The organism is Veillonella absiana, from assembly GCF_032970865.1.
Lineage (GTDB): Bacteria > Bacillota > Negativicutes > Veillonellales > Veillonellaceae > Veillonella > Veillonella absiana.
Map to the genome: position 1 here is coordinate 230,687 of NZ_JAWJZB010000001.1, position 57,671 is coordinate 288,357.

Genomic DNA, 57,671 nt, shown 5'->3' on the forward strand with positions numbered 1-57,671 from the left:
TGAGCTATATCAGCTACTGCTTGTACATCGATCAAATTGATTTCTGGGTTGGAAATTGTTTCAATGTAAATCGCTTTTGTATTTTCATCGATGGCTTCTTCAAACTCATTTAAATTATCTGGGTTAACAAATTTAACGTTGATACCCAATTTAGGCAATGTGGAGGAGAACAATACATGTGTACCACCATATAATGTGGATGCAGAAATGATATTCTCACCAGCACTTGCGACGTTTTGGATTGCATATGTTACAGCTGCAGAACCAGAGGCAACTGCGACTGCACCAGCACCACCTTCTAATTGTGCTACGCGTTCTTCTAATACGCTCTGAGTTGGGCCACCCAAACGAGTATAAATAGCACCTGGATCAGTTAATGCAAAACGACCTGCTGCTTGTTCTGCATCTTTAAATACATAGCTAGTTGTTTGGTAAATTGGAACTGCACGAGAACCGGTTTCATCTACTGTGTGACCTGCATGTAACTGCAATGTTTCGAATTTGTATTGTTTACTCATTTGAATCTCTCCTTCTTCACTTGGTGAAAGCTTATTTCTTATACCCAGTATATTAATATGTTTTAGTCTGCTTGTCTATAGTTTTTTATCGAAATATCATATTTTGATATAGTTATTTTCTTTAACTAATTATAGTTAAATATAGGCGCCTTGGTTTTTATCCCGCTCAAACTTCATTTTTTGTATTTGTTCCAAAATATATGGTGTTTCTTGGTATACATAATAATTGAGCCAATTAGTAAATAACAATGTGCTCACAGAGCGCCAACGAACTACTGGTTTTTGTTTTGGATCATCATTAGGATAGTAATTCTCTGGTATCTCTACGCCGTCACCACGAGAAATATCTCGTTCATATTCACGTTGCAATGTATCTCGATCGTACTCAGAATGTCCAAATACAAAGATATGCTTATTATCAAGACTACGAACGATGGCTGCACCACTTTCAGCAGAGCCCGCCAACAATTCTAAATCTCGATTTCCTCTAATGGCCACTTGAGATACGGTAGTATGACGAGAGTGAGGCATCCAGAATTTCTCATCAAATCCACGGAACAAAACTGGTCTTTCATTATATATATCATGCAGATATACGCCAAAGAGTTTTTTCGGCATAACCTCTTTATTGATACCAAAATGATGGTACAGGCCAGCCTGTGCGCCCCAACATATATATAATGTGGAGTACACGTGCTCTTCGCTCCAGTCCATGATTTCCGTAAGTTCACTCCAGTAGTCTACCTCCTCAAATGGCATCAACTCTACTGGTGCACCAGTCACAATCATTCCATCAAAGAACTGGTCTCGCACTTCGTCAAAGGTACGATAAAACGTATCCAAATACGCCTCATCAGTATTCTTAGACTTTCGTGACGCCGTATGCAAAAGGGTTAAATTTACTTGCAATGGGCTGTTACTGAGGGCCCGTAATATTTGCGTTTCTGTAACTTCTTTGGTAGGCATCAAGTTAACGAGTAGTATATGTAACGGACGAATTTGTTGGCTTTCAGCTCGCTCTGTATCCATTACGAAAATGTTCTCTTGCGCTAATTTTGTGATGGCTGGCAAATTTTTGATTACCTTAATTGGCATATCCCTCACTCCTCACAATCCGGAAATACCTTACAATTCAACAGGTAGTATCCCTAGAGAACACCTGCATCGATAAAATCTTCTAATCAATAGTAAAAGTCCCCGCTCGCTATGCAAGCAGGGACATGCATTTCATGTGTTTAATTCTATCATTTTAGTGGTTAAAGTCAATTTTCGAGTTTATATAATCAGTTATAGTTTTTACCTATTACAGTCCTAATGTATCATATGCAGCCTTGAGAGATTCTAATCCATCCACTAAGGTAGCTCGCGGACAGGCAACATTAATGCGTTCAAAATCTTTCCCGTCATCACCGAAAATGGCACCACTATCAAGCCATAATTTCGCATCATGCCACAACCACTGCTCACGTTCTGCAGCAGTCATACCAAGACCAGAACAATCAAACCATATAAGATATGTACCTTCTGGTTTATACACCTTAATTTTCGGCATATGTTCGGCAAAGTACTGCACTGTAAATTCAATATTAGCTTGAATATATACTTTGAGTTCATCAAGCCAAGGAGCACCCACCCGATAGGCCCCTTCCGCACCTACAAGACCCATGGTACCAACTTGGCTGTACCCGGCTGTGGCTACTTGTTTACGGAAACGTCTACGCAAGCTTGGATTAGGGATGAAAATATTGGAAATTTGTAACCCTGCAATATTAAATGTTTTGCTTGGGGATGTACAAATAATGGAATGATCTGCATAAGCACCGTCTAGACTAGCGAACACATGATGTGTATGACCTTCCCAAACGAAATCTGCATGAATTTCATCACTAATGATGATGACATTATGTTTAATACAAATATCACCTAATGTACGCAATTCTTCCTCAGTCCACACACGACCTACTGGGTTATGCGGATTACAGAGCATAAACAATGTTACATTATTTTCGATGATAGCCTTTTCAAAGGCCTCAAAATCGATGGTATATTTGTCATCGCCTCTCACTAATGGCGCATTAATGAGACGACGGTCATTATCCTCGATAACCTCGCTAAACGGATAGTACACCGGTTGTTGAATGAGCACTCCTTCACCTTCTTTGGTGAAAACTTGCACCGCCATGGCCAAGGCCATAACGATACCTGGTGTCTTCACTAGCCAGTTAATGTCTGGAGTCCAGTTAAAACGTGTAGTAAACCAGTTAGCTACGGTATCAAAATATTCTTCATCCGACTCTGTATATCCAAACACGCCATGATTCACGCGTTCTAATAAAATTTGTTTCAATTCTGGTGGCACTTCAAAATCCATGTCCGCCACCCAGAATGGTTTAATATCTGCCGGACGTCCACGGCGAACAGCAAAATCGTATTTCAAACTCTTTGTATGTGTGCGATCGATGATGGCATCAAAATTATATTTACCCATATTGTTTCTCCCTATCGTGGAAATCATTTAAGAAAACGCGTGTGCCTTGGCAACACGCGTTTTACACTTATTATTTATTAAATGCTTGTGCTAAATCAGCAATCAAATCATCAGTATCCTCGATACCTACAGATAAACGAAGTAAACGACGAGTGATGCCTTTACGTTCTGCATCCTCTGGTTTAAGGTCTGGATGTGTTTGGGTCACAGGATATGTTAACAAGCTTTCTGTACCGCCAAGACTTTCAGCAAATTGGATAAGCTCAACACCTTCCAAGACTTTTTTAGCCGTTTCCTCCGTATCTACCTCGAAGGATAACATACCACCAAAACCAGTAGTTTGCGATTTGTTGATTTCATAGCCTGGATGTTCTGGCAAACCAGGGAACAACACTTTCGTAACCTTAGGCTGCGTCTTCAACCATTCCGCTAAGGCAATGGCATTTTTTTGATGTTGTTCCATGCGAAGTGCCAATGTCTTGACGCCACGGATAACAAGCCAACAATCCATAGGGGATAAACAAGCCCCTATAGTTTTAAAGGATAAGCGCAATTTTGCGGCTAATTCTTCATCTTTCACAATGACGAAACCGGAGATAACATCATGATGACCACCAATGAATTTAGTACCGCTATGGATAACGATGTCAGCCCCAAGATTCAATGGTTGTTGGAAATAAGGGGATAAGAATGTGTTATCCACGATAACTAAAGCGCCGATATTATGAGCTATTTCAGACAACTCGCGCAAATCGGTAATTTCCATCATTGGATTTGTCGGTGTTTCAATATAAATACCTTTTGTATTAGGTTTAATGGCCGCTTTCACAGCATCTAGGTCAGACGTACCTACATAGGTGAATTCGATGCCGTATTGCTCATAAATATTAGTAAACATACGGATAGAACCACCGTAGAGATCATCGCCAAGAATCAAATGGTCGCCTGGTTGGAACAAATGCAATGCTCCATCGATGGCAGCCATGCCAGAGGAGTACGCAAATGCATCGGTACCGTCCTCAAGGGCAGCAATCAAATCTTGTAAACGATCCCGTGTCGGATTAGACTCGCGCGTATATTGATAACCTGGGGCGCCCAATTCTGGATGGGCAAAGGTAGAGCTCATATAAATAGGGTGGGAAATTGCACCTGTACTATCTGGACCACCACTAGCGTGTACACATTTTGTTGAAAATTTCATAATATTTATCTCCTCTATCTCAATACATTAGTAATTATCACATTATCTTTATAAAATACTCTGGCATATACGCTATCGCATCATCTTAGTACCGTCTAAATACAACTTTGATGATATGACTTACTATTAACTACGCATGCGACTTTCAATAAGCAACGCAATCACAATACCTAGTATGGCAGTGATTAACTGTGGCCACCCCATAGAAAACAATATAGCTGTCATTAATTTTTGAGGCACCTGAAAGCTCTGAAAAAACAGTAAAAAACCTGTATATAGGGCCGCAGCTCGTATGACAGAGCTACAAAGGACAAGTCCCAGCCTTGATCTATGTTGCCAATACTTCACCATCCAAACATAAAGGGTACTTCCTATAGCTACGATAGGAATAAATGGCACCATTGGCAACATGCCTTGCATATAGGCTACAAATGGTGTTAGCCAAGCAATAATCAATCCATTTTTGACACCGTATCGCCAAGTAGCTAATACCAAGCTAGCAGAAACGATGGAACCAATCAAGAACATACTCACTTGATTGGGAATGAAAGGAAAGAATATGCGCAAACTCTGTGCTACCAGTGCAATGGCCAATAGCATGGCTGTGCCAGTTATAGTTTTTGTAGACATCATCGTCTCCTTCAATACTAGTTATGTTCACACTCTTTTTTAAATGCTCTATCATTATAACAATAATAATTATATATTGATATATACTTTTACTTTATGATGTCTTATAGGTAATTCCTATATCACTGCTAGACTATATAAATCTATACTGAATACGTGTAACCATGCCGTTAATAGTGTCAAAAATCCATCTATATACATCACAAAATTAACTTAGGAAATACATCGTCACACTCTATATCTGGAGATCAGATGTAATCTTAATTTTTTATTCACACTTTAGGCATTGATTATTCATATTTTTCTTGTATTATCTAGATATCCCCTTTAAACACACACAAACACACACACACCGAAATAGGACTTGGCTGGGGAGCCAAGTCCTATTTCACTTTTATAAATACATTATACTCTATAGCATATAAACCCTGATTATATCTACCTATACAAAACCAAATACCCACTCTACATTTAATTCCCACAATTAAAAGAGATTAAATAAATTACAATTTCTAATGTAGATTGGGTAATTTTTAATGCTATTGACTGATACTTTCAAGAGTCTTTAAATACTCATCCTTTGTAAATACTGATTTAAATCTTGCAAGCACAGAGTCTGCCCCCTGGCCTTCATCATAAAGCAGATCTACGATAGTCATAGCTAAGGCTTGTGCGGTTTTAATAAAGGCAACATCATCATTTTTAATGGAATAGTCTGCCCCATGCAACACGCCATGAATACAGCCTACCCACGGATGAATAACTGGCATAATATGAGATACATCACCCATATCAGTACTACCTGCCATATGCGCACCATAATATACATTGTCCTCACCAAATAATGGAATAGAATTAGCTTTCAAAAATTCATTCATTGTACTATCGTTACGCATTGGCAAATAACCAGGCAAATCATTGATAATTGTATCTGCACCAACCGCATCACCGCCTGCACGCAATGCGCGATTAACCCGTTTATTACCATCAATCATAGCTTGTACATTAGATGCACGTACATAAGATTCCATGGTAACTAAATCAGGCACTACATTTACTAGATTGCCACCACTATTAATAATAGGATGGAAACGGAATGCATCCGTGTCCTTAAAGGTATCTCGAATGGCATTAACCCCCATTACGCCCATCATAGCCGCTTGTAACGCGTTAATTCCTTGATCAGGGGCCGCTGCCGCATGAGCCGCTTTGCCATGGTATTCAATTAATTTTCCAATGAAACCATTAGAGGTAGTTCCCAAACCCATTTCGCCTGTTTCTGTATTAGCATGCTCCACATGCATCTGCATGGCCATGTCAATATCATCAAAGGCACCTTCATGAATCAGTTGCTGTTTTCCTCCTAAATATCTAATTTGACCCTTTTCACGCAAGGTGTTGCGGAAATCAATCTCAACATATTCTTCAGCAGGCACAGCAAACAACACGACTTCACCAGCCAGCGCCGCAAGAACCCCCGTCGCTTGTAAACCTTTTCCTACGGCCAACATATTCGCAATTTGTATATTATGACCGCAACAATGAGCAGCCCCAGTCAATGGATCGGCCATCGGATGTTTCGCATTAATGATAGCATCTAGCTCACCAATCATAGCTATTGTTTTACCAGGCTTGCCGCCTTGCATTCGTGCCTTTACACCCGTAATAGCATGACCTGTAGTAAATGGTAATCCCATCTCAGTAAAGGCCTGTTGTACCTTGGCTGATGTTTTTATTTCTTTATATCCCAATTCTGGTTCTTTCAAAATAGATTCAGCCACACTACGAATAAATGGTTGTGCCTCTACGATGGCATCGCAAACTCGTTGTTTTACTTTTTCTTTTGTTAACATATATGCCTCCTATGATTTAGCAAAACCTATAGTAAATATAAGTCCCCCTATCATCAATAATGGTTCTGAGTTTTTCATAAATCCAGATACAACCATCAACAATAATCCAATTATTACAAACCCCGTATCCCACCTAAACATCCAAATTTCCTAACAGGTTTAGCGCTATAGTAATGAAAGCATCTCCGATAGGAGATGCTTTCATTATACATGTACTAAATTACATTAGTACATAAGTTCTCATATTAAATCGTGCCCTCAAGGTGAAGTACAATTTCTGCCACAATAGATGCACACAAGAATGTGCCAGTAGCTACCGCAATCCCTACAGGGATGATACGCCAAGACAAACGACGGAACGCATCAAGATCTTTACCAAGGGATAGACCTGCATATGCCAATACAGGTGTAGTACATGCCAAGAATGTAACTTCTGAGGCTTGTTTTGTAATCCATTCACTACCAGGAAAGCCAGGAATAGACATTACAACACCTACCAAAGATACCCAGAATACCATTGGGAAACGGTTTAATGTTGGCAAGAAGGATAAAATAGCCCCGATTAATGCTACGCCAGCAATAACAAATACGCCTATCATGCTTGGGCCCAATAGATGTTTTCCATCCATAATGTTACCAAGACCAGTAATAACAGTCGCAATCACTAGGACAAATAAAAAGTGTTGAATTTTTTGTACAATTGTCATGATTACGCCTCCTTATTGGCTACTTGCTCTTTAGCATCAGCTTCTAAATCTTCTTCACGAGTACGACCTGTAGCCAAGCTGTAAGCTTTTTCCATAACAGGTAGAGAAATGAATAACGCAAAGTATACGCCAATAACAGTCGTTAACAAGTTTGCTGCGCCTGCTAAGGCAACAACCTCTTTTGCATGATCTGGGTAGTTAGCCACAATCGATCCTGTACCAGCCGCCATCATAGAAGCACTACCGATACCGGATCCCATTGCTAATGCATAAGGATGCAAGATGTCGAGGCCGGACACAAAGCCAGACAATACAGAAATCCACATAGCACCAAACAGTGTACCGCAAATGTACATGCCCATTACGCCACGTCCCTCTGGCGAGTCAAAACCATATTTATCAGTGATGATGGCAATATTCGGCTCACGGTCGATGGAATAACAAGCACCCACAGCTTCGCGACGCATCCCCACCAGCAAGGCCACTGGTAATCCAAATAAAATAGTGCCCAAGAAGTGACCTAATTCTTGAAGAATCAGAGCCCAACCAGAATTCAAGATAATTCCAAGATTTGGACCAATACCTAAACCAATTTTAGCCATCAAAATCATAATTGCTACATTTAAGTAATCTGCAGAAGCCACCATTTCCTCTTCTGTGATTAATTTCAGCTTAGGAATGGAAATAATAAAGCCAAGTACTAATGAGTACAATAATGGTAAGAATACCATTAACCCAAGCTTTTGAATCCCAATATACTCTGCTATTAATGTAATTAACAGCGTAAGTACATGGATTTTCCAGTTTTTTAGTAAGTTCATAATGCCTCCCACATACTAATAAAAATATACATTGTCGCTACCCTACGACTGTTTCATTATAGCCGTTTGTATCGTGCGCTGTCAATCGACACTTGTGCATTTCTAATTCCTTTATAAGCATTTAAAACCCGCTTATTATATAGTCTGAAAGAGTTTATCTTACAGCATATTGACCATACACTATAGAGAGACTTTCATCATAATTGTTCGTCCAAGTCTTATAAAAAAAAAGTTATGCTATAATATATTGTATTAATTTAAACAGGTTTATGAAAGGACTCATAATGAAACAACTATGTGCCTATCTATGGCCACTCAAATGGCCCGTCTTAGGCGTTTTACTATTATCACTATTGCATATAGGCGGGGCCCTCACGGTACCAACCCTAACAGCATCCATCATCAACGAAGGGGTTCTCAAAGGAAATCTTGATATCATAGAAACCTATAGTTTCTATATGGTTGGTGCCTCATTGATTACCGTAATCGCCGCTATTACTAGCGTCTATGCCAGCTCGCACATTGCGGCACGCATCAGCCTTGTCATGCGTGAACAGCTAGTAGCAGCACTCCAAAAATTCTCCCTCACCGATTTCTCACACTTTGGTACAGGAACCATATTAATGCGCTCCACCCGTGACGTGGAAAAAATTCAATCCGTCCTATCTGAGGGCTTAAACATGGTCCTCCCAACGCCGCTCATGATTTTCGTAGGCCTAGGTCTTACATTCTACAAAGATTACTATCTAGGACTCATCATCCTCACGTTGATGATTATCATGACCGCCTTGATGCTCGTTATCCAACAACGGGCCCTTCCCATTGTGAAATCTGTGCAAATCAAGCTGGACGAAATCACGGACCTCGTACGCGATCATATTCTTGGTATGCCTGTCATCCGTGCATTTAATCGGTCTCATGATGAAAATGCTCGCGAGGTAGAGTCCTTTTCTACTATGGCAAGCCTCAATATTAAATTACATCGCACCTATGCGGTAGGACTTCCCAGTATACTCATGATTTTCAACATGAGTACTGTCGTCATCCTTTGGGTCGGTGGCTATAGTGTTGTGGACGGCCGTATTCAGGTGGGTGATATCATCGCCGTTATCGAATATGCCACACAAATTTTATTGGCCCTTATCATGTCCATCTTCGTGTTATTGGATATTCCAGAGGCTATCATCTGTTACCAACGGATTCAAGAATTATTACATCATCATGGGGCAACCCGTAATGAAAGCTACGCTAAAGAGGCAAATGCGAATATGCCTGGCACAACTGATACAGATGTTATCGCAAATGCAGCTGACACAGCTAGCACATCTGACGGCGCAACTATCACTAGACCTATCGTAACTAGTTCCTCGTTGACCTATGATGCCCCCCTCCTTGAGTTCCAACACGTTACCTTCCGTTATGACAATGCAGAGGCACCAGCATTAGAGGATATTTCCTTTACAGTACATCACAGCCAACATATTGCCATTATGGGGGATATTGGTTCTGGAAAAAGTACTATTGCCAACCTCATCCCAGGACTCTTTGATATCGAGTCTGGTGATATTCTATTAAATGGTATTTCCATTTATAAACAGCCTATTGAACAGGTACGTGCTCAAATCGGTTATGTACCACAAAAGGCATATCTTTTCACTGGTACTATCGACATGAATTTGCGATACGGTGTATATGGTACAAATTTACCAGATATCACTAAGGCAGATATGGATCGTGCTTGTGCCATTTCACGAGCCGATGAATTCATCGGTAAATTCGAAGATGGCTATGAGCATCAGCTTTCACAAGGGGGCACAAACCTATCCGGCGGACAACGCCAGCGACTAGCCATGGCCCGCGCATTATTACGCAAGCCAAGTTTATTCATATTCGACGACAGTTTCTCGGCCCTCGATGGCACAACAGAGCGTTATGTGCGCCAAGCCATTGCCGAAGAAATGCAGCACGGCGCACGTCCTGCACTCATCTCGGTGGAACAAAAGGTCAGCGCCGCTAAAAAGGCGGACGCCATTTTAGTCATTAACCAAGGCAAGGCCGTTGGATTTGGCACACATGAGGAATTACTCGATAGGTGTGATATTTACAAGCAAATCGTAGCCTCTCAGGAGGTGGAAGCATGAAATTAATCACACGTTTTCTAAGCGAATCTCGCGAACAATGGTGCTTCCTGGGAATCAATATTCTAGCCCTTATTATGGCGGCCATCTTTGAAGTGTCAGCACCAATTTATCTTGGTAATATTGTGGATGCTATTGTCAACGGCCTCAAAAACTCCGAAAACATGGAGGCCATTCTACACGTCGCCAACAATACGATTTTGATTTTAATCGGTCTCTATTCAGGCCATGCTATTTGCACCTACGCTAGTGAATATATCATCTCTGGCATTGCAGAAAAGATGGTACTGAAATTGCGCAAACAAGTAAGTCAGCAATTTTATGTGGTCCCTATTTCCTATTTCCATAGCCACAATCGAGGCGATTTATTGAGTCGTCTCACTAGCGACTTGGACAATGTGGCAGAAACGCTGCGTGAAGGTATCCCAGGGCTCATTTCCTCTATCATCGGCATCGTCGGTGCCGTAGTTATGATGATTTGGATTAGTCCTCTCCTCGCTAGCATCATCATTGGTGTCATCGTCCTAGGTATCACCACACTCTCTGTAATGGCAAAACGAACACGTACGGTCTATCTACGAAACCAAGAGGCCCTTGGCGCCTTTAACGGCGGTGTAGAGGAACTGGTGACGGGCAAGGCCGTTGTGCAAGCATTTGGTCTTGAGCAAGTGACGACGAATCAACTCGACGAGCTCAACAGCGAATTATTCGTACGCATGCGCCAATCTGGCTTTGTGGGGCAACTCGTGATGCCACTAGTGAATTTCATCAACCAAATCAGTTATGTCCTCGTAGCCATTCAAGGGGGCCTCATGGTTGTCCGTGGCACCATTACCCTCGGTGATATTCAGGCCTTCTTCCTCTATGTGACACAGATTTCTGATCCCATATCCCGTAGTTCCTATATTTTAACAAAACTACAGGAAACCCTCGCTGCCCTCGGCCGTATTTACGAGGTCATTGATGTAGTGCCGGAGGCAGATACGGGAACTGTGGAATTACAGGTTCCTTCTAGACCTAGTAATTGTGAAAGTTCTGCTGGAGCTAGTGTAGGCGAAACCGCCTCTTCACTCACTTCTGACGCTGATGCTCTATCACAATCAAATGATGCTCCATCGGCATTCCCAATAACTGGTGCCGCACTCCCAAAAACTGGCGCCGCGCTACCAAAGACTGGTGTCATCGAATTCAACCATGTGGCCTTTGGTTACAGCCCCGACAAGTTATTGATGAAGGACCTATCCCTCTCCATTCCTGCCGGTAGCCTCGTGGCCATCGTTGGCCCAACTGGCGCTGGTAAAACGACACTAGTGAACCTCATCATGAGATTCTATGAAATCAACAGTGGTTCCATCACCATTGATGGCGTGAATATTCAAGATTTAACCCGTGAAAGCCTCCATAAAACGGTAGGCATGGTATTACAAGATACATGGATTTTCACAGGCACCATTGCAGATAATATCGCCTATGGCAAACCGAACGCTACAAGAGAAGAAATCGTCAACGTAGCGAGCCTAGCCATGGCAGATCATTTCATTCGTACATTGCCAAACGGCTATGATACAGTATTAAAAAATGGCGCTAGCGACCTTTCACAAGGCCAACGCCAATTAATTACCATCGCTCGTGCATTCCTAGCGAATCCAAGCATTTTAATTCTCGATGAAGCAACAGCTAACGTCGATACCCGTACCGAAGTAGAAGTACAAAAAGCCATGGAGCAACTCCTACAAGGGCGCACAAGCATCGTCATCGCCCATCGGTTGTCTACCATTAAGGATGCGGACTTCCTACTCGTTGTGGATAACGGCGATATCGTAGAACAAGGTACCCATGAGGCGCTAATGCAGCGTGGAGGATATTACAGCGAATTGTATAAGGATTACGCGCTAGGTATGAGCGTGTAAAGAAAATGCTCTTAGTAGCGTGTTCTGGTTCCGAACGCCTTCGGCGTAAGTCACCATCACATCGCTACTAAGAGCATTTTTCTTTCTACGGGGGATGTGGAGTAATTTTTATACAATTCACCACATCTACACCGTTGCAGACTGCATTAGTGCCTCTATGGATACACTGTAACATTAAAGGGGGGACTGTTGAAAAACTACACACCGCTGAGAAGAATGTATCTCTTTTACTGGTAAACAGCCTATTCTGGCGATGTGTAGTTTTTCCGAGTCATATATGTAGTACGTGTGTTAAATATGAATAGTTTGCGAAGTAATGTATCCTTAAATATAACAACTAAATACATTAACAGAATAATAGTTACTCTATTTTTTTCGTAAATTGTAGAATGAAATTGAACACTAAAACTAAATAAAAAGATCCATAGGATTACATCAATGGTAAAATTAAGTTACGACACAAAATTAACCGGAGGCAATCACTATGGACTACCTAAATAATACCATTAATACCCTACCTCGCGAAAGAGGACAACACTTAAGATTTGAAGATCGATGCGAAATCAAAGCGCTCCATAAGCAAGGTTACTCTTATCGCCAGATTGCAAAAGCACTTAATTGCTCACCTAGTACTGTGGGCTACGAATTAAAACGTGGCACTGCAACTAAGACGACACATCGAGGCAGACCAACAGAGTATGTACCTAGTCGAGGTCAAGCCGTTTACTATGAAAACAGAAAACGTCCCGGTCGTAAACAGCGCATTACGTCTGAAAGTCCATTTGCTATTTGGGTTGCAGAGCAAGTTAAAAAAGCTAACTGGTCATTAGACGTATGTGCTGGCTATGTTAAGAAGCATAATCTGTTTACTGAAGAGGAACTTGTATGTGCTAAAACGCTGTATAACGCCCTTAATCAATCACGCCTACCATTATCCCTATTCGATGTACCAGAACTGCTTAGTCGTAAAAAATCAAAGCCTAAACGAGCAAAGAACGTACGCATCTTTGGCCGAAGTATTGATGAACGACCAGATATCGTTAAGCTACATCTTGAGATTGGTCATTGGGAAATAGATACTATCGTTGGTAAAGGTAAAGAGGCGGTGGTACTAACTTTAGTAGAGAAAGTAACGCATAAATTCATTGCTATTAAGATTCGACGTAAAGATGTAGCATCTGTAAAAGCTGCTTTACGTAGTCTCAAAATATATTATGGATCACAATTTCCTACTGTATTTAAAACAATTACAGCAGACAACGGAACTGAGTTTGCGGAATTATCTCAGTTAGAACGATATGGTATAATGGTATATTTTGCTCATCCATATAGCTCTTATGAGAAAGCTCAAAATGAGCGTCACAATCGCATTTTCAGAAAGTACGTACCTAAAGGAAAGTCTATCGAAAACTACTCTGCTGAGCAGATTCTCTGGTTTGCAGAGGATATGAATTCATTACCTAGAAAGTCCCTTGGGTATGATACGCCTGATGATTTATTTGAAGCTTATTTAGATATCGTCTATGCAGCTTAAATTATTTGGTTAAAGGTGTTCAATTTGAACTTGCAATTTTAGGACTGAATTGATTAATACTAATCAGTATTTTAGTACTGAACATTTACAAACAGATATTTCTAAGTTTGCGCATTTATGGTATAACCATAATAGGCCTCATAGCTATAATGGCTATAAGACGCCTTTTGAAAAGAGGTTTGAAATAGACAATAATGTTACCTAGAATCTATAGCAGAACACAATGATGGACACCAATGTGAAAAGCCTCATTTACGTGTCTCGCACGGTGTTGCCATTCATGGTAGATCAAAATTCTGTCCACGTATTGAATATCGGTTCCACCGCTGGTGCCGGTGCCTATGCAAAAGGCGCTGTATACTGTGCCTCTAAGGCTGCTGTTAAAACCATCAGCGACGGCATCGAAGCCCTTCAGGCAGAGGACATTGCCAATGCCGTTGTGTACTGCACAAACCAACCTCGTCGTGTACAAATCTCTGATATCACGGTCATGGCAAACCAGCAAGCAACCAATAATATGAAGCATAAGGTTACAACGTAACAATCAGCATAGCAATTCCCTTTAAAATAATAGGTTATTTACAACAAATTTGATTGCCCTATATTCCTATACGAGTAAGTGCCATAATAAACACATCGAAGAAGTTCTATGAAATATATATTAGAATTTAAACTCTATGAATATGCTCTATGAATGTTCTCTTTGAAATTCAATAATAAATCACTCATTGATAAGGAGGTTCCCCTATGAATCCTATCGAAACATTATTAGACCACAAAACCATTCGCGAATTTAAACCAGAACCAGTACCTGCTGAATTATTGCAAACACTAATCGATGTGTCTAAACGTACTGCATCTAGCCAAGGATTACAAGCATATAGTGTTATCCGCATTACAGATCCAGAATTAAAATCTGCTATTTCTAAAGTAGCTAGCCAAGAATATATTGCTCGTATGCCTGAATTATTCATTTTCATTGTAGATGCATATCGCAACTACTGCATCGGTGAGGAACAACATAACGCAACAGATGTAGCATACGGCGGTGATACATTCTTCCAAGGTTGGACTGATGCCTGTCTGGCCGCTCAAAGCCTAGTAGTTGCAGCTGAACTCAATGGCCTTGGTACCGTGTTCCTTGGTTCCATCTTGAACGATGCACCAAAAACAATCGAGTTATTAGGTCTTCCAAAATATACATTCCCTGTAGTAGGTGTAGGCTTTGGTGTACCTAATGTAGAACCTCAATTAAAACCTCGTATCCCTACGGAATACACTCTCTTTGAAAACAAATATGTAGCTCATGAAGATTACATGGAATTGCTCAAAGATTATGATGCTGAAATGGCTGAATACTATGATACTCGTAACATGAATCGCAAGGTGGATTGCTTTACAAAACAAGTAGTAACACGATTCAACAATCGTCGTGATGTTCGTGAACAAATCGGTGATCAAATTCGTGCACAAGGATTTACAATTTAATCTAAACTTCGCATTTACATAAAAGAGTGGATCTCAAATGAGATCCACTCTTTTATTCTTTATTAACGATATTTATTGAACAAATACAATGAGCCTAAAATAACAATCCCACCAATATATAACCCACCATTTGGTACCTCACCAAGCATAAAGAAACTAACAATAGTAGCTACAACTGGTGATAAATATAGAAAATTAAGCACATCTGATGCTTTATCGGCCGTCCCCAAGGCATAACTCCACAGACCATAGCCAAGTGCACTGGAACACAATCCTAGGTACACTAGTAAAGCTACTGGCTCTAATGGCATTGCTTGAATCAGTCTAAAACCGTCTGGTAAGTAAGGTATCCCTAAGATAGCCCCCATTACCATACTCCATGTCGTCATATCTAAAGCTGTATAGCCTCGTTGACCGAAATATCTCATCAATACATTATAGACAGAAAACATCATTACAATAATAAGGATGAGAAAAGAGCCTACTTTCACCTCAAAAATACCATCCCATAACATGACGATAGCCACGCCGAGAAAGGCAGTAAAGGTATATATCCATCCTTGTATGCTCATAATTTCCTTGAACACGACACGCAATAATAGCGCAGTCATTAACGGTGTTAACGCCACTAATACACTTGCCGTTCCAGAAGGTATTGTCTGTAGCCCCATATTAAATAAAATCTGGTACCCAATATTTCCTGTAATACCAGCAATAATGAAATAGAACCATTCTACCCCTCTGGGTTTGCGCAATCCTCTCAATAAAGAAACGAGATATAATGCAATAGCACCGATACAAATGCGGACTGCCGCAAGGTGAAATGGATCTATATATTGAACCACATAACGCGTAAAGGGAAAGGCCGTAGCCCATACAGCAATGGTTCCTAATGCTGCAATCATAGCCTTATAATGATTTGTCATTGTATCTCCTTTCCGCTTCACTTGATACATAAGACAAGTCACTAAGTATCTATATCACCTGTATATAGATACTTAGTGATAAACAAAACTTTACAATATATTGTCTATCATAACACTACTAGCCCACATTGCAAGGAAATACGTCTCTTAAGAACTATAAATTATAATCCCTTGCTTACATATTTCTAGCCATCCATTCCAACATAGCCTTATATCTGTATCTATTTTATCTATATAACGATATTTACTATCATTTAAATACAATAACAGAATGGTTTAATCCATATATACCATATTTCCAATTTTTACATATTCTATATAATAGAAAGTAGTAATTTGTTAATTATACTCCATAAAGCCCAATAAAACTGTAGTTATAGCTACACTTTTAATTTCTTTACAATTTAGGACCTAAGGAGCTAGATTTTATCAATTTATATATTTTCTGCATAATCAATATTAAAAATATATATCATATTCTTCTTGTAATCGTAAATTTTTTCAATTACACTTAACTCATAGAAATCTTATAGTTATATCCATTATATGGAGGTGCAAAATGCAAAATACTGCATGGCAAGACTTTAACACAGGTGTGTGGGATAAAGCAGTCGACGTACGTGACTTTATCCAGCGTAACTATAACCCCTATGAAGGGGACGATACATTCTTAGCTGGTCCTACTGAAAGAACTACTAATTTGTGGAATCAAGTCCTTAAACTATATGAAGAAGAGCGTGAAAAAGGTGGCATGATTGACGCAGATACAAAAATTGCGACTCACATCACGGCACATGCGCCTGGTTATATCGACAAAGAACTAGAAACCATTGTCGGTTTACAAACAGATAAACCATTAAAACGTGCTATGTTCCCATACGGCGGTTTACGTACAGCTAAAATGGCATTACAAGAGTACGGTTACGAAATGGATCCTGAAACAGAAGAATTTTTCCATTTGCACCGTAAAACTCATAACGATGGCGTATTTGATGTATATACGCCTGAAATGCGTGCAGCTCGTTCTGCCCACTTAATTACAGGTCTACCTGATGCATACAGCCGAGGCCGCATCATTGGTGACTACCGTCGTATTGCTTTGTACGGTATCGATTACCTCATCGAAGACAAGAAAAAACAATTCGACACAACTATGGGTGATATGACAGCTGATTTGATGCGCGACCGCGAAGAAATCAAAGATCAAATCCGTTCTTTGAAAGAACTAAAAGAAATGGCTGCCTCCTATGGTTACGATATCGGTCGCCCAGCGAACGACGTAAAAGAAGCTATCCAATGGTTATACTTCGGTTACCTTGGGGCCATTAAAGAACAAAATGGTGCAGCTATGTCCATCGGTCGTAATAGCACATTCCTTGATATCTACGCTGAACGTGACTTGAAAAATGGTACATATACAGAAGAACAAATCCAAGAATTTGTTGACCATTTTATCATGAAATTACGTATGGTCCGTTTTGCACGTATCCAAGAATATAATAACTTGTTCACTGGCGATCCAGTTTGGACAACTGAATCTATTGGTGGCATGGGTACTGACGGCCGTACATTAGTTACAAAAACTGCATTCCGTGTATTGCATACATTGACTAACCTTGGCCCAGCTCCAGAACCAAACCTAACAGTATTGTGGTCTCCACGTATGCCAATCGGGTTCCGTCGTTTCTGCGCTAAATTATCCATCGCTTCCTCCTCTATCCAATACGAAAACGATGAATTGATGCGTCCTAACTCTGGTGATGACTATGCTATCGCATGTTGTGTTTCCCCAATGCGTGTGGGTAAAGAAATGCAATTCTTCGGTGCTCGTTCCAACTTGGCTAAATGTTTGCTATACGCTATCAACGGCGGTGTAGATGAAAAAATCAAAAAACAAGTAGGGCCTAAGTATCGTCCAATCACATCCGAATACCTCGACTTTGACGAAGTATGGGAAAAATATGATGACATGATGGAATGGCTAGCTGGTGTCTATGTTAACGCGTTGAACATCATCCACTATATGCACGATAAATACGCTTATGAAAAACTAGAAATGGCACTTCATGACCGTAAAGTAACTCGTTGGTTCGCTACTGGTATTGCTGGTCTTTCCGTAGTAGCCGATTCCCTTTCCGCTATTAAATTCGCGAAGGTTAAACCTATTCGAGACGAGAACGGCATCGCTGTAGATTTTGAAATCGAAGGTGACTTCCCTAAATATGGTAATGACGATGATCGCGTAGATAACCTAGCTGCTCTCGTTGTTTCCACATTCATGAATAAAATCCGTAAACATCCAACATACCGTGAATCCGTTCACACTATGAGCTTGTTAACAATTACTTCTAACGTAGTATACGGCAACGCTACTGGTTCCACTCCAGATGGCCGTAAAGCTGGTGTAGCTTTCGCTCCTGGCGCGAACCCAATGCATGGCCGTGACACACACGGGGCTATTTCTTCCTTAGCATCCGTTGCAAAAATGCCTTGGCGCGATAGTGCAGACGGTATCTCCAATACCTTCTCCATCGTTCCAGATGCATTAGGTAAGTCTGGTGAAACATTTGTAACGTTAGGCGATTTAGATATCGACCTTGATCCAAGCCAGTTACCAAATTCCAATGGTAACTTTGCTTGTAACGAACCAAATGTTCCTATAGATGAAAGCAAATAAAAGCTTTCACCCGCCGATGATTCCACCCTATTGATCACGGCTATGCTCACATCTATTGGTGATGACTCGGATATATTGGGACTATTATTAGTCTTTCACAGAGAATGCTGTGGAGGCTTTCACCAGCGGAGGCATTCCTAGTTTACTCGTTTGATTGAAAGGAGGATTTTTCCCATGAGCAATCAACAACAAATCGATAACTTAGTTGAGTTATTAGATGGTTATTCCCAAAAAGGTGGCCATCATTTGAACGTTAACGTGTTCACTCGTGAAACATTATTAGACGCTCAAAAACATCCTGAATTGTATCCTCAATTGACAATTCGTGTATCCGGCTATGCTGTGCACTTTAACAAATTGACTAAACAACAACAGGATGAAGTTATTTCCCGTACATTCCATCAAGCTATCTAATCGAGGTATCCTATGAACGGACGTATTCACTCGGTAGAAACGATGGGTACGGTTGATGGGCCAGGCATGCGCATGGTGGTATTCCTACAGGGATGCCCCATGCGTTGTGCCTATTGTCATAATCCCGACACGTGGGACGTCAAGGGCGATTTCCAGCTGATGTCCGTCGAGGATTTATGGCAGCAATTCGAGCGTAACCGCCAATTCTACTCAAACGGTGGCATCACTGTCAGCGGTGGGGAGGCGCTCATGCAAATTGAATTTGTGACTGAGCTGTTCACCTATTTCCGGGAAAGAAACGTCCATACCTGTTTAGATACAAGTGGAATTTGTTTTGATCCCCACCAAGAGGTGGCCTACCGACAACTATTAGCAGTAACCAGCCTAGTCATCCTAGACATCAAAGATATTGACCCAGAAAAACATCAATGGCTCACCGCACAACCTATTGAGCCTATCCTAAATTTTGCACGCCTCACCGCCGAGGTGAACACACCTATTTGGGTGCGTCACGTCGTGGTACCGGGCATTACAGATGTGAAAGAACGTCATTATCGTCTTGGATTCTTCCTCGGTTCATTGAATAATATTCAAGCTGTCGATTGTCTACCTTATCACGTCATGGGCGTTTCCAAATATAAGGAACTGGGCCTAGACTATCGCCTAGAAGGCGTACCAGCAGCCACAAAGGCACTCGCTACAGATGCCTCTAAAACAGTAGTAGAAGGCATCAAAGCCTACCGGCGTCACTGGTGGATTCCCATCAAAACAGAACATTCTATGTCATAATCAAGTATTTGGGGAGATTTTCTCAACTATTATAAATATCCCGCAACAATCTAGAACCTTGATCTATGATACGACCTTGTAAAGCACTATTATATGGGCCCATCGGCTTGTGTAATAGTGCTTTTCTGTATCTCGTTTCTCCTTTCCATAAGTAGTAAATAAAAGTAGCATGCGGACTCCCACGCATGCTACTTTTCATGTTTCTATGCAAATTAATAATCTATCCATTACTAACAAAAATAGCGCCATTTTCTCGGTGCCATTTTCATTATAATCATATATATTTGTCAGAATTATTATCCGATGACAAAATGATTAGACCACGGCCAAACTCACCCTAAATTAGCTCACTACATTCACAGGTTTACCTTCGAAGAATCCATGGATATCATCGGAAATAATACCTACTAGACGTTGGCGAGTTTCAAAGCCCTTCCACCCCATATGTGGTGTGATGATAACATTCTCTAATGTATAAAGAGGACTATCCTCTGCTGGAGGTTCTACTTCTTGTACATCAAGGCCAGCACCACCAATAGCTTTATTTTGCAATGCTTCAATCAAATCAGCTTCATTAATCAAAGCGCCACGACCAGTGTTAATAATGAACGCTGTTGGTTTCATCAAGGAAATTGCTTTTTTATCAATCATGTATTTTGTTTTGTCATTCAATGGGCAGTGTAAGGAAATGTAGTCACTTTCACTCATCAAAGTTTCAAAGGATACATAACGGATACCTTCGGAATCTTCTTTTGGTGTGCGAGTATGAATCAAAATATTCATGCCCAATGCACGAGCTACTTTGATAACCTCTAATCCTATATGTCCAGCACCGATGATGCCCAAGGTTTTACCGTTAACCTCTGTATGAGGTACTTGTAGATGTTTTGTAAAATTACTACGGTCCCCACGCGCTAACATGGCAATTTGTTGTTGCATAGTGGAAGCCAAGTTTAATAACATCATGATAACTGTATGGGCTACACGTTCAGTACTGTAGGCAGGAATATTACACACCGTAATCCCATGGCTACGAGCCGCATCAAGATCAATATTATTATAACCTGTGCCCGCTTCTACAATAAGTTTTACAGTATCAGGAAATTGCGCCATCAGTTCTGCTGGTACTGGATATTCCTTAGTAACAACAGCAGTTGCGCCTTGAATACGTTCGATAAATTCTTCGTTTGTACTATTTTGATATACTTGCACATCATCGGATAAGATGGAAAAATCCAATTGACCATCAAAATCCATTTTACCTGCATTCACAACTACTACTTTTTGACTCATATTAGCCTCCTATGAACGGTACTATATCACTTGTATAACAGAATTGTATTTATATATTTATTATACAGCATTTACTCAATAAAACTATGATGAGTTTAACAAAATTGATGAGTTATTTAAGTCTAATTTGGGCAAAAAACTATTGTTAATTCCTGTAAAAGCGGTACAATAAAGTATACAATTAATATATATAACTATTCATCAAAATCTTAGATGACGATAGATAATCATAAATACATTCATTTTAAATAATTAGGAGTCATTATGAGACCTACCTATTTAACAATAAACACCTCACTTGTTCGTGAGAATTTGCGCAAAATCAAAGATAGCTTACCCGAATGGAGCACCAGCACCGCGGTTATCAAAGCCAACGGTTATGGCCACGGTAGTGTCATGATGGGCCGTATTGCTGTTGAGGAGGGCTATGAATCCCTTGCTGTGGCTATACCTGAGGAGGTTGTCCCTCTTCGTAATGCCGGTATCATGGTACCAATTTACCTGCTCGGTTTGACTCGCCCTCAATCCTTTGAACTCGTAGCGGATACCAATTGTATCCCTGCCGTTTGTGAAAGCACCGACTTTGAAGCACTTCAAAAGGTAGCTGATAATCATGATATAACTATTGAGCTCGCCGTAGCAGTAGATACGGGGATGCACCGTATCGGTATTAATCCAGACAATGCCATAGACTTCATCAAACACATCGATCAATATCCAAATTTACATATTGATGGTTTCTTCTCCCATATGTCGAATGCCGATGCGGCAGACCAAAGCCATGCCCATGGACAGGCTCAAAAATTTCATGCCATGGTTGATGCTATCCGCGCCTTTCGTCCAGATGAAGAATATCGTTTTTCCCTCGCCAATAGCGCAGGCTTACTTTCCGTTAAGGATAGTCTTTTTACAGATGCCCGTCCTGGCATCATTCAATATGGCATTATGCCTTCTCTCGATGTGCCAAACCGATTAGGATTAAAACCAGTTCTCTCACTTCATAGTGAGGTTGTACACGTGCAGCACTTACCCGCTGGTGAAGGAATTGGTTACGGTAGTACCTATGTAACACCGCGCCCTATGACGATTGCTACTATTCCAATGGGCTATGCTGATGGCTATCCGCGCAGTTTGTCTAACCGAGGTTCTGTACTGATCCATGGTACGCGTTGCCCAGTAGTGGGCCGAGTGTGTATGGATCAATTTATGGTAGCTATTCCTGACGAACTTACCGTTGTCCCTGGTGACAAGGTCGTTCTCCTCGGTGCCCAAGGACATGAAAGCATCACTGCCCTTGAAATTGCAGCATTAGCTAATACAATTCCATACGAGATATTTTGTGGTTTCTCGGAACGAGTACCGCGACAATATATTTAATCAAAACGTCTACTTTAATACTAAAAGCTTCCATTGCCAACGTGTAATGGAAGTTTTTTATTATCTACATATATCATATTTATTATGCATATTTATAATTTATAGTATCTCTAGAGGACATTTTATTGTATAATTTATATGTATATAAATTATTTGTATTTATTTTTAGTAGGCAAGTACAACTTTCACCATTGGGGGCGTAAATCTGGTGCTAGTATTGCCTCATGTTGTGAGAGGAGTTTTTCACTATGAACATTCTGATTTCTCTGATTGTCATCCTCTGGGTAGGGACGCTGATTTACAAAAAGTATAAAGCGCAAGCTGTACTATTGTTAGGCGGTATGATTCTTATGACCACTGCCATTTTACTCGGCTATGATTCCCCACTAGCGGCAAAAGCCCAAACGGGTAGTTTTTTCTTTGATATGTATGAATACATTCGTTCCATATTCAGTAGCCGTGCAGCAAAACTAGGTCTCAATATCATGGCCGTTGCTGGTTTTGCTCGTTACATGGACCATATCGGTGCCTCTCGTGCCCTCGTTAATTTAACAATCAAACCATTGTTGGCATTAAAATCCCCATACGTAGTATTGAGTGCCTGCTGGGCTCTTGGTATGGTTATCGGTTTGGCCATCAATAGTGCGTCTGGCTTGGCTATGTTATTGATGGTTACTATGTACCCAATCCTAATTGCTCTTGGTGTAAGTAAACTATCTGCTACTGCAGCTATCGCTACAACTCTTTGCTTGGACTGGAGCCCTAGTGACACAGGTACTATCTTCGCCGCTGAACTTGCTGGCATCGATCCTGTAACCTACTGGCATTCCTACCAAGTACCTGTTGCTTTATGCGTGTTCCCAGTAGTTGCTATCTTGCATTATTTGACTCAAAAATACATGGATAAACGCGATGGCCACATCGTACAACCACAAGTAGCTGGAACAGTTAATACAGATAATGTAGATCAAAGCAAAATCGAAGATAAAGCACCTGCTATCTACGCAATTCTTCCTATTATTCCATTAGCATTAATTTTATCTTTCTCCGATCTTTGGATTACTACAATTAAAATGAATATCATCGTAGCGATGTTCGTTGGTACAAGTATTGGTATGGTATTCCAATGGATTCGTACTCGCAGTGGCAAAGCAGCCCTCGCTGATCTTCAAATCTTCTTTGATGGTATGGGCTACCAAATGGCCAATGTAATTTCCCTAATCGTTGCTGGTGAAACATTTGCCAAAGGCCTTATGGTTATCGGTGCTATCGATGCTCTTATCCAAGGCTCTCAAACATCAGGTTTCGGTGGTGTAGGTATTACTCTAGTTATGATTAGTATCATCGCTATCTCCTCTGTAGTTATGGGCTCTGGTAATGCACCATTCTTTGCATTCGCCAACCTCGTTCCAAATATCGCCGCACAAACAGGCGTGGCTACAGTAGTTATGATTCTTCCAATGCACTTTATTGCCAGTGCAGCCCGTGCGATTTCTCCTATTACAGCAGTTATCGTAGTGGCATCTGGTATGGCTGGTATCTCCCCATTTGATTTGGTAAAACGCACGGCTATCCCAATGATTGGCGCTTGTATTACATTGGTTGTGGCTAACTTCGTATTATTCTACTAATCATAGACCCACAAATTAATGGGTATATAACCATTTAACAATCACATATTTCCAGTGTTTACTGGCGTAAAAAGGAGGTCATCATGGTGACCTCCTTTTTGTTGCGCCTATGAATTATATAGGTAAATTTTATATCGAATTTTATTGATTTATTATGGTAGATATCATACTATAGTAGTAAATGAGGTTTTATCTCATTTATATTAGTATAATTAGCGTATACGCTACTGGAGAATATATGAAAGAAACTACTATTACTGAATTATCCTATTCTAAAAAAGAGTGGGGCCAAGAACAACAATCTTGGAGTACTCGCTCTGAGTTCTTCGTTACTTTACATGACCGTGAGGATCGCAAACAACAAGTTGTAAACTTCTTAGCATTCATTAATGAACATAATCTATTACCCGTACCAGCTAATGAATCCATTCGCACATTAGATATTGGTTGCGGTGTTGGTGACTATGCTTTAGGCCTTTCACAAGAAGGTTATCATGCACACGGCATTGACCTAGCCACAGGTATGGTACAGGGTGCTAAACAAATTGCTGATAAAGAACAAACACTTCTTACCCTCTTTATTGGACCTTGGTCAGAAGAATTACGGCAATCACAAAATTGGGATCACGCCTTTGATTTGGTGTATTCAATTTTCTGTCCAGTCATGTTAGATTTCGATAATCTGGCAGCCATGACAAAAGCAAGTAAAGGTAAATGTCTATTATTAGCCTTTGCTGACCGCAAGGATACTATCGTTGAGTATTTGCGTACTATTTTTGTACCAAAACAAGATCTTCCTATGGATGCTAATACTGATGCCATTATTGATTATATTAAAACTATTGGCCAGAACGTAGAAGCTACCTACCAGGTTGCCACTGAAAGAGAATCCCTTGATATCGACAAAGCCGTAGAGTACTTTGCGTTACGTGTCATGGATGATTTTGATGGTACCAAAGAAGAACTATATGCCAAGCTAAAAGAAGCTTTGGCGCCATTCACGAAAGAGTCTATCGTAACCAATGAGACGGAGGATACAATTCTTTGGTTGAGTTGGGAACCGAAATAAAACTGAATCACTAAATAAAAAGTAACCACTAGAGCCCTATACTCAAGTGGTTACTTTATTTTTCAATGGAGCTGATGGGCAGGATTGAACTGTCGACCTGTTGTTTACGAAACAACTGCTCTTCCAACTGAGCTACACCAGCATTTATGAAAATAATTCTACTCCTGTTATGCCAAAATTGCAATACCTATACCCTAGTAGCACAGATTGGTCTCACTCAAAAATACAGTAAATTTCTATAAAAATGAAAATTTCATTATATATATTCAAAATTGAGGTGTTATTTAGAACTTTCAACATTGCAAAATCAGTCTTATTGCCATAATCCTTATCTAATTTCTTCGAAATCTCCACCTCTACATTATGAATTATAGGAATATCTAGTATGTCAAAAACGTTGATTATGACCTTAAGTTTTTGATACAGTTATACCAATAGTGTATTAGTGCTGTATCTAGTATTAAAGTCAATTAAGGGACTGAACGAAACATCATATTAGAACATAATCATACTAGATAATGGCATTATGTAGTTGTGTCCACATAACTAGTGGAGAAAAGAGGTTCTTATGGAAAACCAAGTTAGAAAAGTTGAAATGAGTGAGACTGTTGCTGATCCGACAGGATTAGGTTTATTAGGTCTAGCAATTGTATGTTTTGTTGTATCTACCTCCCGCGTCGGATGGTCTGGTCCAACTACATCGGTCATTATTCCTTGGGCAGTATTATTAGGCTCCTTCGCCCAGATGATTGCTTGCTATTATGATTTCAAAAAAAATAACCCCTTTGGCTCCGTTGTATTCGGTGCATACGGTCTATTCTGGTCTGCTATGGCCGGCGTATGGCTTATTCAAATGGGTGCCTTTGGCCCAGAATTAGCAAAAGGTTTTGATGTAACACAATTGGCTTTCGCCTTTGTAGGATTCCTAATCTTCTCCATCTTTGGTACTATCGCCGCCCTCAAAACAAACAAGGTTGTATTTGCTATTATGTTCCTTATTTGCTTTTTATTTTTCGGTCTAGCTACCGATTTATTTCTCGGTGGCCGCACTTGGTTCTTTAGTCTCGCTGCTTGGTCCGAACTATTCATCTCCTTATTGGGATTCTACGGTAGTGGTGCCGTTCTCGTAAACAAGGTATTTGGCAAAACTGTATTCCCATTGGGATCTGCCATTCTATAATGGACTTTTAACCTTCACAGCTTCTTAAAGGGATTCTATAACAATTAGGTCTACTAAAATTATATCTGTGAAAGCAAAAACAGGTGCCCTCTCACGAGGAGCACCTGTTTTTTACTTATACGTGTATGAATTTTAATGTAAGTCCTATTTTAAGCTTTCATAGATTTTGGACAAATTATCTCCCATACGTTGTAGGTAAGATTTATCGTCTTCTTTACTTTCCATTGTATAAATAGTTTCTACTTTAGCACCTACTTCAGCGGCTAAAGTTTTAGATACTTCTGGACTTGCCATTTCTTCGGCAAAGATTGTTTTAATACCATGAGATTTAGCAAATTCAACAAGTTCAGCAAGTTGTGCTGCATTTGGTTCACCTTCAGCAAATACGTCTTCAACACTTTGTTGCTCTAAGCCAAAATCGCGACATAAATACGCAAAGGCTGCATGACCAGTTACAAAATCTTTATGTGCTACAGTAGCAAATTTTTGAGCATAATCCTTTTGCAAGGCTTCTAGTTTAGCCACATAATCTTTTGCATTTTTTTCATAATAGTCTTTATTAGATGGATCGGCTTTCACCAATGCATCCTTCACATTATTTACTTCAATAACTGCATTTTTTAAACTCAACCAAGTATGAGGATCTTCAGCACCATGCTCTTTGATTTCTTCTTCATCTGTATTTTTAATAGTCTCTACACCTTTAGATGCTACAACAGAGACTAATTTATCGTTTTTAGCAGATTCAATAGCTTTTTCTGCCCATGGCTCCATACCTAGCCCGTTATATACAAATACTTTGGCAGAGCTCAAGGACTTAATATCCTCTGCTTTTAATTCAAAATCATGTGGTTCTGTGCCGTCTGGAATAATAGTTGCAACCTCAACCTTATCACCACCAACAGCCTGTACAAATTCTGTCATGGCGTTAAAACTAGTCACAACTTTTACCTTACTATTTGTTGTATTACTATTACTATTCTGACCGCAACCAACAGCAAGAATCAAGGCAAATACGCTAAACAATACTGCTACTAAACGCTTTATCATGAGTATCCCTCCTAACAACATCAATATACAACTGTCGCAATTACATACGTGTAAGTACAAGTAATATCAACTCATTGACCCAGCATACACACAATTTACGTCTATCAATACACAATGGCCGGTCAACTATCCTTTACCAAACTACACGTATTCTTTGATGTATTCTCTATTTATGTTATACTAAATCTATAGAAATGCAATTGCGACACAGTTGCATTTACATATATTAGTATAATCATTCTACGCAATTTGTCAACATAAAAGGATTGTTCATGTTAAAAGTTAAAGATTTATATTTTTCATACCACCAACAGCCCTCCTATGTTTTTGAGGGCCTAAATCTCACTATTCATCGTGGCGACTACATTTCTATCGTCGGTGAAAATGGCTGTGGTAAAAGTACTCTACTTCGTCTCATTTTAGGATTTTTAACACCTACACAAGGCTCTATTACCATGGAGACTAAAAATATTCGTTATGTTTCCCAGAAAAATGATTTTTCCCATTCTGGATTTCCCATTACAGTTAGAGAAATATTAAATTCCTATCGTAAACTGCTACATATTAAAGACCCCAATGAAGTAAATCGAGTATTAGAGTTAACTCATATGACCTTCGCCGCAGATAAACTCATCGGCCAACTCTCTGGAGGCCAGGCACAGCGAATCTCCATTGCTCGTTCCCTCATTGGAGAGCCCGATTTAATCATCCTCGATGAACCATCTACAGGCGTCGATGCCAAAAGCCAAGAAAGTATGTATGCACTCCTTAAACAATTAAATACAGACAGAGGCATTACAATACTTTCAGTAGAACACAATCTCGATGCAGCTCTAACAAATTCAACCAAGATTTTCCACTTATCCCACGGCAATGGCCACCTCTGTACACCTGAACAATACGCTCACGAAATTCTGCATCATACAGGAAAGGAGTGTAGTTGCCATGTTTAATTATGAATTTATGCAAAATGCATTCTTTGTAGCCATTTGCATCTCCCTACTATGCCCATGTATAGGCATATTTATGGTTCTTCGCCGCTCCTCCATGATTGGCGATACTATGTCCCATGCCTCTCTTGCAGGGATTACGTTGGGTCTATTATTAAACACAAATCCCATTATGGGGGCTTTCATATTCACTGCAATCTGTGGCGCCCTCATCGAGTTCTTGAGAAAATATTTCTCACATCATTTAGACCTAATTCTAACTATTATTTTATCTCTCAGCATTGGCACCGCCATTACACTCATCAGCTCCGGTAAACTGAAAGCTAACGCCAATGTTTTTTTCTTTGGCAGCATTTTAACAGTCACTACAGCAGATATGATCAGCATTTTTCTATTAACAGTATTGTCCATCATCACACTCTATGTATTGTATAATCAACTACTGTACATTGCCTATGATGAAGAAGCCGCTCGTGTAGCTGGTGTTAAGGTAGATATAATCAACTATGTATTCGCCATTTTAATGGCTGCTGCTGTATCCATTTCTATTAAAATCGTTGGTGTCCTCGTATTAAGCGCCATGATTGCCTTACCAGTAGCATCTGCCCTCCAACTAGAACGAGGATTCAAACAAACCTTGTTGTACTCCATGGGATTCAGTTTATTATCCATGGTCATAGGCCTTACTGGGTCCTACTATTTAAATGTAGCCCCTGGTGGATTTGTATCACTCACATCAGTAGGAATTTTATTAGTTGTCCTAGTGGCCAAACAAATGCAACACAAATTGCGACAACATACACCTAATCTTCATCACTAGAATACTAATAATCATCTATCCAACTATAACTAATATGTAAAGAAGGTAATATAATGAATTCAATATTAGAACCTACTAACTGGCCAGAAGGCATAAAGAAAACTAAACAACGTGTAGGCATTTGGCAAGTACTTTCACAGGCTCAAAAACCAATAACAGCTGCCGAAATTGCTACTGGACTAGGTGAAGATGGTGGCATCAACAGTGTATGGATGTCTACCATTTATCGGACACTCGATTTTTTTGTGGAAAAACAGCTTGTCACTCGCACCGTTCTCTCCAATAGCGATATGGCATTATATGAAATTACGCCCCACCAACATCGCCATTACGCAGTATGTACTGAGTGTCACAGGATGATTCCCCTCCATAACTGCCCGGTAGTATCTACACCACATGATCTAGAGGATACAGGATTTGAAGTGACTGGTCATAATCTAGAAATTTATGGTGTCTGCAGTGAGTGCCAAAAACATCATAAATAGCATTTCAAAAATTTAACATTCAAAATAGCACAATAATACCAAGTTACTTTAAAGAACACAAAAGGACATAACCGACTGAATCAGATATTTGTCTATTCAATCAGTTATGTCCTAATTTTATGCTCAAATTTATTTATGCGTTAATACCACTCATGCGGTAATCCACTAAATCTGGAGATACTTCTATATCTGCCTCTGTACAAGCAATGATATCTTCCACTGTATATTCTGGATCTTTTTCAATCAAAAGTAATGGGCCATCTTGAACTTTGAAAACAGCTCTTTCAGTAATAATGACATTTACCACACCAATGCCTGTGAGGGCTAAGTGACAGCGTTTCAAAATCTTAGAATTGCCTTTTTTGTCGGTATGTTGCATAGTTACTACGATTTTACGAGCCCCAGTTACGAGATCCATCGCACCGCCCATACCAGGTGCTAAGTTACCACCAGCAGCATTCATAGCCCAGTTAGCAATATTGCCTTCTTGGTCAACTTCAAAAGAACCAAGAATCGCTGTATCCACATGTCCACCACGAATGATTCCAAAAGAATCTGCAAGGTCAAAAATAGCCGCACCGGATGTAAGAGTTATAGCTAGACCACCAGCATTACCATTATCAGAATCTGCCTCTCCATAATATGGAGTAGGGCCAGACATAAGACATCCATTTTCTGCTTCTAGACTTACAAAAATACCTTCTTTTAAATAGTTTGGAACCTCAATAGGAATCCCAAAACCTAAATTTACCACTTCGCCATCGCTAAGTTCTAAGGCTGCACGACGAGCAATTTTTTCTCTAACATTCATACTAGCCACCTCTTATTCATGTTTTAATATACCTATTGAATTCCATTGTTCATTATAAATCTTATGTTGTACATCTAATGGATTACCTTGTACAACTGCGTTAACGAATACGCTCGGAGTACCTACGCGAATTGGTTCAATAACATCCATTTCTACGATTTCATTTACCTCTGCAATAGTATATTTACCAGCTGTAGCTGCTACTTTATTACAGTTAATAGAAACACCACGATAGGAAATGTTACCAATAGGATCGCCTTGATAGCCTTTAATTAGCGCAAAATCTGCAGTGAGAGCCGTTTCTAATAAGTAATCCTTGCCCTCAATATTAATTTTTTGCTTACCTTCTTCAATGAGCGTCCCCACACCAGTTGGTGTTAAAATACCGCCCAAACCAGCGCCACCAGCACGAAGCTTTTCAATCCATGTTCCCATTGGATATAACTCAACCTCTAAATTACCTTTTGCATATTGCTCCAATAATTCTGGGCTCGTTCCAATATGAGCACCGATAAATTTTTTTAACTTGCCCATTTTTAAACAATGGTGCCAAGTCAAAGTTACCACCTGGCATAGTACTAACTTCACTCAAAATCGTTAGATATTTTTGACCTTGTCGAACTAACTCTTCAATACTAAGGATCCAAAATAACTAAACAAATGTAAAAACTTTCTTGCCCCTATAATGTCACGTTAATAAATATTCCTCTAATACCTATTATTAATACAAGCATATGCAGTTATAACTAAAAATCATGAGCCATTATTTTTTTTGATAGCTAGTGTCAACTTAAACGCCACTCAATCCTATTAACTACAGAATTACTGGTTTCATATCCGCCAAGATACCCTCTACTTCCGTAGCCTCTTGGATACTTTCATGTAAAATACGAACCATATCACGAATATCCTCAGCCGTAGATGCAAGTGGTGGCATAAGAATCACCACATCGCCGATTGGCCGACAAATGAGCCCTTTTGTACGCGCCAATACGGCCACCTTGGCACCAACCGCATCATTTGGATGGTATGGGATATGACTAGCCACATCTTTTTCAAGCTCGATGCCTACGATAAGACCTCGTTGACGAACTTCTTTCACATGAGCTAGTATTTCCACAGATTTTAATGCATCGGCCATAGCCTCAATTTTAGGTGGCAAATTATCAATAACATGCTCCTTGCGAAACACCTCTAGCGATGCCAATGCTACAGCACACGCCAACGCATTCCCCGTATAGGAATGACCATGATAGAATGTTTTCTTTTCCTCAAAAGTGCCTAAAAAAGCATCAAATATTTTTTTAGTCGTTAAGGTTGCTGCCAACGGCATGTATCCACCAGTAATCCCCTTCGATAAAGTCATCAAATCTGGGGCCACATTTTCGTTTTCGCAAGCAAACATTTTACCAGTACGACCAAAGCCAGTGGCCACCTCATCCAAAATGAGGAATACATCATATTGTTTTGTCAATTCCCGAACACGTTTTAAATACCCCTCCGGCATGACGAGCATCCCTGCTGCAGCTTGTACTAATGGTTCCATAATGAGGGCTGTAATTTCCTCATGTTGGTCTTGTAAAATTCGTTCTAACTCCTGTAGAGACGCTTCAAAAGCTTGTTCTCGATCCGCCACATCTCTATAAATACCTGGAGATGGTAACAAAATTGGTTTAAATAGTAAAGAATGGAATACCTCATGGAACAAAGTAATACCACCTACACTAACGGTACCCAAAGTATCCCCGTGATACGCCGACGTAAGGGAAATAAATTTCGTCTTTTTTGTTTGCCCCACAAGCTGGCGATACTGATAGGCCATTTTCAAGGCTACTTCGATAGCTGTACTACCATCATCGGAGAAAAACACTTTTTCTAGTCCCTCTGGTGCGATATCTACTAGCTCTTTCGCTAACTGTGCTGATGGTGGACTCACCAATCCAAGCAATGTACTATGAGAAATTTTTCCCACTTGCTCAATGATTGCCTTGTTTAGATCTGGATGATTATGTCCATGAATATTAACCCACAATGAGGATACGCCATCATAATATTTCTTACCGTCCTCATCGATGAGATAAATTCCTTCACCTCGCTCGATGACTACTGGAATTTGTTGCAACCAATCTTGCATTTGTGTAAATGGATGCCACACAAATTCATGATCCCATTTAGCCGCTTGGGATATTAATACCGGGGATTCTAATTGTTCTGTTCTTGCTGCTACTTGCTCTGTTACGCCGGACGTTACCACAACACTTCACTCCTCACTCATTACCTAATACTTGCCATACATGCTTTGAATCGATAAATTCTCTAGCCCATTCCACTTTAGTGTTCCACGCATCAATGCCATCAAATGGTGGTATCACACCAAGCACAGGAATATGCGTATACCGCTCCATATCCTCAATATTTGTGTGCAACAAAAATGGTTCCACTTGTGCCGTATTATTCACAATGATTCCTTTCACGTGAATACCATGATGTTCGGCATACTCCTTCGTCAAAATAACTCGATTGATAGAACCTAACCGACCATCTGCAACAAGCAATGCCGGTAGCTGACTATCTTTTGCTAAATCTGTGAAAGTCCGATCTTCCGTAAGGGGTGTAGTAACACCACCAGCACCTTCTACAAAGGTAATATCATATTTATTAACTACGTGATGAATGTGTTCAACCAATTCATCATAAGGAATCTTCACACCTGCCAATCGAGCTGCTAGTTTAGGAGAATACTCCCCTGGCAATGCATAAGGGTTCACTTCACTACGTCTATCCTCACCAGCCCCTATAGCCTGCATCAACATCGTAGCATCCGTACTCTCTAATTGCGATGCATGAATAATTCCAAACGTCTCTGTATCATCCATAATTGCTTCGTCACGAGGAATAATATTATCTTCATCAAATTGACTACTCTGTGCCATTGGAATCGCACCAGAAGCAACGGGTTTCACCATTCCTACCGAATATCCATCATCCTTAGCCAATACGCCCAACAAGGATGTAACGAAAGTTTTCCCTACATCCGTATCCGTACCAATGACAAATACGCCCTTTTGAGATAATACGGGTAATGTCTTATGACTATCCATTGATTGTGCTGCTATACCATCCATTTTACAACTCATTTGATCTGCCTCCCATTGATTAACAACTTAGCATCACATGTACAGTTTACAAATTCAATTGTAGTATATACCCCTCAAACGAAATTAGTCAACGTTAAATTATTTTCAAAGTTGACAATGATTAAAACAAAGATTATACTCTATCTAGATTAATTACGTAAACTCACAGGGAATTAAGAAGTTAACATTAGGAGGTCATTATGGAACAAACAAAGTTGTTATTTAGGGCCGCTCTCATTGTCGCCCTCATCGCTGTCGGTGCACGTATTCAAATTCCGTTGCCTTATTTTGATTACTACACATTACAATTTACTTTCGTATTACTTGGCGCCGCTTTACTACCACCAATCTACGCATTTGGAGCGGTTGCAGCCTATGTAGTAATGGGTCTCTTAGGCATCCCAGTCTTTGCTGGGGGTGGCGGTATATCCTATATTTTACGGCCTAGCTTTGGATACCTCATCGGCTTTGCCCTCTGTGCTGGGGCTCTATCCTATGTACACCAAAACTATGCAGTGCATACTAAAAAACAATATTTCCTCATGAATCTTTTAGGTATTGTCATCGTATACTTCTTCGGTCTCACTTACAAAACGGCCATTTTATACTGGTACCTCAACGAAACCGTAGATTGGGCCGTTCTATTATCTACAGCCTTTGCCTTTGACATTCCTGCAGATATCATAATGGTTGCTATTCTCTCCCTTGGTGAAAGACGCATCTTCAAAGCACTCCGCGCCTTTAGTAGACAAAGAAAACCAAAACAAATGCATATGGCATAGAACAAATAATATGTTAAGAATAAAGTATAGTCCTATCTCTAATAAAATATACGCCTATCTCTATCATAAAATTAGCCCCTGTACAAATCGTACAGGGGCTTTCACTATTTAATAATACGTTATATAAATTATATAAATTCATATTCATAAGAGTCTATCCATGTGCCATGTATATCAGTTACTCTACCTCTACATAACGGAATGCACCAGTATCAGGGTCCATCATGCCACCATAAAACCCCATGCCACGCGGGAACAATGGATGATGTCGTAAGAATTTAACCGTATATTTTACATTATCTTCAGAAATATGAAAACGATCCATCCAATCAATGAGACCTGGTTCTATCATGCGTATAGCATCTTCATTAATTCCCTTAGATTTCATTTGTTCCATAAATTGTGGAGCAGAAAAATCAATCATACCACAATTTTCATGCCCAATAACGAGCACATCAGTAATCCCCATCCCATAAGTAGATACCAATAGACTCTGCACGATATTATCGATTGGTTGAGTTACACTATTGCCTGCAGTTTTAATGGTAATAACCTCGCCACGACCAAATCCCAAAGCCTCCTCAAGCATACAGACGAGACGTGTATCCATACAGGTTACGATAGCTAATTTTTTCATTGGCTTGCTAGTGAGACCGGCCTCACCTAATTCAGGATGTTCTGCCACATAGTTGTTATTGAATTCTACAATTTTATTTATATCAATCATTGTATTACACCTCGTAATAATCCTAAGAATACCAGATAGGATATTAATTCTTTTTACATATATAACTTCATATATCCCCTTATGAGAATTATATGCCTTCTATACAAGTTATACAACATTTGTATTATAAATATACTTGTAAGTTTTATAGATACGCGTTTAAAGTTGTATGTATATTCCTATCTTCGTATACCATCATTACATACAATTCCGATAGCAATATACACGAATAACCATACACAGCATACAAGTATTTAAATAATCTTCTAAACTAGCCCTTGAAACATAAGAATTATCACACTGATTCTATCTGTATATGTGATATACTATAATAAGATTTGTGCACAGACTATAGTTCTTATATCTGTGCCTTATATATTTCAGTGAATTAATTTACATTGTATACATTGAGGAGTTTTATGTTTTTCTTTCTTCAAGGTCTCATCATTGGCATTTCATCTATGGCGCCAATTGGGATGCAAAATCTATTCGTAATCAATACAGCCCTAGCACAAACAACTATGCGTGTGCTGATCACGGTGGCCATCGTCATTTTCTTTGACATGACGCTCAGTCTTTCCGCTTTCTTTGGCATGGGGGCCCTCATCACACAATTCCCATTGCTCAAATTACTAGTTATGTTCTTCGGCGGTTTACTCATTATGTACATGGGGTATCAAACAGTACGCACAGAACCAACTATTTCAAACGTAGATACAAATGTGCCGATTACCAAAATCATCTCCATATCCTTTTTGGTAACTTGGGCGAATCCACAGGCTCTCATTGACGTAACAATGATGCTCGGTGCCTTCCGGGCTAGCCTCTCTGATAGTGAAAGCTATATTTTTATCAGTGGTGTCATGGCCGCTGCCATCGTTTGGTTCGGTGGTCTCGCATTAGTGATGCGCCTCTTGGCTAATAAAATTAGTATCTCTAGCTTGGCCTGGCTCAATAAAATCTGTGGTACTATTATCCTATTGTACGGCATCAAACTTGTATATGATGCTGTAATGTTGATGATCAACTAGTACTTATGTTAACTAATTCAATTCACTGACATACAGTATCATCAGCTTAGCAATAATATCTAATAATATCTAATAATATCTAATAATATCTAATGCTCTCTATAACCTCATCACTTTACCTGATGAGGTTATTTAATTTTCAATACAAATATAATTTTCTTTTGTATGCATACAAATCTAATAAAGTTGTTCATTATCAGGCGACTATGTAATTTATATAAAGATATTTTATAGATTTAATTCCCCTATTTGTGCTATTATAAAACCATGATTATCAATTAGATATATAAGTATATTCGATGCTCAACCGCAAAGGGGGCTTTTATTATGGGCATTAACGGAACAACATTACCTGGCATAGCGCTCTGTTTTCTACTCGCCTTGCCTTGTTGGTATTTAGGACAACTCGTACCACTCGTAGGTGGACCAATTTTTGCCATCATCCTTGGTATTATTTTAGGGACCACCATGAACATTTGGTCTCATACTAAAATAACACCAGGTGTATCTTTCACATCCAAAAAAATCTTGCAATACGCCGTTATTTTGCTCGGTTTTGGTCTAAACATTATGCAGGTCATTCATGTGGGGTGGATTTCTCTTCCCGTTATCATTTCTACAATTTTGACATCCCTCATCGTGGCCTATGTGATTTTTAAAATGACGAATATTCCATCGAATATCGCTGTGCTCATCGGTGTGGGTTCCTCCATTTGTGGTGGTTCCGCCATCGCAGCCGCTGCGCCTGTTATCAAGGCCGACGATCAAGATATCGCTCAAGCGATTTCCACGGTGTTCTTCTTTAACGTTATCGCCGCCTTCGTGTTCCCAACGCTAGGCGATTTCCTTGGCCTCACCAACACGGGTTTTGGTCTATTCGCAGGTACTGCCGTTAATGATACATCCTCTGTAACTGCCACTGCTGCTGTATGGGATTCTATGCATCCTGGGGCGCAAACATTGGAATACGCGACAATCGTTAAGTTGACTCGGACCCTTGCCATCATCCCGATTTGTCTCGGTTTGGCTAGCTATCAGGTGTACAAGGATAAACAAACTGCCACTGGTGAAAGCGACAGTTCTGTTAACATCGCAAAAATTTTCCCACGTTTCGTTTTGTACTTTATCCTGTGCTCCATCATCACTACAGTAGCCACTTACTTTGGTGCTAATTCTACCATCTTTAGCATGTTCAAAGGTATCTCCAAATACCTTATAATCATGGCTATGGTCGCCATCGGTTTAAATACGAATATAGTAAAACTCATCAAATCTAGTGGTTCCTCATTGGCACTTGGCTTCACATGCTGGGTATGCATCGCCATCGTCAGCTTGTGGGTACAACACATGATTGGATTGTGGTAAGCCGATTGTTCTAAACCAAGCGAAATCATTCGTCTCTATGATTATTTGAACAATCCTCTATTAACAAGTTTATAATAAAAATGAGCACTCACGTTATCAATTGTGAGTGCTCATTTTTTACTTATTGAGTAATTCTTTAAATGTGTCTGTAAACGGTTTCACATATTCATTCGTATTTTCCAATGGATTAAAGAAACAATAATTCCGTTCTAGCGGACGCCCTTCTGAATATACAGGGACGCGTTTAATATTCGCAATTGGATTCATCAGAGTCCCTACTTGGTCAATTAATAAGAATCCTCGGCCACTGGCCACGAGCATACGGGCTTCTTCCAAATTTCGTGCCACTAGGAACGCCCCTGTAAACCCAAGTACCTTGCGATAGTAATCCTCCTCATGAACCTGCGTCATAAGCGTACAAATCAATATGGCAGATAAATCCGATATATCTGGAATTTCAACAGTGTCTTTATCCATATAGCCTGTTGCTACCTCCATATAACTAGGTGCACTAACAATCAAATCATTGTTAAAATTCGAATTAAATGCCCGCCACTGATCGTTCAATGCCAAATCAATGGACTTATTCATCATGTCCTCGTAGAGTTCCTCATGGGAACCGCCGGTCATGCGAATATCTAAATTAGGGTACTGTTTTGATACTTTCACAATGGTATCATCAATTCCGTCCCACTGTAGCGATTTAAATAGCCCACGCGTAAATACACCCGATTATCCACGCCAATCCGCTGCATTTCCCGTTCTAAAATATGGATTTGATCGAGCAATCGTTTGCCCTCTTGGTAAAAGTACTCGCCCGCTGGCGTTAGGTGAAAGCTCCGATTTTCACGCACAATGAGGGTGGTGCCAAGATTTTTCTCTAGTGCCTTGATTTGCTGTGAAATGGCGGACTGGGATATGTAACTTTCATAGGCGGCCTGGGTGAAAGAATTGTAATCCACCACGGCCACAAAATATTCTAATTGTTTTAATAACATAGGTTAAACCTCGAACCGATTAATTGTCATACAAGAACTACGGTCTCATAGCGAGCCATGATTTTCAGTACGCCTCAGCTATTGCGGCATTAGCTAGAATTCTGTAACATCCTGAGATTTTGAAAATCTAGAATGAATCATATAAGCCGAGATAAAAAACGCAAAGGCCGTTAACCAAAATACAGCGGCATAGCCAAATTCCTTAGCAATCAAACCACTGCAGAATGGCCCCGCCACATTACCTAAAATAGATACGCTAGACACAACGCCAAATACAATACTGCGTCGTTCCACAGGCACATTTTGAGAAATCAACGTATTAGCCGTCGGCATGATAAAGCCCATAGCAAAGCCCGCCAAGGCGCGGAAAGCACCGAGTCCCCAGATATTCGGCATCAAGTACTGCATGATGAAGAATACACCAACACCGATGGTAGCGGACACAAGAATCTGTGGCATCCCCATTCGTTTTGTAAGCCGGCCAATAGATAAAGAAGCCAACGCACTAAATAATCCTGCAAGGAAAATAACAATACCTACGATAGTGGCTACAAAGGCTTCGTCCACATCCATGTAATGTTTAATATACAGCGGTAAAATCGGACCAATACCAGTAATACCAAAGTTACAAAGGAATTGCATAAATACGAGCAAGCGAACCTTGGGAATACTCAAGAAATATTTAATTAAGCTCAATTGTGATGTGCCACGATCAATTTTATGTTTATGCTGAATGTTTGGCATCAAAAATGCCACCCCGAGGAAGCACATAAATGCCAATGCGCTAAATACCAAGAACGGCGCCCTGTAACCTAGCAAATCTGCTGCTAAACCACCAATAAGTGGTCCAAATACTACGCCCATGACCATTGAAGCTTGATATAGCCCCATCCCCCAAGCAACGTGTTTTTCGGGAACAATCATGGTAATAATGGCCAGCCCTATGGGCACAAAACCACCTACAAAACCTTGCACCATGCGTAATAAAAACAATTGCACTGGTGATGTAGCTAAACTCGATAATCCAACAGATAATGACAGCATAGCTAGCAATACCATCATCGGTTTTCGCGGCCCCCACTGATTAGCCTTTGTCGTCCAATAAGGTGCGGTAAAGCAAATCATTAACGGTGTAATCCCAGAAATCAGCCCTGCCCAAAATGCAGCCTCTCCTTGATCCGAGACTCCTATATCACCTAAAAATAAAGGGATAAATGATATTACCCCAATAATCGTAATCCCCGCCCCAACCTGTATGGCAGAGATTAAATAGACAATTCTCTTCCAATGCTCTATCATAACTCATCTCTCATTCTAGAATCATTCCCTCATCTAATTTAGTTACAAAGCCTTCAGAGCAATTAATGAAACAAAACCAATTACAAACGGTTCTTTATACGGTAACGATTCATTCTTTTTATATTCTACAATCGCTTTATATATAATCATATTTTCACCAATATACTCTAAAAAGATATTACTTAACTGTATTGTACCCTATATTAACAAAATGTGTAAGCGAATAAAGAACATTTGATTCTGTAAATCACAGCCTCCACATCTATACTCCCCGATAAATAATTTTAGATTGAACTCAGTGCCGTGCACATGCTAGTAGTGATTAATGCTAGTGTTAGAAATGAAAAGAACCACACTATAACGCCTACGAACTTAGAGGTTCCCTCTAGAGAGTAGAAGTTATAGTGTGGTTCTTTGATGTTGTTATTAGTGAATATTAATCACTACTAGCATGAACCGAAAAAGGGTTCAGCCAAAATTATTTATCTCTCCCAGCTCCGTCACGTTTGCGGTACACAATAAATGGCCTCGTCAAATAATTCAACGGCACGCTCAAGCAATGCACCAAACGACTGAATGGGAAGATAATAGCCACAGCCATCCATGAGAACATGTGGAATTTAAATTCTAGTGGTACACCTTCCATCAAGGATGGATCTGGTTGGAACATCAAGAGTCCGCGGAACCAAGGTCCGATGGACACACGATAGTCAAAGAAACCAGCGTAATTCAACAATGTACCAGTCATACCACTAAAAATAGCCAACGCTAAGAATAGGTATAACCATTTATCTAGTGTAGATGTGTTAGCTTCTAGAGCTTTCACAGTGAAACGACGTTTCATCAAGAGCAAGAAGCCTACGATGAACAATACACCTGCTACAGCACCCATGTACAAGGCACCTTCATGGTACATATGGTCATTAATACCAAGAGCAGCTGTCCAAGTTTTTGGCATTAGCACACCTACGATATGACCGCCCAACACGCAGGCCAAGCCAAAGTGGAACAATGGGTTGGCAATGCGCAATTGTTTTTTCTCTAAAAATTCACTGGATTTTGTTGTCCAGTTACTTTCAAAATAGAAGAAACGAATTAACGTTCCTGCGATTAGGAAAGTGAAGGCAATGTAAGGCAAGGCGCCCCATAAGAATAGATTCATTTTGCACCGTCCTCCAATCCGTTGGCCACCGCCAAAATAATATCAAACAAGAAAGCGTACGTGATTTTAGCCTCAATCAAACGTTCACGGATGTATTCCAATTGAGGACGGCAGTACGTCAAGATTTCTCGGGCCACCGGTGCGTCAACAGCAGCGCATAATTCCAAGATAGCTGGCACATAGTCAGGCATCTCTGCAGGAATTTCGAAATCATTTTCCAAGTAGAACGCCTTGTATTTTACAAGTTCCTCTGCCTGTTCGCCAGTACCTTGCAATTCATAGGTGGACATGTACATCGTCGTATTTTGACTGAAGTCAAAGGTACGAACGTATTGGTCCTCGAATTCCTTACGTGGCATTTCGTCCACATAGTCGAAGAAATCGAAGATGGCTTGTTTCAATTGTGGATGTTCTACTGTTTCAGTATCGGTTTTCCATTCAGGAATTTCTGCATACCAAGCTGCATCAGGGTAGCGCAATAAGAATGATACGATTAACAGAATTTTCTGATTATCATTCAACACTTGTTCATCAAGCACCACTTGATGACTATCGGCCTGAGCAGCTGTATTTGTCATGGTAGCTGTATCACTCATCGATGACATCCTCCTGTAGGACAACGAAAGCCTTGATGTTGTTGCATACCGATGCGATCTTCGCGAGATACATCTACATCCGTTGGAATGACAAAACGATCATTATATTTGGATAGACCAAGCAATTTGTACATAGCGAGCATTTGTGTTTCTGTGAGCATTTCTCGACCGCTCAACACCTCTTCTTCACCATGTTCACGACGTTTCATGAATTCGCGCATATCAAGGATTTTTTGCAATACTGTTTCTACGATATCAGTGTTACCAGCGCTGAACATGTTGGCCAAGTATTGCACTGGTACGCGCATTTCAGTAGCTTCTGGCAAATATACATCGCTCGTTACGCGTTGCAAAATTGGACTCAATGGTGGCACATACCAAACCATTGGCAATGTACGGTATTCAGGATGCAATGGCAATGCTACACCCCATTCTTTTACGATTTTGTAGACTGGGGATTTTTGAGCTGCCTTTAACCAGTTTTGGCTAATGCCGTCAGCTTTAGCTTGTTCGATAACAGCAGGATCATTTGGATCAAGGATGATATCCACCATGGATTGGTATATATCTTGTTCGTTTTTAACGGACGCCATTTCTTCCACTTTATCCATATCGTACAACACTACGCCAACGTAACGCATACGGCCTACGCAAGTTTCCGCACAAATTTGAGGTAACCCATTTTCCAAACGTGGGTAACAGAATACGCATTTTTCAGCTTTATTCGTTTCCCAGTTGTAAAAAATTTTTTTGTATGGGCAAGATGGTACACAATGCCGCCAACCGCGACATACGTCTTGGGATACGAGAACGACACCGTCTTCATCGCGTTTGTAGATCGCACCAGACGGGCACGCCGCTACACAGGCAGGGTTCAAGCAGTGATTACACAAACGAGGCAAATAACGCATGAATACTTCTTCGTAATCGAATACGATATCGTCGCCCATTTTTGTGAGGTTCACGTCTGTACGAGCGTGATGACCGCCAGCCAAATCGTCATCCCAGTTTGGACCCCATTCGACTTCCATTTTTCCCTTTGTGATCAAAGAACGTGGGCGTGCGATAGGTTGGTTATTTTTACGACCGGAATGAATCAATGTTTCATAGTCGTATGTCCAAGGTTCGAAATAATCCTTTAATTCAGGTTGTTCTGGATGATAGAACAACTTCATCAAACGAGAACCTTTAGAACCTGTGGAAAGGGCTAATTTACCATCGCTACCAATAGTCCAGCCACCTTTCCATTTATCTTGATCTTCCCAGTTGCGTGGATACCCAACGCCTGGACGTGTTTCTACGTTATTAAAATACATGTATTCTGCGCCTTCACGGTTTGTCCATGTATTTTTACAAGTAATAGAGCATGTATGACAGCCCAAACACTTGTCTAGGTTTAATACCATTGAGATTTGTGCTTTAATCTTCAAGCCAGTCCACCTCTTTCAATTTACGCGCCACTACAGTCATATCACGTTGGTTACCTGTAGGTCCATAATAGTTAAATCCGTAACTCAATTGGCCATAGCCACCAATCATGTGTGTCGGTTTCATGTGAATATGTGTTGGTGCATTATGCGTACCACCACGTTGTTTCTTCACTTGTGCGCCTGGCACGTTGATATGACGGTCTTGGGAATGATACATGTAACTGATGCCACGAGGAATACGTGGGGATACTACGGCACGGGCTGCGACAACACCATTTTTGTTGAAAGCTTCCACCCAATCGTTATCTTTTACATCGATTTCAGCCGCATCATCTTCGTTGAGCCAAATCGTTTGACCACCACGGAACAATGTCAACATTTGTTGGCTATCAAAGTACATACTATGAGTACTCCATTTGTGATGTGGTGTTAAATATTTGAGCGTAATTTCAGGCACGCCATCGATTTTGTAATCCTTTTGTACTGGTTTATAGCTCAATACAGGTTTATACAATGCCAATGCTTCGCCATAATCGCGCATCATTTCATGATCCATGTAGAAGGATTGACGTCCTGTAACAGTACGGAATGGTAATTTATCCTCAGTGGATGTGGTGAAAGGAGAATAACGGCGGTTTTTGTCGCTTTTACCAGTACTGGAAACAGAACTGATGATATAGCGTGGTTGTGCCACCATGTCATCGAAGGTGATGGATTCTTCTTCACGACCTTTGGAAATATTAGTCAAACCAGTTAAACCAGTTTTCTTTTCCATGGATTCCCAGCTGCGAACAGCGAGTTTACCATTTGTGGAGGAAGACAATGCCAATACTGCTTCACAGGCTTCTTTCGCTTCGTAAATGCTTGGACGACCATTGGAAATGAAACCTTCATGATCGATAACGCCATTTTTCGTATACAAGCTTTGATATACGTCGGATACATCCCAGGACAAGCCATGAGCGCCCATTGTTTTTTCAATGTTTGGTCCCAAGGCGATGAATTTTTCGTAGATTTTTATGAAATCACGTTTTACATGCACAAGGTTTGGCATTGTTTTACCTGGAATTGGTTCACATTCACCACGGCTCCAGTCAAGGACTTTACCTTCTGGTTGCGCCACTTCGCCAAGGCTATCATGTTGCAATGGAACGGCTACGATATCTTCGTATTCGCCCAGACCTGCTTCTTTTGCTACGCGAGATACTGTTTCGGAAAGGGTACGGAATGTATCCCAGTCAGATTTAGTTTCCCATGCCGCGTTAACAGCTGCTTGGAACACGTGTACGTATGGATGCATGTCTGTAGAGGACAAGTCTTCTTTTTCGTACCATGTTGCTGCTGGCAATACGATATCTGAATACAAACCAGTAGAGGCCATACGGAAATCTACGTCTACGAGCAAATCAAGTTTGCCTTCTTCTGTAGCTTCACGCCATTTCACTTCTTCTGGACGAACTGTACTGTCATCATCTTCCAAAACGCCATGTTTCGTACCGAGTAAATGTTTCAAGAAATATTCGTGACCTTTAGAGGAGGAACCAATAAGGTTTGCACGCCATACGATGAGGTTACGAGGATAGTTTTCAGGTGCTGCTGGATCTTCGATAGCGAAATGTAAATCCTTTTTCTTCAAGGATTGTGCTACGAATGTATTGATGTCGGCTTCAGAGCTATACCCTGCGGCGCGAGCGTCATCAATGATTTGTTGGCCCCCTTTATTGAAAGTAGGATAAGACGGCAACCAACCTAAACGAGCCGCCATTACGTTATAATCCGCTGGATGGCGGTAACGTGGTTTAGCTAGTTTAGATGTTCTTTCACCTAAGTCCATCACATCAGAACGGTATTGTTCTGTAGCGAAATAGAAGAAAGATGTACCATTTTGCAAACGAGGCGCTTTGCTCCAGTCGTTAGCAGTCATGATGCCTGCCCAACCTTCGATAGGACGCAATTTTTCTTGGCCTACATAGTGAGCCCAGCCACCGCCATTGCGACCTTCTGTAGCTGTGAACAATACAATATTCAAGATAGTGCGGTACAAGATATCTGCATGATACCAGTGGTTGATACCACCGCCCATGATAATCATGGAACGACCTTTTGTTTTAATAGAGTTGTCCGCAAATTCACGAGCCGTACTAATAGCCACTTCTGCTTTTACGCCAGTGATTTTTTCTTGCCATGCTGGTGTGTATGGAACGTTATCTTCATAGGAAGTCGCCACTTCACCACCTAAACCACGATCTAAACCATAGCTCGCAACGAGCAAATCGAATACGGTTGTTACTTGTACAGGGCCGTCTGCTGTTTGTACCGTAATAGTAGGGATAGCGCGGTCAATCATACCTTCGTGTTCTGTATCACCAAAATATGGTAATTTCACGATAGCTACATTTTCCCGTTGATCATATACGGACAATTGTGGAGAAATAGGCGCACCAGTTTCACTATTTTCCATTTTCAAATTCCATTTTTGTGGATTCCCATGACGGTCGCCTAATGTACCGTTTGGAATAACCAAGGTTTTGGAGTTTTCGTCGATGAGAACTTGTTTGAATTCTGAATATTCCCCACCTTTGCCTAAATCTTTGGCATTGAGGAAACGACCAGGTTGTAGATACCCATTTTCTTCTTCTACGCGGATGAGGAATGGCATATCAGTGAACTCTTTTACATAGTCTGTAAAGAATGGTGTTTCTTTATCCAAATAGTATTCTTTGAGGATAACATGCCCCATAGCCATCGCTAATGCCGCATCAGTGCCGGCTTTCACATTGAGCCAAGCATCAGAAGATGTAGTGGATTCAGCGTAGTCAGGGGATACGGACACAACCTTAGTACCTTTGTAACGTACTTCTGTAAGGAAATGAGCGTCCGGTGTACGAGTCAATGGCACATTAGAACCCCAAGTCATAATATAGCCTGCATTGTACCAATCGCCACTTTCAGGAGTATCTGTTTGATCTCCCCATACTTGAGGACTCGCTGGAGGCAAATCGGCATACCAGTCATAGAAGCTAAGCGGTACGCCACCCATAAGGTTCAAGAACCGTGTACCCCCTGCATAGCTAAGCATGGACATAGCTGGAATTACGGAAAAGCCAGCATTACGGTCTGGACCATATTTGGTAGCTGTATAAAGCATAGATGCGGCAACGATTTCAGAGGCTTCATCCCAGTTGGAACGAACAAAACCACCAAGGCCACGGGCTTTTTTGTATTTACGAGATTTTTCAGGATCTTCTACAATTGTTTTCCACGCTTCTAACGCATTAGGAGCGTTTTTCTTAGCTTCGCGCCATAATTCAGCAAGTTCGCCACGAACGTAAGGATATTTTACGCGTAGTGGGCTGTACAAATACCAAGAGAAGGTAGCACCACGAGGGCATCCACGTGGTTCGTAATCCGGCATATCATCTGGTGTATCAGGGTAATCGGTAGCTTGATTTTCCCAAGCAACGACACCATTTTTCACGTAGATGTTCCAGCTACAAGAACCAGTACAGTTAACACCGTGCGTAGTTCTTACTACTTTGTCATAGGACCAACGATCTCGGTAAAAATTTTCCCATTCACGACCACCTTGTTCTGTGATTTGGTGACCACTTTGAGACACGTCTTTTTTCCGAAGAAACTTAAACTTTTGAGACAACAAACTCATCTCGTGTCCTCCTTTTAGATACAAAAAAGCCCTCAACGTTGCAACCATTACAACGCCAAGGGCTACCCACTCTATTATTCGATGTTATAGCTTTCAGAATTAACTGATTCGGAATCCAAATCGAGCAATTCTACTAGACCATCAAAATTACAGATTACAATGTGGTGTTTATCATAGGCTACATAGCCTAATTTGCGCAACTCACTTAGCATACGGTTCAAGCTTTCACGAGAGGTAACGGCAAACTCTGCCAACTCCTGATTCGTTAATGCAACGTCAATAAAAATACCATCTTCACGTTTCACACCATAACTATTCGCTAGTCGAATCAGTGTCGTATAGAAAGCACCTTTTTTTCCGTATAGAATCAGATCTCGATACTTCGCCTCTTGCCGACGCATGTGAGTTGTCATAATACGCATCAGGGCTATCAGTAACTGAGCATTTCCCTCTACTATGGGTTCAAGCACATCATACCGGATAGCATAGACCGTCGCAGGTTCTCGAGCAATCGCATTAAATACGTACGTTCGTTTCCCATCCTCAAACAACGGTACTTCACCGAGCACATTATCTTTTTCTATCAAACGTAACGCAAATGTATGTCCTGAGGCCTCAAATTTCTTGATACTCATTCGACCACTTGTGACAATGTAGAAATACTCCGCTTTGTCACCTTCGCGGAATAAAAACTCTCCTTTTGAAAGTTTTATCGTTTTCCCTGGCAACGCAAGTAATTGGTTGATCAATTCTGAATCCATACTTTCACCACACCATGTATTATAATTTTCAAATGCACTGTGCGTTCTCAATAAAAACGCATATCAGTTTTATATCTAATTATATAATACCACAAGTGTGTTTTTTATTACATATTTATCATACTGAATTGGCTATAATAGTGATGTGATTTTTGGCACAAGTATATAAATTTTCCATTTATTTTCCATTTGTAATTCTCTAGATTTCAACAATTACAAATCATCTAAAGGATTCTCAACATCCTTGTGTCCTCTGTATGTGTAAGTAGGAGATTAACAGCATGAGCGAATTCGTTATGCCTCAAACTGGCGCCAGTCGCCAAGACATCGTTGCTAATTGGCAACCAGAAAATCAAGAGTTTTGGGAGAAATTTGGCAAAAAAATTGCCAAAGAAAATCTAATTGTTTCTACCGCAGCTCTCACCCTATCCTTCTGTGTTTGGTACATTTGGAGTACAGTAGCCTCACAACTCAATGCAGCCGGTTTTAAATTTACTACCGAAGAATTATTTACCCTTGCTGCGATTCCTGGCTTAGTCGGTGCCACATTGCGCTTCCTTTACACCTATATGCCTGCACTCTGCGGTGGTAAAAACTGGACATTCATTTCTACGCTAATCCTATTGATTCCTATCATCGGTTTAGGGTTTGCCGTACAAGATACCGGTACAAGCTACACCACCTTCTTGATTCTAACAGTGCTCATCGGTGTAGCTGGGGGTAATTTTTCCTCCTCTATGGCCTATATCGGCAATTTTTACCCGAAAGCAGAAAAAGGTACAGCCCTCGGTATCAATGGCGGTATTGGTAATCTCGGCGTTGCTATTATCTTATTATTAGCACCAATGGCGATGGCTAGTAGCACATTGGGTAATATCTTTGGTGTAGAACCATACATGATCAAGGGCGCTGAGTTATTCTTGGCAAACGGTAGCTTTGTTCTCGTCATTCCTACAGTCATCATTCTATTACTAATTTTAAAATACATGGTAAATCTACCACTAGATAAACCAAATCCAAAGGCTATTGCCACTATTATGGGCAGCAAACACACTTGGGCCATTACATTAATCTACACATGTGGCTTCGGTGCCTTCAGTGGTTATGCAGCGGCATTGAGTCTGTTAGTTAGCAAAGAATTTCCTGATATTCCATTCACCTACATGGCATTCCTTGGACCATTGGTAAGTGCTACACTTCGCCCAGTAGGCGGTTGGTTAGGTGATAAAATCAACAGTGGTACAAAGGTTACATACTACGCATTAATTGGTTTGATTATCAGTACTGCCCTCATTGCAGTAGGCATTGATTTACACAACTTCGTATTCTTCTTCATCGCTACCGTTATTACCTTTGTCATGACGGGGCTCATGACAGGTGCTACATTCCGCATGATTCCTCATATCTTCACCAATGCATTACAAGGCTCCTTAGTAACAGGTTTCGTAGCTGCCGTGGCCGCATACGGCGCCTTCGTAACACCAAAACTATTCGGTTTTATCTACTCTACATTCGGTAATATCCATCCAGCATTCGCTATGTTGCTAGGGTTCAACATTCTAACATTGGTAGTACTATATTGGTTCTATGCACGTAAAAACTCTGGCATCAATTGCTAATGGCTCCTTGGTAAAAGCTAATGGCGCCCTTGTAAAAGCTAATTTTTGGCATTCTACTGTAGTGGTTCAAATTTAATTTGTATCATTGTTAACCCAATAACAATATCAAAGAACACATCCCTGATTCTCCTCTCTAGAGGAAACCTCTAAGGTCGTATCATCAGGGATGTGTTCTTTTCATTATTCTACTATTTACCTATGTTGCAAATTAAATTTGGCTCAGCATTTTAAATTGACCAAAATTAGCCTATACTGCCCCTCCTTAGAGGGAAAAGCCTTATCATTTCGGCTTGTATATGGTAGGATAAACTTGTTATATAAAATATTTTTCTGCGTAGGTTCGCAGTATAATGCAATTCTCACAGTCTAGAACGAGTCACTATTAACAACATGACTTCACTATTGATTGTATATATCATTGAGAGAAAAGAGGATTTTTATGTTGTGGATGTTAGCTGCCATAGGCTCTGCCATTTTCGCAGGGTTGACATCAATTCTAGCCAAATGTGGGATTCGTCAAACTGATTCTGACGTGGCCACTGCGGTTCGTACCATTGTAGTAGTCATATTTGCATGGCTCATGGTGTGGATTGTAGGATCCTTTCACACAATCTATTCCATATCGCCCTATTCACTATTATTCTTAGGTCTATCTGGTATTGCCACCGGAGCCTCTTGGATTTGTTATTTCAAAGCCCTATCCATAGGTGATGTGAATAAGGTAGTACCTATCGATAAATCCAGCACTATTTTAACCGTCATACTCGCCATCATTTTATTCGGTGAAACTAACCATTTAGTCGTCAAATTGGCTTGTACTGCCGTATTAGGTCTTGGTGTTTTTATGATGATTGAGAAAAAATCATCCACATCCCCAAACAGTACGGAGGATGACAAGAATGCTAACGAGTATTTAGTTTACGCTATCCTGTCTGCCGTATTCGCAGCAGCCACGTCCATCTTGGCCAAGTATGGTATCTCCGATGTAGAATCTAATCTCGGTACAGCCATCCGAACATGCTTTGTCCTCGTTATGGCATGGCTCGTCGTGTACCTCCGTGGCAAAGGTCATTTGCTGTCACACATGCCGAAAAACGAATCCCTTTTTATTATTCTCTCTGGTATTGCCACTGGCGCGTCATGGCTATGTTATTATTACGCTATCCAAAATGGCATCGTCAGCATCGTGGTACCCATCGATAAACTCAGCATCATCGTATCCATCATATTCTCCTATTTCGTCTTTGGTGAAAGACTCAATAAACGGACTTTCACAGGTCTCATGCTCATGATTGGGGCCACATTAGTCATGGCTATATTTGCATAAACTTATCCAGGGTTATGTGATTTTTCAAATCCCATATTTCTAATATTCCCCTGTTCGAGATTCCATGTTTTATTCAAAAATTAACTATTAAATCAGAAGCGAGGTGTTTCTATGTCCAGCATTATTTTAGGTTGTCCAACCATCCAATACGAATTAAAACAGGCTATGACGGATGCACACTGTGATATTCCAGTGTATTTCATTCCGCAGCAATTACATAATTCACCGCCAGCGTTACAGAAATATTTACAACGTGCTATTGATAGTCTATGGAATGTAGATCGCATTTATATTTGCGTATCCGCCTGTGGTGGTGGCACGGCAGGGCTCACATCACCTACGGCAGAGCTCGTCCTCCCACGCACACGGGACTGTGTGGATATTTTATTATCTGGTGATTCTCTTGAAAGTCTAGACCGCCCTATGGATGGCTGTTTCTTCACCCGTGGCTGGGCCGATTTCAATCGCAACAGCGAACAATCCATTCAAAAATTAACAGAAAAAAAAGGCTATGAATATGCAAAATCCTATGTTCAACAATTATATGACGGATTTAACAAATTCTACTACGTCGATACAGGACTCAATCATTTACCAGATATCCATGATATGATGGATCCATTGGTGGAAGCATTGGATGGAACTATTACAACAATTCCAGGGCACTATGGGATACTCAAAAAAATTGCAAATGGCACCATCGATGAAGATTTTATGGTTGTAGCGCCTAATCAAACGGTAGAATTAAGTGCATTTATGCAATGGTTCTAGCGGGTCGTTTCTAATTCAGTGACGGCGAAAATAACCCCATTTCTCAGGAGCTTAGAGGTCCCCTCTAGCCGAGTGAGAAATGGGGTTATTCTTCGCCTTACAGCGGTATCGCAGAATTAGGCACGCTAGAACCATAGATAAAATTGTCTTGAAATACCGTTTGATTAAGGCGCCACAACTATTTGGGAGAGGGCGTAGAAATACGCTCATTTACGGCTAGGTATATAGCTGTAAAATTCCATCATTGAGCAACTATTATAGATTCTCTCCTCCACACCCCCTCGCGCCTTTCCCCTGGTGCTAAAATTATTGAGGATGTATATAATACACATCCAGGCATTAGATTGTAAAATCAGAACGTTTACAGGTAGGGCAGAAAGAAAAATACACCTTTCGAAAAACGACTTAGAGCTTGTCTCTTTGGCGGCTTTTCGGAAGGTGTATTTTCTTTCACAAGGTTTTAAAGGTTAGATTTTCCAACCTAATGCTCTACGTTTAGCATTTATATCCTCAATAATTTTAGCAGCTACTGTTTTTCCGTCTGTATGTACATACATGACAGAGCCCAAGTATTCAGTGCTGTCTTTTTTCAGGAAGTCTGTTACTTTTTTAAAACCCTGTACAGGTGGCTCTACGCAGTGGTAAGAGTTTATACCATGCAAACGGAACCCCAAAGACGCACATACGCCTTCTTCGTTAGACCATTCAGGACTGGACATAGCGAATGGCATATCTTTCAACGCACGGCCAAATTGACCAGTGATAGCGCCGAAAATACCGGAGGATTTCGCGTTATCTACGCACTCTCCTACATGCCATACTGGTGGCATATCTGTTTCCTTGAAGAATGCTTGTAAACCAGGTCCGCATTTTTCCATAACAGAGTCTGGATCACATAGGCCCATCTTTAATAATGGGAAAGATGCACAACCGTTTGTTAAAATCACGATGTCGTTTTTCAACATTTCAAGAGCTATTTCGTATGTTGGTTTTTCGAATACAACACGAGGGTTAGAACAACCTACGATATTAACTACACCACGGATTTGGCCGTACTCCAATGCTTTCGCAATTTTATCATAACCAAATGTTTGACCTACGTTGTAAGGGTTGAAACCAACTTTACCTTTCACCTCATATGGTGGAATGAATACAGGTAAACCACGGCGTTCCCAGTGTGCTTGAAGAGCACGGTCCATAATTTTACGAGCAATCTTTTCAGTATCGCCCATGTTGGAATGGAAACGATCGTATGCATAATGCTCAGAGCCAGGCAAACGCGCCGCATCAGATGTTGTGACAACAACAGTTTGCGTACATTTTGCAACGTCCATGATAGCCGGGTACACGTCTTGAATGTCGGCACACCATAAATCAAAAGCACCAGTACCAAGAACAAGTTCTGCACCTACAGCATTACTCAATGGAATAACGTTTTCATAACGGTACATTGCCGCCAAACCAGAGCAACAAATACCGTAGAAATTAACGCCTTTAGCGCCAATTTCTCTTGCTTTTTGTTGGTACTCTTCGCTATTACCAAGTTCTACAACTTTGGAAACGAGCATTGGCAAATGACCATGTACCGCAATATTTACATAGTTTTTCTCTAATGCGCCCACATTAACGCGGCAATTACGGATTTCACCTTCACCGTACAAAATATCTGTGGCGATATCTGCGGCTACTACGCCTGTGAAAGTAAATGCTAACCCGCAACGCAAGAAGGCACGCATATTGCTGAACCAATCACCATCTGTACCTACACAAGTACGATGGTATGTATCAAACGCTTCATTATACGCAGAGATTGGGAGAATATCGAGTCCTGCCCATACTTTTTGCCGCTCTTCTGGTGCCATATGTTTAATCGTCAAATATTCGCCTGGCATCGCACGGCTCAAATCATCAATTAAGATATCTGCTACATCATTAGCAATGTCTTTAATTTCACGATTTTCTGTTTCAAGACCAAATGCAGTAGCTACTTCGATCAAAGAAAGGTCATGTAGTGCATCCTAATGTAAGTCTTGTTATCGCAGCTGGGAGTCGTCAAATCTTCTCCATGGCACTTCGCGATGGCATTATCTCTACACTCGTTGATGCTGGTGCCCGTATTCTTGAATGCGGTTGTGGCCCTTGCGTTGGTATTGGCCAAGCCCCACGTACACATGGCGTATCCTTCCGTACATCAAACCGTAACTTTAAAGGCCGCAGCGGTACACTCGATGCTTCCGTATATCTTGGTAGCCCAGAAGCTGCTGCCATCACAGCTATCAAAGGATATATTACAGATCCAATTGCTGAAGGTGTGACCGATGTATTATTAACGGTGGAGGAGCCTAAGACTTTCATCATCGACGATAATATGATTATCCCTCCAACTGAAGGCGATACTAGCGATGTAGAAATTATCCGCGGTCCAAACATCCAACCAATGCCAATTAATGAGCCATTGCCAGACACGATTCAAGCCCATGTTTCCGCATACCGTCCAGACAATATCACCACAGACGATATCATTCCTGCAAACGCTCAATTCTCCGCATTACGTTCCAATATTCCAGCTATCAGTCAAATTACATTCAGTCGCATCGACCCAGATTTCGTAAAACGTGCTGAAGGTTATGGTAAATCCTTTATCGTAGGTGGTGAAAACTATGGTCAAGGCTCCTCTCGTGAACATGCAGCTATCGCCCCAATGTATCTTGGTGTAAAAGCAGTCATCACAAAATCCTTAGCCCGTATCCATAAAAATAATTTAATCAATCACGGTGTAATACCACTCAACTTCGTAGACCTTGCAGATTACGATAAAATTAATCAGGATGATGAATTGAAAATCACAAACTTCCCTGAACAGTTGAAATCTCGCAACATCATAGTGGAAAACCTTACAAAAGGATTCTCCTTCGAAACAAAAACAGAACTCACTGAGCGAGAAGTAAATATCCTCATCGATGGTGGACAATTACGCCAAGTACAAGCTAAAAATAATGCTTAAAATATTAAATATAGTAAAAATTAGCATCTATTATTACTCAATAAATCAAGATGCTACACACTATTAACACAGTAATAATTTAATCTCTAACAATTTTACACTCAACGATTTGTAAGAGGTAGTGCGTATCGCATTTACCGCGATACGCACTATTTTTATCCCCAAAACAGGAGGTTCTTATGTTTGCATATGTAGGTTGCCGCACCACTGAACACAGAAATGCTCGAGGCAAAGGTATTAATGTATATGATGTTAACGGTCACGATTGGAAACTCATCCAGACGTTTCCTATTTTGGATAACCCATCCTATTTCTGCCTAGATAGAAATAAAAATTATCTCTACACAGTACACGGTGATTTAAACGATGTAAGTGCTTTCAAAATAAAAGAAGATGGCACTATCGAACATCTCAATACAGTGCGCGCTGAAGGCAAAAATCCGGTATATGTTGTACCATCCATTAACAATAAATTCGTCTTCGTAGCTTCACTCCAAGGTGGTGCTGTGGCAACATTGCCAATTCAAGAAGATGGTAGTCTTGGCGATGCCATCTATGTAGCACATATCGCGGGTCTCACGCCTGAAGGCGTATCCCATGCTCATCAATGTGAATTAGACCAAACAGGTAACTGGTTACTTGTGCCAACACAAGGTCGTCATATTGGTTATGAACGTGTCTATGTATTCAAAGTTAACAATGATACCGGTGAACTAGTAGAGCATTTCCACATTGATGCTAGAACTTATGCGGAGCCTCGCACTCTAGCAGTGAGCAAAGACAACAAACGTGTATATTTAATGAACGAAAAAGGTAACTCCGTAACATACTATCGTTTTGACGACCAAGCTGGCACATTAGAACCACGCCAAATCATTCCTTCCATACCAGAAACCTATACAGGTCAAGGTCAGGCGAGTGCGGTTCTCATCAGTCCAAACCAAAAATTCCTTTACGGTACAAATCGTATTCATGAAAGTGTAGTATCCTACCGCATCAATGAGGAAACAGGATTCCTCACCACCCTTGGTTATGATTCCGTATTAGGCCTCACACCACGTTTCTTTATGTTCTCTCCCGATGGCGAGGACCTCATTATTGCAAACGAAGATTTCGATACAATTCGTATCTTCAAGGCTGATCCTGTAACAGGAGCCCTTACATTCAGTGGTACCACTATTGAAACAGGTAGCCCAACAACGATTGTATTTAAATAGTCACTATAACCAATCTAATTCCCAATTTAAGTAAATAATTATGCTACCGTCAGAGCCCTTCCATTCTCCAATATATAGGATTCTGATATTAGCTAAAGGAGCGACATTATTATGAGTATGGCAGTATTAACAATCCTATTTCTCGTTGCCGCTATCACTATCGGCTTTTTCAGAAAGCTCAATGTTGGTGTATTGTCCATTATGGCAGCCTTCTTTATGGGCCATATCATGGGGCTTAACGACAAACAAATCATCACTGGATTTAATGGAAACCTATTCTTCACCCTTATTGGTGTAACATTCTTATTTAGTATTTTAAACGTAAATGGCACCATAGAACTTGTGGCAAAACGTAGTGTAAGTATGGTAGGTAAACACAATTGGCTCATTCCTATCGTAATGTTCTTGGTGGGCTATATTTTAACCGCTGTAGGACCTGGATCTATTCCATTACTGGCGATTTTACCAGCCTTTGCCATTCCAGTAGCCATCGCCCGTGGATTCAATCCATTAATGATGGCACTCATTGCTGACTTTGGCGCCTTTGCAGGTCGTATGTCACCTATCACTCCAGAAGGTTTGTTAGTACGTGAATTATTAGCTACTGGTGGCATCAATGATGTGGCTCGAAGAAAGTCGCAAATTATTTGTAGAGTTACTCATTTGGGCTATTATCACGATGGTGATTCTCTCTGTTATGGCTATCACCGGCGTATATCGTGGTATTGAGGCACTCCTCTAAGAATTGCCGAACCCTGTTAAGAACTATATACTAAAAGTAAAAACTGTCATAGACCAGTTAATCTATGGCAGTTTTTGTGAAAGTGAGGTCACCTATGATTACTATTAATCCCAATAAGGCAAGTTTAACAACTACGCAACTAGAAGCACTAAAACCGTTATCCTCTTGCGTACTCAGCGATGCACTAGATGTCGTGCTTGGCCGTTTATCTCCTGCTGAACAACCAGTTCATATAGGCGGTTGTTTACCAGGAGGCATCCAAGAAATTCGTCACTATGACACGCCTATGATTGGTACGGCTACTACAATTTACGCGCCTAATGGCACGAGTCTACCGTTGCACCTTGCGATGGCTACACACGCACAAGATCATATACTCATCATTTCCATTGATGAATGTACCAACGTTGCCTATATGGGCGATATTCAGGCTCTATTATCTGCTCGCAACCATTGTTCTGGCATTGTCATTGACGGCTACATCCGTGATCGCCAAGGTATCGCAGAACTTGATATGCCCGTATTTTCTCGTGGTAGCCTCCCCAAACGTCCTACGAAAGAAGAACTAGGCGGTATTAATGTGCCCATCCAAATTGGGGATACTCATATCAATCCAGGCGACATTATCTTTGGTGACACTGACGGTGTTGTTATCATTCCAGCTACATTACTGGCCCTCGTTATAGATGAAGCCATCAAGAAAGAGGAATCTGATAATAACCGCAAAAATAAAGTCGCTCAATTTAATTTCGCCAATGCTCATACCACTCTTGATTATATAGATATCATGACCAAAGATGTGGCGGATTTTGTGAAAACAAATCAAGATAAACTATAAGTCACCTAGTATACACCTGAGGATGAGAAATACACAATCCGTATTTCCCATCTTTCCTATACGCCACATTTTTACCGCAAAAAAGCTGACCCACAACAGGAGTCAGCTTTTTCTTATTCAGTATCGCTAATCAACGATACCTTTAGTATTACATTAATGTTTTCAATACATCCATTACTTCTTGTGGCAATTCATTTTTCTTACCTTTTAATTCCTCTACATAATCATAGCGGAATTCAAAGGCTTTGTGCAAAGAGTGATGGTATTCACGCACGTCAAATGGTGGTTCAAAACCTTCTACTGGTACGTAATCCAAGTTTTCATAATTGCCAAATTGTTTAAATGCCAATGTACCTTCTACTAACTCTTCTAACAAACCAAGTGTTACTTCTTTAGGGATTTTCTTATCCAAGAAGAAACCTGTATTCATGATATAGCAAT

Annotated in this window: 50 protein-coding genes, 1 tRNA gene and 2 pseudogenes (2 of these 53 running past the window's edge); 26 read left to right on the forward strand and 27 right to left on the reverse strand. The window is 40.6% G+C overall.

The genetic code is table 11. The features are described from left to right. From RVY80_RS01180 to RVY80_RS01215, 8 genes are all read right to left on the reverse strand, one after another. Positions 1-518 carry the start of an O-acetylhomoserine aminocarboxypropyltransferase/cysteine synthase family protein gene (locus RVY80_RS01180; protein ID WP_295190745.1) on the reverse strand. It extends 754 nt beyond the left edge of the window, so the window shows 518 of its 1,272 coding nt (coding positions 1-518); the start codon lies at positions 516-518; its stop codon lies beyond the left edge, outside the window. A gap of 135 nt (positions 519-653) precedes the next feature. After that, positions 654-1,613, reverse strand: coding sequence for a homoserine O-acetyltransferase MetA (gene metA / locus RVY80_RS01185; protein ID WP_295190742.1), 960 nt, complete (start codon positions 1,611-1,613; stop codon positions 654-656). Positions 1,614-1,821: 208 nt separating this feature from the next. Continuing rightward, entirely contained in the window at positions 1,822-3,006 is a 1,185-nt protein-coding gene (locus RVY80_RS01190; protein ID WP_295190740.1) for a MalY/PatB family protein, read from the reverse strand. Positions 3,007-3,076: 70 nt separating this feature from the next. Beyond that, a complete protein-coding gene (locus RVY80_RS01195; RefSeq protein WP_295193774.1) occupies positions 3,077-4,207 on the reverse strand; it encodes a trans-sulfuration enzyme family protein in 1,131 nt (376 codons plus the stop codon). Between the two features lie 126 nt (positions 4,208-4,333). Then, the gene (locus tag RVY80_RS01200; protein WP_317329318.1) at positions 4,334-4,837 is read right to left on the reverse strand and encodes an ECF transporter S component; all 504 of its coding nucleotides are present in this window, start codon (positions 4,835-4,837) and stop codon (positions 4,334-4,336) included. A gap of 539 nt (positions 4,838-5,376) precedes the next feature. Beyond that, positions 5,377-6,690, reverse strand: coding sequence for an amidohydrolase (locus RVY80_RS01205; protein ID WP_317329319.1), 1,314 nt, complete (start codon positions 6,688-6,690; stop codon positions 5,377-5,379). 245 nt (positions 6,691-6,935) lie between these two features. After that, the gene (locus RVY80_RS01210; protein WP_317329320.1) at positions 6,936-7,397 is read right to left on the reverse strand and encodes a hypothetical protein; all 462 of its coding nucleotides are present in this window, start codon (positions 7,395-7,397) and stop codon (positions 6,936-6,938) included. A gap of 2 nt (positions 7,398-7,399) precedes the next feature. Continuing rightward, on the reverse strand, positions 7,400-8,218 hold the full coding sequence (locus RVY80_RS01215) for a DUF3100 domain-containing protein (protein ID WP_317329322.1): 819 nt from the start codon (positions 8,216-8,218) through the stop codon (positions 7,400-7,402). 284 nt (positions 8,219-8,502) lie between these two features. On the opposite strand from RVY80_RS01215, the gene RVY80_RS01220 reads away from it, so the two are divergent. The 6 genes and pseudogenes from RVY80_RS01220 (at position 8,503) to RVY80_RS01240 (ending at position 15,288) form a co-directional block, all read left to right on the forward strand. Then, a complete protein-coding gene (locus tag RVY80_RS01220) occupies positions 8,503-10,359 on the forward strand; it encodes an ABC transporter ATP-binding protein (RefSeq protein ID WP_317329323.1) in 1,857 nt (618 codons plus the stop codon). After that, positions 10,356-12,266 (forward strand): ABC transporter ATP-binding protein, encoded by a 1,911-nt coding sequence (locus RVY80_RS01225; protein WP_317329324.1) that lies wholly within the window; start codon positions 10,356-10,358, stop codon positions 12,264-12,266. The genes RVY80_RS01220 and RVY80_RS01225 overlap by 4 nt, the downstream gene beginning before the upstream one ends. Before the next feature lie 484 nt (positions 12,267-12,750). Then, a complete protein-coding gene (locus RVY80_RS01230; RefSeq protein WP_317329326.1) occupies positions 12,751-13,800 on the forward strand; it encodes an IS30 family transposase in 1,050 nt (349 codons plus the stop codon). Positions 13,801-13,846: 46 nt separating this feature from the next. After that, positions 13,847-14,005: pseudogene (locus RVY80_RS10185) on the forward strand (integrase core domain-containing protein); the annotation flags it as partial. Positions 14,006-14,023: 18 nt separating this feature from the next. Next, on the forward strand, positions 14,024-14,341 hold the full coding sequence (locus RVY80_RS01235) for an SDR family NAD(P)-dependent oxidoreductase (RefSeq protein ID WP_411040683.1): 318 nt from the start codon (positions 14,024-14,026) through the stop codon (positions 14,339-14,341). A 206-nt stretch (positions 14,342-14,547) separates the two neighbouring features. Continuing rightward, the gene (locus RVY80_RS01240; protein WP_317329327.1) at positions 14,548-15,288 is read left to right on the forward strand and encodes an NADPH-dependent oxidoreductase; all 741 of its coding nucleotides are present in this window, start codon (positions 14,548-14,550) and stop codon (positions 15,286-15,288) included. Between the two features lie 62 nt (positions 15,289-15,350). Here the strand turns inward: RVY80_RS01240 and RVY80_RS01245 are convergent, their stop codons facing one another. Beyond that, the gene (locus RVY80_RS01245; RefSeq protein WP_317329328.1) at positions 15,351-16,214 is read right to left on the reverse strand and encodes a DMT family transporter; all 864 of its coding nucleotides are present in this window, start codon (positions 16,212-16,214) and stop codon (positions 15,351-15,353) included. A 559-nt stretch (positions 16,215-16,773) separates the two neighbouring features. Here RVY80_RS01245 and pflB point away from each other — a divergent pair. The 3 genes from pflB to pflA all read left to right on the forward strand — a co-directional run bounded on the left by pflB (position 16,774) and on the right by pflA (position 20,094). After that, on the forward strand, positions 16,774-18,891 hold the full coding sequence (gene pflB, locus RVY80_RS01250) for a formate C-acetyltransferase (RefSeq protein WP_295190202.1): 2,118 nt from the start codon (positions 16,774-16,776) through the stop codon (positions 18,889-18,891). 174 nt (positions 18,892-19,065) lie between these two features. Beyond that, complete coding sequence (grcA3, locus tag RVY80_RS01255; RefSeq protein WP_295190199.1) at positions 19,066-19,305, forward strand: autonomous glycyl radical cofactor GrcA3; 240 nt, start codon at positions 19,066-19,068, stop codon at positions 19,303-19,305. Positions 19,306-19,317: 12 nt separating this feature from the next. Further along, positions 19,318-20,094: a pyruvate formate-lyase-activating protein gene (gene pflA, locus RVY80_RS01260; RefSeq protein ID WP_295194092.1), complete on the forward strand. Its 777-nt coding sequence runs from the start codon at positions 19,318-19,320 to the stop codon at positions 20,092-20,094. A 342-nt stretch (positions 20,095-20,436) separates the two neighbouring features. Here pflA and RVY80_RS01265 read toward each other — a convergent pair whose 3' ends face one another. Further along, positions 20,437-21,387, reverse strand: coding sequence for a 2-hydroxyacid dehydrogenase (locus RVY80_RS01265; protein WP_295190193.1), 951 nt, complete (start codon positions 21,385-21,387; stop codon positions 20,437-20,439). A gap of 264 nt (positions 21,388-21,651) precedes the next feature. Here RVY80_RS01265 and alr point away from each other — a divergent pair, with 264 nt between their 5' ends. From alr to RVY80_RS01280, 3 genes are all read left to right on the forward strand, one after another. Continuing rightward, positions 21,652-22,764 (forward strand): alanine racemase, encoded by a 1,113-nt coding sequence (gene alr, locus RVY80_RS01270; RefSeq protein WP_295190190.1) that lies wholly within the window; start codon positions 21,652-21,654, stop codon positions 22,762-22,764. Between the two features lie 248 nt (positions 22,765-23,012). After that, positions 23,013-24,395: a C4-dicarboxylate transporter DcuC gene (dcuC, locus tag RVY80_RS01275; RefSeq protein WP_317329329.1), complete on the forward strand. Its 1,383-nt coding sequence runs from the start codon at positions 23,013-23,015 to the stop codon at positions 24,393-24,395. Positions 24,396-24,633: 238 nt separating this feature from the next. After that, positions 24,634-25,464 carry a class I SAM-dependent methyltransferase gene (locus RVY80_RS01280; RefSeq protein WP_317329330.1) on the forward strand — a complete coding sequence of 277 codons (831 nt, stop codon included), beginning with the start codon at positions 24,634-24,636 and terminating at the stop codon, positions 25,462-25,464. Between the two features lie 66 nt (positions 25,465-25,530). Here the strand turns inward: RVY80_RS01280 and RVY80_RS01285 are convergent. After that, positions 25,531-25,606: transfer RNA gene (locus RVY80_RS01285), tRNA-Thr, on the reverse strand. Positions 25,607-26,032: 426 nt separating this feature from the next. Between RVY80_RS01285 and RVY80_RS01290 the strand changes: the two genes are divergently transcribed. Beyond that, positions 26,033-26,644, forward strand: a complete 612-nt coding sequence (locus RVY80_RS01290) for an acetate uptake transporter (protein ID WP_317329332.1) — start codon at positions 26,033-26,035, stop codon at positions 26,642-26,644. 144 nt (positions 26,645-26,788) lie between these two features. Here RVY80_RS01290 and RVY80_RS01295 read toward each other — a convergent pair whose 3' ends face one another. Next, positions 26,789-27,694: a metal ABC transporter substrate-binding protein gene (locus RVY80_RS01295; protein ID WP_317329333.1), complete on the reverse strand. Its 906-nt coding sequence runs from the start codon at positions 27,692-27,694 to the stop codon at positions 26,789-26,791. Between the two features lie 272 nt (positions 27,695-27,966). Here RVY80_RS01295 and RVY80_RS01300 point away from each other — a divergent pair, with 272 nt between their 5' ends. From RVY80_RS01300 to RVY80_RS01310, 3 genes are read left to right on the forward strand one after another with little or no spacing between them, the layout of a single operon-like run. Next, on the forward strand, positions 27,967-28,647 hold the full coding sequence (locus RVY80_RS01300) for a metal ABC transporter ATP-binding protein (RefSeq protein WP_295193548.1): 681 nt from the start codon (positions 27,967-27,969) through the stop codon (positions 28,645-28,647). Further along, positions 28,640-29,464 carry a metal ABC transporter permease gene (locus RVY80_RS01305; RefSeq protein ID WP_317329334.1) on the forward strand — a complete coding sequence of 275 codons (825 nt, stop codon included), beginning with the start codon at positions 28,640-28,642 and terminating at the stop codon, positions 29,462-29,464. Before RVY80_RS01300 ends, RVY80_RS01305 begins: the two co-directional genes overlap by 8 nt. Before the next feature lie 53 nt (positions 29,465-29,517). Then, positions 29,518-29,949, forward strand: coding sequence for a Fur family transcriptional regulator (locus RVY80_RS01310; protein ID WP_295190169.1), 432 nt, complete (start codon positions 29,518-29,520; stop codon positions 29,947-29,949). Between the two features lie 133 nt (positions 29,950-30,082). Here the strand turns inward: RVY80_RS01310 and RVY80_RS01315 are convergent, their stop codons facing one another. From RVY80_RS01315 to bioD, 4 genes are all read right to left on the reverse strand, one after another. Next, positions 30,083-30,760 (reverse strand): 3-oxoacid CoA-transferase subunit B, encoded by a 678-nt coding sequence (locus RVY80_RS01315; protein WP_317329336.1) that lies wholly within the window; start codon positions 30,758-30,760, stop codon positions 30,083-30,085. A gap of 12 nt (positions 30,761-30,772) precedes the next feature. After that, positions 30,773-31,348 (reverse strand): CoA transferase subunit A, encoded by a 576-nt coding sequence (locus RVY80_RS01320; RefSeq protein ID WP_317329337.1) that lies wholly within the window; start codon positions 31,346-31,348, stop codon positions 30,773-30,775. 226 nt (positions 31,349-31,574) lie between these two features. After that, a complete protein-coding gene (gene bioA / locus RVY80_RS01325) occupies positions 31,575-32,948 on the reverse strand; it encodes an adenosylmethionine--8-amino-7-oxononanoate transaminase (RefSeq protein WP_310746079.1) in 1,374 nt (457 codons plus the stop codon). 79 nt (positions 32,949-33,027) lie between these two features. Then, entirely contained in the window at positions 33,028-33,861 is an 834-nt protein-coding gene (gene bioD / locus RVY80_RS01330; protein WP_317329383.1) for a dethiobiotin synthase, read from the reverse strand. Positions 33,862-34,097: 236 nt separating this feature from the next. On the opposite strand from bioD, the gene RVY80_RS01335 reads away from it, so the two are divergent. Continuing rightward, a complete protein-coding gene (locus RVY80_RS01335) occupies positions 34,098-34,679 on the forward strand; it encodes a biotin transporter BioY (RefSeq protein ID WP_295190156.1) in 582 nt (193 codons plus the stop codon). A 178-nt stretch (positions 34,680-34,857) separates the two neighbouring features. Here the strand turns inward: RVY80_RS01335 and RVY80_RS01340 are convergent, their stop codons facing one another. Continuing rightward, the gene (locus tag RVY80_RS01340) at positions 34,858-35,406 is read right to left on the reverse strand and encodes a beta-class carbonic anhydrase (RefSeq protein ID WP_295190154.1); all 549 of its coding nucleotides are present in this window, start codon (positions 35,404-35,406) and stop codon (positions 34,858-34,860) included. 419 nt (positions 35,407-35,825) lie between these two features. On the opposite strand from RVY80_RS01340, the gene RVY80_RS01345 reads away from it, so the two are divergent. Together RVY80_RS01345 and RVY80_RS01350 are read left to right on the forward strand one after the other, a co-directional pair. Beyond that, positions 35,826-36,437, forward strand: a complete 612-nt coding sequence (locus RVY80_RS01345) for a LysE/ArgO family amino acid transporter (RefSeq protein ID WP_317329338.1) — start codon at positions 35,826-35,828, stop codon at positions 36,435-36,437. A gap of 327 nt (positions 36,438-36,764) precedes the next feature. Further along, positions 36,765-37,802, forward strand: a complete 1,038-nt coding sequence (locus RVY80_RS01350) for a YeiH family protein (RefSeq protein ID WP_295190148.1) — start codon at positions 36,765-36,767, stop codon at positions 37,800-37,802. A gap of 117 nt (positions 37,803-37,919) precedes the next feature. Here the strand turns inward: RVY80_RS01350 and RVY80_RS01355 are convergent, their stop codons facing one another. From RVY80_RS01355 to RVY80_RS01390, 8 genes are all read right to left on the reverse strand, one after another. Next, entirely contained in the window at positions 37,920-38,471 is a 552-nt protein-coding gene (locus RVY80_RS01355) for a type 2 periplasmic-binding domain-containing protein (protein WP_317329340.1), read from the reverse strand. Next, positions 38,468-38,800, reverse strand: a complete 333-nt coding sequence (locus tag RVY80_RS01360; protein WP_317329341.1) for a LysR family transcriptional regulator — start codon at positions 38,798-38,800, stop codon at positions 38,468-38,470. Before RVY80_RS01360 ends, RVY80_RS01355 begins: the two co-directional genes overlap by 4 nt. A gap of 93 nt (positions 38,801-38,893) precedes the next feature. Further along, positions 38,894-40,099, reverse strand: a complete 1,206-nt coding sequence (locus RVY80_RS01365; protein ID WP_317329343.1) for an MFS transporter — start codon at positions 40,097-40,099, stop codon at positions 38,894-38,896. 478 nt (positions 40,100-40,577) lie between these two features. Next, positions 40,578-41,261, reverse strand: coding sequence for a respiratory nitrate reductase subunit gamma (narI, locus tag RVY80_RS01370; RefSeq protein WP_295193560.1), 684 nt, complete (start codon positions 41,259-41,261; stop codon positions 40,578-40,580). Continuing rightward, a complete protein-coding gene (narJ, locus tag RVY80_RS01375) occupies positions 41,258-41,782 on the reverse strand; it encodes a nitrate reductase molybdenum cofactor assembly chaperone (protein ID WP_310746081.1) in 525 nt (174 codons plus the stop codon). Before narJ ends, narI begins: the two co-directional genes overlap by 4 nt. Before the next feature lie 71 nt (positions 41,783-41,853). Then, positions 41,854-43,287, reverse strand: coding sequence for a nitrate reductase subunit beta (gene narH / locus RVY80_RS01380; RefSeq protein WP_317329344.1), 1,434 nt, complete (start codon positions 43,285-43,287; stop codon positions 41,854-41,856). Continuing rightward, positions 43,277-46,951: a nitrate reductase subunit alpha gene (locus RVY80_RS01385; RefSeq protein ID WP_317329346.1), complete on the reverse strand. Its 3,675-nt coding sequence runs from the start codon at positions 46,949-46,951 to the stop codon at positions 43,277-43,279. The genes narH and RVY80_RS01385 overlap by 11 nt, the downstream gene beginning before the upstream one ends. A gap of 74 nt (positions 46,952-47,025) precedes the next feature. Then, positions 47,026-47,712, reverse strand: coding sequence for a Crp/Fnr family transcriptional regulator (locus tag RVY80_RS01390; protein WP_317329347.1), 687 nt, complete (start codon positions 47,710-47,712; stop codon positions 47,026-47,028). Positions 47,713-47,993: 281 nt separating this feature from the next. Here RVY80_RS01390 and RVY80_RS01395 point away from each other — a divergent pair, with 281 nt between their 5' ends. The 3 genes from RVY80_RS01395 to RVY80_RS01405 all read left to right on the forward strand — a co-directional run bounded on the left by RVY80_RS01395 (position 47,994) and on the right by RVY80_RS01405 (position 51,429). Further along, on the forward strand, positions 47,994-49,331 hold the full coding sequence (locus tag RVY80_RS01395) for an MFS transporter (RefSeq protein ID WP_317329348.1): 1,338 nt from the start codon (positions 47,994-47,996) through the stop codon (positions 49,329-49,331). Between the two features lie 439 nt (positions 49,332-49,770). After that, positions 49,771-50,658, forward strand: coding sequence for an EamA family transporter (locus RVY80_RS01400; protein ID WP_317329349.1), 888 nt, complete (start codon positions 49,771-49,773; stop codon positions 50,656-50,658). Positions 50,659-50,769: 111 nt separating this feature from the next. After that, entirely contained in the window at positions 50,770-51,429 is a 660-nt protein-coding gene (locus RVY80_RS01405; RefSeq protein ID WP_317329350.1) for a DUF1638 domain-containing protein, read from the forward strand. Positions 51,430-51,896: 467 nt separating this feature from the next. On the opposite strand, the pseudogene RVY80_RS01410 reads toward RVY80_RS01405, so the two are convergent. Then, positions 51,897-53,417, reverse strand: a pseudogene (locus tag RVY80_RS01410) (carbon monoxide dehydrogenase); the annotation flags it as partial. A 23-nt stretch (positions 53,418-53,440) separates the two neighbouring features. On the opposite strand from RVY80_RS01410, the gene RVY80_RS01415 reads away from it, so the two are divergent. From RVY80_RS01415 to RVY80_RS01430, 4 genes are all read left to right on the forward strand, one after another. Continuing rightward, on the forward strand, positions 53,441-54,433 hold the full coding sequence (locus RVY80_RS01415) for an aconitase family protein (protein WP_317329352.1): 993 nt from the start codon (positions 53,441-53,443) through the stop codon (positions 54,431-54,433). 179 nt (positions 54,434-54,612) lie between these two features. Then, positions 54,613-55,650, forward strand: coding sequence for a lactonase family protein (locus tag RVY80_RS01420; protein ID WP_317329354.1), 1,038 nt, complete (start codon positions 54,613-54,615; stop codon positions 55,648-55,650). Between the two features lie 111 nt (positions 55,651-55,761). Continuing rightward, positions 55,762-56,379: a transporter permease gene (locus RVY80_RS01425; protein WP_317329355.1), complete on the forward strand. Its 618-nt coding sequence runs from the start codon at positions 55,762-55,764 to the stop codon at positions 56,377-56,379. 107 nt (positions 56,380-56,486) lie between these two features. Then, entirely contained in the window at positions 56,487-57,230 is a 744-nt protein-coding gene (locus RVY80_RS01430; RefSeq protein WP_317329356.1) for an RraA family protein, read from the forward strand. Between the two features lie 148 nt (positions 57,231-57,378). Here RVY80_RS01430 and RVY80_RS01435 read toward each other — a convergent pair whose 3' ends face one another. Beyond that, a protein-coding gene (locus tag RVY80_RS01435) for a phosphoenolpyruvate carboxykinase (ATP) (protein WP_317329357.1) crosses the window boundary here: on the reverse strand, positions 57,379-57,671 show its end. It continues 1,336 nt past the right edge of the window; 293 of the gene's 1,629 nt are visible here — the last part of the coding sequence; the start codon falls outside the window, past its right edge; it ends in the stop codon at positions 57,379-57,381.

Coding starts and splice junctions, on each gene's coding strand:
- metA (WP_295190742.1), bottom strand. CDS start 1,613: ATGCCAATTAAGGTAATCAAAAATTTGCCAGCCATCACAAAATTAGCG.
- RVY80_RS01190 (WP_295190740.1), bottom strand. CDS start 3,006: ATGGGTAAATATAATTTTGATGCCATCATCGATCGCACACATACAAAG.
- RVY80_RS01195 (WP_295193774.1), bottom strand. CDS start 4,207: ATGAAATTTTCAACAAAATGTGTACACGCTAGTGGTGGTCCAGATAGT.
- RVY80_RS01200 (WP_317329318.1), bottom strand. CDS start 4,837: ATGTCTACAAAAACTATAACTGGCACAGCCATGCTATTGGCCATTGCA.
- RVY80_RS01205 (WP_317329319.1), bottom strand. CDS start 6,690: ATGTTAACAAAAGAAAAAGTAAAACAACGAGTTTGCGATGCCATCGTA.
- RVY80_RS01210 (WP_317329320.1), bottom strand. CDS start 7,397: ATGACAATTGTACAAAAAATTCAACACTTTTTATTTGTCCTAGTGATT.
- RVY80_RS01215 (WP_317329322.1), bottom strand. CDS start 8,218: ATGAACTTACTAAAAAACTGGAAAATCCATGTACTTACGCTGTTAATT.
- RVY80_RS01220 (WP_317329323.1), top strand. CDS start 8,503: ATGAAACAACTATGTGCCTATCTATGGCCACTCAAATGGCCCGTCTTA.
- RVY80_RS01225 (WP_317329324.1), top strand. CDS start 10,356: ATGAAATTAATCACACGTTTTCTAAGCGAATCTCGCGAACAATGGTGC.
- RVY80_RS01230 (WP_317329326.1), top strand. CDS start 12,751: ATGGACTACCTAAATAATACCATTAATACCCTACCTCGCGAAAGAGGA.
- RVY80_RS01235 (WP_411040683.1), top strand. CDS start 14,024: ATGATGGACACCAATGTGAAAAGCCTCATTTACGTGTCTCGCACGGTG.
- RVY80_RS01240 (WP_317329327.1), top strand. CDS start 14,548: ATGAATCCTATCGAAACATTATTAGACCACAAAACCATTCGCGAATTT.
- RVY80_RS01245 (WP_317329328.1), bottom strand. CDS start 16,214: ATGACAAATCATTATAAGGCTATGATTGCAGCATTAGGAACCATTGCT.
- pflB (WP_295190202.1), top strand. CDS start 16,774: ATGCAAAATACTGCATGGCAAGACTTTAACACAGGTGTGTGGGATAAA.
- grcA3 (WP_295190199.1), top strand. CDS start 19,066: ATGAGCAATCAACAACAAATCGATAACTTAGTTGAGTTATTAGATGGT.
- pflA (WP_295194092.1), top strand. CDS start 19,318: ATGAACGGACGTATTCACTCGGTAGAAACGATGGGTACGGTTGATGGG.
- RVY80_RS01265 (WP_295190193.1), bottom strand. CDS start 21,387: ATGAGTCAAAAAGTAGTAGTTGTGAATGCAGGTAAAATGGATTTTGAT.
- alr (WP_295190190.1), top strand. CDS start 21,652: ATGAGACCTACCTATTTAACAATAAACACCTCACTTGTTCGTGAGAAT.
- dcuC (WP_317329329.1), top strand. CDS start 23,013: ATGAACATTCTGATTTCTCTGATTGTCATCCTCTGGGTAGGGACGCTG.
- RVY80_RS01280 (WP_317329330.1), top strand. CDS start 24,634: ATGAAAGAAACTACTATTACTGAATTATCCTATTCTAAAAAAGAGTGG.
- RVY80_RS01290 (WP_317329332.1), top strand. CDS start 26,033: ATGGAAAACCAAGTTAGAAAAGTTGAAATGAGTGAGACTGTTGCTGAT.
- RVY80_RS01295 (WP_317329333.1), bottom strand. CDS start 27,694: ATGATAAAGCGTTTAGTAGCAGTATTGTTTAGCGTATTTGCCTTGATT.
- RVY80_RS01300 (WP_295193548.1), top strand. CDS start 27,967: ATGTTAAAAGTTAAAGATTTATATTTTTCATACCACCAACAGCCCTCC.
- RVY80_RS01305 (WP_317329334.1), top strand. CDS start 28,640: ATGTTTAATTATGAATTTATGCAAAATGCATTCTTTGTAGCCATTTGC.
- RVY80_RS01310 (WP_295190169.1), top strand. CDS start 29,518: ATGAATTCAATATTAGAACCTACTAACTGGCCAGAAGGCATAAAGAAA.
- RVY80_RS01315 (WP_317329336.1), bottom strand. CDS start 30,760: ATGAATGTTAGAGAAAAAATTGCTCGTCGTGCAGCCTTAGAACTTAGC.
- bioD (WP_317329383.1), bottom strand. CDS start 33,861: ATGGATAGTCATAAGACATTACCCGTATTATCTCAAAAGGGCGTATTT.
- RVY80_RS01335 (WP_295190156.1), top strand. CDS start 34,098: ATGGAACAAACAAAGTTGTTATTTAGGGCCGCTCTCATTGTCGCCCTC.
- RVY80_RS01340 (WP_295190154.1), bottom strand. CDS start 35,406: ATGATTGATATAAATAAAATTGTAGAATTCAATAACAACTATGTGGCA.
- RVY80_RS01345 (WP_317329338.1), top strand. CDS start 35,826: ATGTTTTTCTTTCTTCAAGGTCTCATCATTGGCATTTCATCTATGGCG.
- RVY80_RS01350 (WP_295190148.1), top strand. CDS start 36,765: ATGGGCATTAACGGAACAACATTACCTGGCATAGCGCTCTGTTTTCTA.
- RVY80_RS01360 (WP_317329341.1), bottom strand. CDS start 38,800: ATGTTATTAAAACAATTAGAATATTTTGTGGCCGTGGTGGATTACAAT.
- RVY80_RS01365 (WP_317329343.1), bottom strand. CDS start 40,099: ATGATAGAGCATTGGAAGAGAATTGTCTATTTAATCTCTGCCATACAG.
- narI (WP_295193560.1), bottom strand. CDS start 41,261: ATGAATCTATTCTTATGGGGCGCCTTGCCTTACATTGCCTTCACTTTC.
- RVY80_RS01385 (WP_317329346.1), bottom strand. CDS start 46,951: ATGAGTTTGTTGTCTCAAAAGTTTAAGTTTCTTCGGAAAAAAGACGTG.
- RVY80_RS01390 (WP_317329347.1), bottom strand. CDS start 47,712: ATGGATTCAGAATTGATCAACCAATTACTTGCGTTGCCAGGGAAAACG.
- RVY80_RS01395 (WP_317329348.1), top strand. CDS start 47,994: ATGAGCGAATTCGTTATGCCTCAAACTGGCGCCAGTCGCCAAGACATC.
- RVY80_RS01400 (WP_317329349.1), top strand. CDS start 49,771: ATGTTGTGGATGTTAGCTGCCATAGGCTCTGCCATTTTCGCAGGGTTG.
- RVY80_RS01405 (WP_317329350.1), top strand. CDS start 50,770: ATGTCCAGCATTATTTTAGGTTGTCCAACCATCCAATACGAATTAAAA.
- RVY80_RS01420 (WP_317329354.1), top strand. CDS start 54,613: ATGTTTGCATATGTAGGTTGCCGCACCACTGAACACAGAAATGCTCGA.
- RVY80_RS01425 (WP_317329355.1), top strand. CDS start 55,762: ATGAGTATGGCAGTATTAACAATCCTATTTCTCGTTGCCGCTATCACT.
- RVY80_RS01430 (WP_317329356.1), top strand. CDS start 56,487: ATGATTACTATTAATCCCAATAAGGCAAGTTTAACAACTACGCAACTA.